This window comes from Chryseobacterium sp. FR048, assembly GCF_056844665.1.
In genome coordinates this window covers 1-57,671 of record NZ_JBXDSE010000012.1, presented here as the reverse complement: position 1 = coordinate 57,671, position 57,671 = coordinate 1, and the positions used below count along the sequence as shown (strand labels likewise).

Genomic DNA, 57,671 nt, shown 5'->3' with positions numbered 1-57,671 from the left:
AAAGGATACAGAGTCCACACGCTATTCAATATTTCAGAAGTATGCGACATCCTTCAGGAGACGGGTGAGTTATCAGATGAAGAAGTGAAAAGAATTCAGGATTTCCTTCAGGGGAACCACATTCAGTTTGAAGAAGAAATCAGAGCTTCTTACGAACAGAAACTTCAAAATGCCCAACATTCGGTTTCTAAAAAGTTACTGGAAAATGCTTTAGCAAAACAATCCAACCTGATTGCCTCTGCTGACGTTACCACTACTCAGGAATTATTGGCCTTAGCAGAAAAAGTAGGACCTCATATCGTTGCTTTAAAAACACATATCGATATTATTTCTGATTTTGATTACGAAAAAACGATCACTCCATTAAAAGAAATTGCGGCCAAACACCAGTTCTTACTAATGGAAGACAGAAAATTTGCTGACATCGGAAATACTCAGGAACTTCAGTTTACCAGCGGTGTTTTCAAGATTACAGACTGGGCAGATTTTGTAACGTCTCAGGTCATCGGAGGTTTTGAGTCATTAGACTGCTTCCGTAATGTAGGAGTAGTCGCTATTGTAGGGATGTCTTCCAAAGGAGCTCTTACAACGGCAAGCTACCGTGAAGAAGCACTGAAAGTCGCTCAATCTCATCCTAACGTGATTGGCGGAGTATCTCAGAATAAACTTCCTGAAGAGCTTTTATTATTCACTCCGGGAGTTAATCTTGCTGATTCGGGAGACGGAAAAGGGCAACAGTACAACACCCCTGAACACGTTTTCAAAACCCTGCACACCGATTTCATCATTGTAGGAAGAGGAATCTATAAATCTGAAGATCCGGAAGCAGCTGCAATCACTTACAAAGCTGAGGGTTGGAATGCCTATATTAATTCTTTGGAAAAAAAAGCAATTCAGGAGTAAAAACCTGTAAAGTATAATACAAAATAAGTTATATTTGGGCTTTATCACCGATATTTGAAAAAGTTCAGCATTTGCCTTATTTTGTTTTGGGGAGTTATACAAGTTTCTGCTCAGAAAGACAGTATTTATATTGAAGCTAAACTGTCTCCTGACAAAAAAAACCTTGAGGTCAACCAGGAGATTGTCTATTACAATCATTCTGATAAAGATCTGAATACAGTAAAACTTCTCAACTGGGTTTCCGCCTACAACAAGCGGGGAACTTCTCTGGTCTACAGAAAACTGGAAGACCGGAATAATGATTTGCATTTTGCGAAAAATCATCAATTGGGAAAACTTCTTGAATTGAATGTTAAAAATTCAGATCACGAAGAGATTCCCGTAAGTACACTTTCAGATGAAAATCTTTTCATTCCTCTGAAAGCGGCATTAAAACCTGGTGAAAGTGTTACTTTGCAGCTTCACTACCGGATGCAGCTTCCCGATCATCAATTTACGGGATACGGAACAGCCGGCCAGAATGTTGCCTTAAAATATTTCTTTATTGTTCCGGATCATTTTGATCCGGACAATAGGGATAAAAGAAACTACCACGACATTGAAGAACCCGTTAGCTTCAATACATTCTGGACAGTCAATTTTGACATCCCTGTCAATACCTTTGTTGAAGGAAATCTTCCACAGATACAGATGAACTCTTTCAAAGGCTATCTGGATTCGGATCCTGAATTCCTGATTTCTCTGAGCCAATATCCGAGTATAAAAGTCAATGTTGACGGAACCGATACTGAAGTAAAGTTCGGTTACAACCTGAAACCTGAAGAAAAGCAGAATCTTGAATTTTATCTGCCTCTTCATTTAAAATTCCTTAAAGAAAAAATAGGCTCCCTTCCGAAAAGCATTTTTATTTCAGATAAATTCAGAGCTAAAGAAGACTTCTTTGGAAATAACGATATTACTTTCTGGAAATTCAGATTTCAACTGTTTACCGAAGCTGAAAAGACCGATCTTGATTATTTCGGAATCATTGCCAAAAAAGTGCTTGATGAAAACATTATTGCAGATAAAGACAAGAATCATTGGTTCAAAAACGGCTTAAAATCATATCTTGAAATTCAGTACCTGAAAAAGTTTTATCAGGATACCAAGCTTTTGGGAACTTTACCGGAAGCCAAAATATTCGGAATTAAGCCTTTAAAAATATTCCATGCCTCACAAGTAAAACTTCTGGACCGCTATGGACTGGCTTATCAGTATATCATGTTACAGAATCTGGATCAGAAGATTGATGAAGTCTTTCCCGTTCTCAGTAATTTTAATGACATGGCAATCAGCAGCTTTGAAACCGGAAGCCTGTTCAGCTATTCTGCGGATAAAATGGGTGAAGATTCTTTCAATGATATTGTAAAAAATTATATTTCTAAAAACTCAGGAAAAAAAATCAATCCTGAAGAATTTCTGACCGACCTATCTGAAAAGAATAAATCAGCAAGTTATCTGTCTAACTTTTTTAAGCAGAAAAACAGAGTTGATTTCAAACTGAAACATATCAAAAAGGAAAACGATTCTCTACAGATCAGAATTGCAAGAAATACGGATGTTGCCATCCCTGTAAAACTGGAAACAGAAACCAAAGAAGGAGAGAAAAAAGCCTATTGGATTGATACGGAGGAAAATCAGCGTATCACCAGCTTATCCCTTCCCGCTTCAGACAACATCTACAAAATGACACTGAACAGTGGTTATATCTTCCCTGAATCGAATTACAGAGATAACTTTCTGTATGCAAAAGGGCTGTTCTCCAACGCGAAAAAAATTAAACTTAAATTAATAAAAGATATTCCCAATCCGGAATATAATGAAATTTATATCAGCCCCAGAGTACGTTTCAACAACACGTATGATAAATTTCTCTTAGGAGTTAACCTGAAAAATCAATCTTTTTTTGATCAGAAATTTCTGTATTCAGTTACCCCTACTTATAGTACCGGAACAGGAAAACTTACCGGTTCAGGAGCAGTCTCCTACTCTTTCATGCCTGCTGAAAGCATTATCCGAAGCCTGACTTTTGGAGTTTCGGGAGCGTATTTTCACTATGATTATGGATTGGCCTACAGAAAAACATCTATATCTTCATCGATCAGCTTCAGAAAGAATCCAAGAAGTACTGTGAGCAGAAGCATCGGAGCCTCTTATAATTATTTTGAAAGAGATCTGAGCCCTCTGATGGTTGCCAATGACGACTATAGTAAATATAATCTCTGGAGTATCGGCTATGGATACAGTGACAGCCAGATGATCCATGAAAAAAGTTTCAGCCTGAGTACCCAGGGAATGGAAGACTTCAATAAAATAACTGCTGAAGGCTTCTACAGATGGGAATTTGCACCTAAACAAAAACTTAGTGTACGTTTATTTGCCGGCTATTTTTTAAGAAATAACACCCGAAATGATCTGTTCGACTATGGAATTTCAAGAGTTTCGAATTATTCATTTTCGTACACCCTTTTAGGAGAAAGTGCCAACAGCGGTCTTCTTTCACAACAGTTTATCCTGGCTGATGGTGGTTTTAAATCATTTCTTCCTGGAACAGTCAACCAATGGATCACTTCTATGAACGTAGACTCCAGTATCTGGAAGATATTCCATGTATATGCTGATGCTGGAATTTATAAAAATAAAGACCTTCCTGCAAAATTCATATGGGACAGTGGTGTCAAAGTAAGAATCATCCCTGACTTTTTAGAAGTTTATTTCCCGATACAGTCGTCGCTGGGCTTTGAACCGTCCTTCAAAGACTATGCAAAACGAATCAGATATACGCTGGTGCTGAATCTTGGTTCAATTATCAATGCGGCCAGAAGAGGATGGTATTAGGAAAACAAATCATCAAAAATATAAGGATATTATGATCCACAAAAATAAAAGAACAATTCATTGTAGTGAGCTGTTCTTTTGTTTATTAAGACTAATCTTTCACAATTTTCTGGGAAATAGGAACATTATTAATGGTACCTGTTACAATATAAGTTCCTTTGGCCAGTTCTAAAATATCCAGACTTGTCGCCAGCTTTGTAGGTGATTTTTTCACGACCTGTCTGTAATTATCATATACTTTCACATCCCGAACTTCGGTTCCGAAAAGAATTTTTCCATCTCTGATATAAGGATTCTGTACAAAACCGGACTTCACTGTTCCTTCAAACAGAAGATCTGTAATGGTATCTGTCTTATTCTCTTTTTTTAAAGCTGTTGTTATCATAGGGGAAGCGGCGGGCTGATCTCCTTTATATTGATCTGCATTCACTCCATATCCTACAAAATCCAGGACATTGGGTGATTTTGGCCCTGCAACCTGTACAATATTTCCTGCTAAGGCTATTTTACCGGACACTCCTGAAATATTTATTCCCGAAGAATTATTGGGAGTCCCGTCAAAATTGGTAATGATCGTTGCTATAAAATCCGGTGTCGGTAAATTTTCAGTCCCTTTTTCAATAGCCGCCTCCTGAATCAGGTAAGTTTGATCCGGCCCCAAAGTAAGATCCGGTAAAGTGTGATATTGCGTAAATGCACCTACCGCCGGAGCATATTGTATACTTGCCCCCGTTAAAGAAACCAGATTGGTCCCGATATTTTTGAGCATGATATAACTATACTTCGAAGCTGCATCAGGATTGTCCCCACCTCCATAAATCTCGCTGATCACAATCTGAGCACTTGTAAATGCTGTAATGCATACTAAACCAACAACAGTAAAGATTTTTTTCATCATATCAATTTAAAAAATGGTTTCATTATAAAAATATCAAAAAAGATACCACCAAATTATGAAATAATCACAATAAAAAACAGCCATTTCGATGAAATGGCTGTTTATATTTTGATCTTAAAAAGATGATTAGTCTTTAAGAATTTTTTGAGATACCGGCTGGTTGTTTACAGTACCTGTCACAATATAGTTTCCTTTTGCTAACTCAGCAACATTTACTGTTCCGTTTTGTTTTACAGAAGCTTCTTTTATCAGCTGTCCGAACATGTTGAAAACTTTTACATCCTTAACGTCTGCACCGAAAGTAATTTCGTTGTTTTTAACGTAAGAATTTTTCACAAAGTTTGCTGATTTTACGTTTTTAGCGTCTACTACACCTAGTGTTGCAGTACTTACAACAATATCATCAATAAAGAATCTGCTATTAGAAGCTGCTGATCCCTCAAATGTAAGCGTTACAGCTCCTGTAGCTCCTGTAATATCTACTGTAAAATTAGAAAATGCTCCTTTTACAATTGTTACAGTTGCTTGGCTTAAAGTAGCACCAGTTGCAGATATATTTAAAGTAGTTTTTTCACTGTTTCCATCCCAAGCACCAGCTCTAAATGTTAAAGTAGCTGCCCCAGTTAAATTGATAGTTGGAGTGGTAATAGATCCTTTTGTATTACTTGTTCCCGCCTTAAGACATCCATTTCCTTTGTAAACCTTAGAAAAATTCCAATTTCCACCAGTTGTATATGATGTTGTTCCATCTTGAAATGAAGTACCTGCAGCACTACCGCTCCATCCTCCATCATTTCCTCCAGTACCTGTTACATCATCAAATGTTGCACTAAATACTGTTTGAGCAAAAATTCCACTTGCTAACATTACTGTAGCAAAAAACGAATAAAGTTTTTTCATGATTTTAAAAATTTTTGTTATTAATAATTTCAGGGCTAAATTACATTTATTTTTTTGGACCTCACAATATTTGGATTAAATTTCTGTTAATAATAGTTGATCTGGTCGTGTTAACATTTTTTAATTATTTTTACGCATTATTTTTCAGGACTTGCGGAATTTTATTATCCTAATCGTATTTTTTTTCTTAGGCATATTTTCAGGAAATGCTCAGGTATTTTCGTGGAAAAATCCTAACGTCCCTGAAGACAGCATAAAAAGAGACAGTATACTTGCTGCAAGGCTTGAACAGGATCTTTTTGCAAAAGACACCCTGGATTTTATAAGAACCAATAATAAGATTGTCATTGATGAAGCTGTATTGGCCAAAAATGATAAAAAAAGATTCTTAGGAGAACTAAATTCCAAAGGATCTATTATCCGGGGAATTACTTTCGGTAATAATCAGGGACAGTCTGTACAGAGTTCCATGGATCTTCAGATTTCCGGAAGACTTTCCAAAGATGTTACCATTCTGGCGAGTATCTCAGACCACAACCTGCCTATTCAGGCCGATGGATACACTCAGACCTTAGAGGAATTCGATAAGATCTATATGCAGCTTAATATTAAGGAAAAGTCGATTCTCAGAGCCGGACACCTTGATCTTGTAGAAGCTAAAAACTATTTTGCCAAGTACCAGCGAAGAAGCATGGGGATCCAGTTCCAGACAGAAATTGGCAAAGACAATAAAACCTTCGTAGATATTTCTGCCGGGGTTGCGCGAAGTGAATTTCACAGAATTCGTTTTCAGGGGGTTGAAGGAAACCAGGGACCTTACCGTCTGACGGGTAAAAACGGGGAACAGTTTATAACCCTTATCTCCGGATCTGAACAGGTCTTTATAGACGGGATCCTAATGAAACGGGGAGAAAACCAGGACTATATCATTAATTATAACACTGGTGAGGTTACCTTTACCAGTTTCCGCCCTATTTTCCAACAGAATTTCATCACGATTTCCTATAACTATGCCAACAGGAACTATTCAAGGTATTTGTTTACAGGAAAGCTTGAACATCAGAGAGAAAGATTCAAAGTGGGTCTGAACTGGTTCATGGAAAATGATAACAAAAATGCACCACTTGCTTTGAGCCTTTCTAAAGAGGATGAGCAGATTTTAGCAGATGCAGGAAATGATCCTAATCTGATGTATGCCCCATCAGGAGTGATTACAGAATATGATGTCAATAAAATTTTATACCGTTTAAATACTGCCGGAAATTATGAATTTTCCACAGATTCCAGCTTAACACTTTATCAGGTTTCGTTTACTTATTTCGGGGTTAATCTGGGAGATTATAAAATAGCACAAACGACTAATAACGGAAGAGTTTTCCAATATGTAGGTCCTAATCAGGGAGATTATAGGGCGGTAAGAAAACTTCCTTCGCCACAGAAATCTCAGGTATACTCTTTAAATTCAGAATATTTGCTGAATGAAGGGAAAATAGGGGCTGACATTTCTCTTAGCAACTACGATGTCAATCTGTTTTCTTCAAAGGATTCCGATCAGAATATCGGGTATGCATGGCGTATTTTTGGAAATAAAAGTTTTACCAAAAATGCATGGAAAGGAACGCCTAGTTTTGAATACCAATATATCGACAAACAATTCCATATTCTGGACCGTATCAATGATGTGGAATTCTCAAGAGATTTCAACTTAGCCCAGGAATTTAATAAGAAGACCCAAAACAGATTTATTTTCAGCTTTTTGAATAAATGGAATAATAAGTCTACGTTAAATTATCGTGTCAATTATCTTAACGAGCAAAATTCATATAAAGGGATTAAAAACGACCTGGACTTCGGATGGATCACTGGAAAATTCTTTACCAAAGGAAATCTATCTTATCTGAATACCAATGCCACCCTTCAGGATACCAAATTTATTCGTGGCGGAGTATCCACAGAATTTACCGGTAAAAAAGGAAGCTGGACCATCGGGGGAAGTATGGAGCACAATGAAAAGAAATACAATGACACCCAGCTTATGGATGTTACTAGTTTCAGCTGGAAAGAAATTTTCTTACAAAAGAAAATCGGAGACAGCACCCGTACTAAATTATTGGCAAAAGTCTATATGAGAGACAATGACTCTGTGCGTGACAACAGGCTTCAGAATATGAACAATATCCTCGGGTTCATGGCAGAAAGCCAGATCATCAAAACGGAAAGAACCACCTTGAATGCTTTAATTCATTACAGAAAGTTTTTCTATTCAGGAGCGGAAGGGGACGTGAGCAGAAACAATGACTTTGTGGTCGGGAACATTCTTTACAACCAGCAGCTTTTCAGAAACGGGATGCGTCTTCAGGCATTTTATGAGCTTGGTAACGGGCAGGAAGCACAGAGAGAATTCCAATACATAAAGGTAACGGATGGGCAGGGAATCTATAAATGGACAGATTACAACGGAGATGGTATTCAGCAGCTCGATGAATTTGAAATTGCCGAATATTCCGATTTAGCCAAATACATTCGGGTTTATACCAATTCGGTAAGATATATTCCATCCAATAAGAACAAGCTTCAGCTGGCTTTATTCGTTAATCCAGCGATTGTTTTCAATTCGGAAAATGCCTTCTTAAAGCGTTGGAATTTCAATATTTCATTAAACTCACAAAACTCTTTCTATAAAAAAGACAAAGTTCTGGTTCTGAACCCTTTTGAAAAAAACAGTGATCAGATCCTTAAAAACCAAAATATTCTGACCTCCGTACAATTCAACCCTACGGATAAATCAGGATGGAACGGAAATTACCGGATGATCATCAATGATAACCTGATCAACGCAAACTTCAGTAATGAGGAGCGTGAACAGACTTCTCACTTCCTGAATATCGGATATTGGTTCAATAAAGAATTCAGGGTTGACTGGGAAAATTCTGTACATGATATAAAAAACTCGTCTCAGCTATTTGCGACCAGAGATTACCGTCTCAATAATTTTGAAACCAAACCTAAAGCTACCTACAAATTTACGGATGCAATTCAGGCAGAGCTTTCTTCCGCTTTCCGTCAAAAACAAAGAATAGATGGCGAAGAGCTATTGAAGGCTTTTGATGTTACCGGAACGATCCAGTGGGAACGTAGAAAAACGTCTATCCGTGGAAATTTCTCCTTTATCAGTAACAACTTTACGGGAAATAATTTCAGTATTGTAGGAAACCAGATGCTTGATGGTCTGAAACCCGGAAAAAACCAGGTATGGAGTGTATTCATCCAACAGGCAATCAACTCTTTCATCCAGTTGAATTTAAACTATGAAGGTCGAAATTCCGGTGACAGAACCATCCACATTGGAAGTATGCAGGTAAAAGCTAGTTTCTAGGTTTAAGGTTTAAGGTTTAAGGTTTAAGGTTTAAGGTTTAAAATTAGTTATTTCTTATAAACTCCTTTCCTTCCGCACTACCCACTCTAATACTCTAATACTCTAATACTCTAATACTCTAATACTCTTCCTCCCTCAAACCCTCCCCCCTAAAGCTCTCAAACTCACCCATCACATCAATAGATAATATCATACTTCCGGATATTTAGAATTTTGTAAATTTGCACCATGATAAAAATAGGCAACATAGAACTGCCGGAATTTCCACTTTTGCTGGCTCCGATGGAAGACGTAAGTGATCCTCCGTTCAGACGTTTGTGTAAAATGCATGGTGCAGACCTGATGTATTCGGAATTTATTTCTTCCGAAGGCTTAATTCGTGATGCGATCAAGAGCCGTAAGAAACTGGATATTTTCGATTATGAAAGACCAGTAGGGATCCAGATTTTTGGAGGTGACGAAGAGGCTATGGCCATGTCTGCAAGAATTGTGGAAACTGTAAACCCCGATCTTGTTGATATTAATTTTGGATGCCCGGTAAAAAAAGTGGTGTGTAAAGGAGCAGGAGCAGGAGTATTGAAAGATATTGACCTGATGGTTCGTCTTACAAAAGCTGTTGTAAGCTCTACTCACCTGCCTGTAACCGTAAAAACCCGTTTAGGATGGGACAGTACTAGTATCAATATTGATGAAGTAGCAGAACGTTTACAGGAAACAGGAATCAAAGCATTGACCATCCATGCCAGAACCCGTGCACAGATGTACAAAGGGGAAGCAGACTGGGAACATATTTCAAGAATCAAACAGAATCCTAATATTGAAATTCCAATTTTTGGAAACGGTGATATAGACTCTCCGGAAAAAGCATTGGCTTACAAGCAGAAATATGCATGTGACGGAATCATGATCGGGCGTGCAGCAATCGGTTATCCTTGGATTTTTAATGAAATCAAGCATTTCTTTAAGACAGGCGAGCACTTGCCGGAGCCTACGATTTCTGACCGTTTACTTGCCGTACGTCAACATGCGGAATGGAGTGCGGAATGGAAAGGAGAAAGACTGGGTCTGGTAGAAATGAGACAGCATTACAGCAATTATTTCAGAGGAATCCCTCACTTTAAGGAGTTCAGAAAAAAATTCCTGGAGGTTTTCACCCTGGAAGAAATGAACAGCTTAATCCAAGAAACGCAACAGTTTTACGAAGAATATCAGGAACAGGTATAAAACAAAAAACCATCAAATAATTTGATGGTTTTTTTATTTTCTGAATATTGATTCTAATATCCTTCTGAGGTAGATTCATCTTTGATCAAAGCCAATGCTGAAGAGGTTCCGATTCTTTTTACTCCCATGCTGATCATTTTTTCAGCATCTTCAGGTGTTCTTACGCCTCCGGCTGCTTTTACAGGAAGCTTTCCTGCATTATCCAGCATGATTCTTATTCCTTCGAATGTTGCTCCGTTAGGTTTTCCACCTGTAGTTTGATAGAAACCTGTTGAAGATTTCACAAAAATATGGGGTAAATCATTTTCCGAGAAATTCTCTTCCGCCCAGACTGCAATATTTTTGGTAAGATCAGCAATCTGAGTATCATTTAGGGCGGCGATCTCAATGATCCATTTTGTAATTTTGTGGTTCGCCAATCCCAATCTGGTACCTTCTACAAATTCATTTTTTACCAGTTCAATATCACCCTGAAGATAGGCTTGGTAATTGATCACAAAATCCAGTTCATCTGCTCCGTCTTCAATTGCTTTCGAAGCTTCTGCAAGTTTTTCTTCAACAGTATAGGTTCCTTCATGGAAGCCTATTACAGTTCCTACTGCAACATTTGAATTTCTTTCCTGAATATATTTCTTGATTTCTGCTACATAATCAGGGCGGATCATTACGGCAAAAATGCCATTATCAATCGCTTCCTGAGCAAGTTCTTTATCTTTCTGAAGTGTTTCTTCGTTGGAAATACCTGACTGTTCCGGTGTTTTCAGGTAAGTTGAATCCAAATATTGGGCTATGTTCATATCGTTATACTTTCAATTGTCTGTAAATTCCTTGTTCTAAAGAGATAAAGGTTTCTGTTCTTGTTACTCCTTTCAGTTTCTGAAGTTTACTCAGGATCTGCATAAGGTGATCATTATCTTTACACAGAACCTTCAGGAAAATAGTATAGTTTCCTGTTGTGTAATGGGCTTCCACCACTTCATTAATATCATGCAAAGACTTTACCACGTCCGGGTAATGGCTTGGCTGATCCAGAAACACACCGATATAAGAGATGACCTTATACCCGATTTTTTTAGGATTAAGGAATGAAATAGAATTTTCAATCACGCCTGCGTGTTCCAGTTTTTTAATTCTTTGATGTACTGCTGTTGTGGAAATCCCTACATTCTTCGAAATGTGAGCTAAAGAAGTTTTAGCATTATCCATCAGCATGTAGATGATTTCCTTGTCGATTGAATCTAAATGATAGCTTGTGTTGCTCGAATTTTTCATTTTCTACTTTTTTATTATTTATGTTTTTTTACTGTAAGCTTTTAAATGTTACAAAAACCGGGAAATGATCGCTATATCCTCCTAAATACCGTGTACCGGCATAAGTTCGGAAAGGTCGTCCTTCAAAATTTCTGGTTCTGCTGCTGATTTTTTCAGAATTGAAAATATGCGCATCCTGAAAGGCCAGTGTCTTATTGTCAAGAAGAGATCTCGACATTATGATCTGATCATACAGCAATCCAGATTTATAATGAAAAGTAGAATAATTTCTTGTAGAAAACAACTGTTGAAAAGGGTTCATTAGAACCTTCTCATGATCGTTGTCATAGAGAATTTGTACTAAATTTTCATCATCCGGGTTTTCGTTAAAGTCACCACACAATATGACATGTTCCTTGTCTGTATCTACAATTTTCATGATCCGCTCGCGGACCTCGTTCAATATAAAGGCTCTTTTGGGTTTATTGATATCTTTCTCGCGCTTAGAGGGAAGATGGGCGATAAAGACATTAATAATCTCCTCTTTATATTTAATTTTTGAAAAAAGTACATCTCTGGTTGTGTCGTAATTTCCAGTGTTTTTATTTTCTATTTCAAAAAAGAAAGTAATGGTTTCAGAATCAATGACCTCTACTTTATTTTTATCATATAACATGGCTACATCCACTTTTCTTTCGTCCATAGAATTGTAATGTACAATTCCATATTGTGAATGAAAAGGTTCCAGCTCCACAAGGTCTTCCAAAACTTTCCTTCCGGAAACTTCGGATAAACCGATAATAAACGGCAATACGCCGTTCTCCTCCTTCATCAATTGAAATACATGTGAGATTTTAAAAATCTTATTTTGGTATCTCTTTTCATCCCAATTCCTTAAGCCTGACCGGGTAGGATCTAAATGGTGTACAGGTTTCGGATCGGGTAAAAATAAATTTTCAACATTATAAAAAGAGAACAGTTCCATCAACATTAATTTCTATACTTTTATTTATTATGTTCTTTTTCTAAATATAAATTTATTATTTTTTTTTCAAATTTCATTGATTCCTTCACATAGGCTAAAATCAATTTCCAATAAGAAACAGTTCAAATATAACAAAAAATCTCAATAAAATCACTTATAGTGAATTAATTTTTCAAAAATTTTAATAATTTAACATATAATTCAGAATTTAAAAATACACGAATTATAGAATAATGAAAATAAAATTTTAATTTGAAACTAAAAATATTGATAATTTTCTATCCACCTACACATATAACAAATATTATTCCATTTATAATAACTTCAAATGGAATATTTTAAAAAATAAATGCTCAAGTAGGCATAGATAACGCTTTTTTTAAAGGAGATCAGGACGTTTTTCTCTGGTAATCCTTACTGCTTCCTCATGGCGCCATTCTTCTATTTTACCGAAATTTCCGCTCAGTAAAATTTTCGGAACTTCAAGTCCTTTATAACTTTCCGGCCGTGTATAAATGGGTGGTGATAAAAGATCGTCCTGAAAGCTATCCGTCAAAGCACTTTGTTCATCATTCAAAACTCCCGGAAGCAATCTTATGATGGAGTCTGCAAGAACGCAAGCTGCAAGTTCCCCACCTGTGAGAACATAATCTCCTATCGAGATTTCTTTTGTAATATGAAGATCTCTTACTCTCTGATCTATTCCTTTATAGTGTCCACAAAGGAAAATCAGATTTTCTTTTATTGAGAGCGTATTCGCTATTTTCTGATTTAGAGTAACTCCATCAGGCGTCAGATAGATGACCTCATCATAATTTCTTTGGGATTTCAACTCTGAAATACAATTGTCTAACGGCTCCACCATCATCACCATTCCTGCACCACCGCCGTACGGTTCATCATCAATCTGTCTGTGCTTGTTGATCGCCCAGTCTCTCAGGTGATGAAAATGTACTTCTGCCAGCCCTTTATCCATCGCTCTTTTCAAAATAGAGGTTTTAAACGGGCTTTCCATCAATTCAGGAAGTACGCTTATTATATCAATTCTCATTGTAATGTTCCGTTTTTCTTAGTAGGTATAATAATTAATCTTAAAGAAGAATCCTTGTTGATATAGCTCCACATCCAGTTGAAGAATATGGCCAGCTTATTTCGAACGCTCAAAATTAACATTAAATGGAGAAACATCCAGAAATACCAGGCCAGAAATCCCTGAAACTTGATAAATGGCAGGTCGACAACGGCTCTGTGCTTTCCGATAGTAGCCAGTGAACCTTTGTCATCATACTCGTATTCTTTCCACTCAGTCTGATTTTTCTTTAAAAGATTTTTACCTAAATTTTTTGCCTGATTAATAGCTACGTTGGCCACCTGTGGATGTCCCTGTGGATATTTAGGGGTTTCCATATAGGCAATATCTCCAATGGCATAAATATTATCGTAGCCTTTTATTTTATTGTACCGATCAACGATATATCTGTTTCGTACCAATTTATCTTCCGGGAAACCGTCTATTACATTTCCTGTAACCCCTGCCGCCCAGATTACGTTGTTGGATGGAATTTCTTTTCCACTTTTCAGGTGTACTATATCGCCGTCATATTCTGTCACCACTTCTCCGCTCATGAAGGTTACCCCAAGGTCTTTAAGGTACTTCTCCGATTTGTCCTGGGCCTCTTTACTCATGACCGCAAGAGGTTTTTCTGTAGAACTTACCAGAATGATCTTCAAATGATCAAAGTTCATATAAGGATAATCTCTGGGAAGAATGTCTTTTTTCATTTCTGCAAAAGCGCCTGCCAGTTCTACTCCGGTAGGTCCGCTCCCTACGATAACGATGTTCCAGTTTCCGTCATCACTTCTGCTTTTTTCTATGATCAGCTTCTCAAAGGTCATCAGAACGTGATTTCTGATGCTGATTGCTTCCTGGGTATTCTTCATCCCGAAGGCTTTCCCTTCAAGTTCCTTATTACCGAAAAAATTAGTTTTACAACCTGTTGCAATGATGAGTTTGTCATAGGTAAATTCTGCCTCATCGGTGATCACCTTATTGTTGACAGGATCTATTTCCCGGACATCCGTCATCCGGAATTGTGTGTTTCTGGATTGCTGAAAAATCTTTCTGAAAGGGAAAGAAATATTGGAAGGTTCTATCCTTCCTGAGGCTACCTGATAAAAAAGCGGCTGAAACATATGATGATTCATCCGATCCAGAACAATGACCTTTTTGTTCTTGTTATTCAATGTTTTTGCAAGCTGCAGCCCCGCAAATCCTCCTCCAATAATGATGATTTTTTCGCGTGTTTCCATAATACACAAATTTACTGATTTTATTTAGCATTTAGTAGTGAAAAAAGTTAGTTTTGCAAAACTTTATGACACCAAAAAAGTACACCAAAAAAACTGCCAAACAGCTCCATAAGACCAGACGGAAGAAGTATTTTTTCCGCAGATGGGTGATATTGGCAATCCTTATAGTTGCTTTAATAGGCACCGGTTTTTATTTAAAACAATCCGTCAGCTATTATTATGCTTTGTACTTTAATAAGTTTAAGCATAAAAAACTTCACAACAGCGAAAAAGAATCCCTGAGAATCCAGAGAATCATCAGCAGCAATCTTGACAAGACGTATGGTTTCGATATTTCTCATTATCAGAACAGGGAAGATATTAAATGGGACAGCCTCAGCATCGGGAACAAAACGATTCCGCTAGAGTTTGTTGTGATGCGTGCTACCATGGGAAACAGGAGTGCAGATAAACATTTTGGTGAATTTTGGGGCGAAGCTAAAAAACACGATCTTATCCGTGGGGCCTATCATTTCTACAGGGCTGATGAAGATCCGATTATACAGGCCAATAATTTTCTTGAAAATGTAAAACTGGAAAGTGGAGACCTCCCTCCTATTTTAGACATCGAAAAAATACCAAAACGTAAAACCAATAAAAAACTGGTTGAGGACCTGAAAGTATGGTGTAAAATTGTAGAAGAATCTTACGGTAAGAAACCTATCATATACACCTATTATCATTATTATAAAGATTTATTGAAAGGCGAATTTGATGATTATCCGCTCTGGCTGGCCAATTACAATGATGTCCCGTCTCCTTCTCCTGACGACCGATGGGATTTCTGGCAGTTTACAGAAAACGGAATTGTTCATGGCATCAATACTAAGGTAGATCTTGATATTTATAACGGAAATTCCTGGTCTTTGAAAAGACTGACACTGGATTGATGAGAAATGGGCATGGAAGTTTTAGAAGCCTCAAATATCAATTTTAAATTTACTTTCCAATTACTCAAAAAAGCTCCTTTTAATTTCAATGTTGAAATCAAAAGGAGCTTTTTACATTTCCGGCTTTTACTTTTCCCCTGCTTATTTACTTCTTTCCGAGGAAACTCAAAATGTCTGTATTCAGTTCATCCGGTCTCTCATAAGGAACCATATGGGTGGTATCTTTATAGATTTTCTTTTCGGCATTGGGAATTTCTTTGGCAAGCAATTCCGTGTGATCAGGTTTGATGACGTCTTTATCACCGGCAATCACCAATACCGGGCTTTTTATTGTATTTAAATCTTTTTTACTGATATTGGGTTCGGTAAGCATGATTTTCAGAAGTCTTAGTTCATTGATTGCGTGGGCTCCTCCTATCTGATTCAGCTGTGTCATTTGGCTTGTGAAGCGTTCTATGAGTTGATTTTGTACCCCTTCAGGAAAAGCATTGGCTCCAATGGTCACCAACTTATTAAGGCGATCCGGATATTTCAATGCAAATTCCAATCCTGTATTTCCGCCATCACTCCAGCCAACGATATTAATTTTTTCCAATTTCAGATAATCTGCCAAAGCTTTCAAATCATCTGCAAATAATTTATAGGTAAAATCTTTTTTAGAAGTATCTTTACTTTTCCCCTGACCTCTGGTATCAATCGCAATAACTTTATACTGCTTGGATAAAACAGGGATCTGCTGGTAATAATCTTTTATACTTCCGGAATTGCCATGCAGCAATACCAGCGGCTCGCCTTCTCCATAGACTTCATAATAAAGATCAGTATCCTTTAACTTCAGAGAATTTCCTGCAGATTCATTTTTACCATATATTGATTGGTTGGCTTCTTCAATATTTTTGGTATTATCCCGCAGCCATTCCTGAGCTTCATCCGAATAGCCTCCGTCATCATCATCTTTTGTATCTTTTCCGTTTTTATCCATTTTCACATCGATATTAATGGCAGGTGCCGCAATAGACATTTTTTTCCAATCTCCATAAAACTCTCTTATAAATCCTGTTTTGAACAAAGCGGCGCTGATTTTAATGCTTCCATTAAATTCTTTTAAAAACTGAATTCCCACAAAAAACTTTCCTTTCACCCAGATGTTATGTTCATTCACATCAAGAGTGTAGGTTCCGTCTTTAATCATATCTTCAGTAAGCTGCACTGTAATTTCTTCGTCCAGGATATTTTTATCCGGAAAACCGTCTTTTTCACTGTAAATACTGTATCGCATCAAAACCGGCTCAGTGGAAACATAACGGGCGATATTCAGATTAATATTTCTGATTTTCGACCTTTTCTTTGCGTTAAATTCTAATGCGGTTTCCCCCAGAAAATTGTCTTTATTCCCCGCCGGATTAACGAAGTATAAAACACTTTTGGTTTTTGTTTTTACGCCCCAGTTTTTATCCACAAGCTTCTTCGGCCTGATTGCAATTTCTTTAATATTTTTAGTTCTTTCCGTTAAAAATATTTTCTGTTGATCATGCTTTTTGAAATTCTGTACCGATTCTTCATAAACATCATATCCGGGTACTTCAATCTTTATCTTTTGCTGGGCGTCCAGATTGGAAACATCAATTGAAAATTTTCCTTTACCGTCGGAGATTGTTCCGGTGGTTTTCTTTGCCACGCCAATTTTCACATAAGGAATAGGCTGGTTTTCATTTTTAGAGATAATGGTTCCTGAAATGACTTGTGCATTGAAGAAAGAAGCAGTCAAAAGGAAGAATATAACATTGCGTTTTTTCATGTTAAAAGTTTGATGCAAACTTATTTATTTAAAGCTCCTAACATTCATAAAGCCTTATTAAATTTAATATCCTTTTAGTTAAAGTTATTTTAATTATTACATCCTTTAAGACAATAATTCTAAAATTATTCAAATTTCCACCTGTTTCTACAAAATGTTCATGATTTCTTCCCATGAATTCACTCTTCTGTAGGTTTCATTTTCAATCAACTCATTGTGAGGTTGGGTAAAGATGAGTCTTTCTCCTGTGAAATGATCCAGATTTTTGGGATAATCATCGATCATCACATCTCCTGACACCACCCTTTTACTCCCACAAAGGACGATCTGTTCCCAACCGATGAACGGAAAATGTTCGGCCAGCCAGTCATATTTTTCTCTAAGACTGTTCGGAAATTCCATTCCCGCAGAGACAATGTACAGCTCGTATTTATTGTTCAGGTACTCCATCGCTTCACGGCTTCCTTCCATCACAGGTAATGTTCTGAAAAACCCAATTTCATTAACGTGTTTCTTTCCGTTTGGAAAAGCCTCTATTTCCGGTCTTCCGGCCGTTTCTCTGATTTCGATTTCCCTTCCTGTATCTCTTTTCTCAAATTGTACCAGCTGATGGTATACATCTGCCATTACCCCATCCATATCAACGATTACTTTTTTCATTACTTCAGATCCTGGTTTTGTATTATTTATGTAAAGCTTTTGTATTAAACTCTATCAAATTTACTGAATACTTTTCTCAGGCTATGGACACAGTCTATTAAAAAATTATAAACATTCGTTTTCATAAAAGAAAGTCCGGAAAATTGTATGCTTACATTTTTGTATTTTTGCGGCTTAATTCAATATTAAAATCAAACCATCAATTTCCAATGAATTACGTTTCTGCAGAAAACCTTACCAAATCTTACGGCATCAAAGTTTTGTTTGAAAACATGTCTTTTCACATCAATGAAGGAGACAAAATTGCCATTGTTGCCAAAAACGGAAGCGGAAAATCTACCCTTCTGAAAATATTAATGGGTAAAGAAATTGCAGACAGCGGTACTGCGATCATCAATAAAGACATTCAGGTAGTGCTGTTTGACCAGGAAATTGACTATGATCCCAACCTTACCATTGAGGAGTTTATGATGACACTGGACTCAGAACCTATTCTGGCTCTGAAGAACTATCACAAATCTCTACATTCTACCGATCAGGATTTTATTGAAAAAGCATTGGCCGATATGGAAGTGCATAAAGCCTGGGACCTTGAAAATGAAATGAAGCAGATTCTTTCTCAGCTTAAAATCACAGACCTTGAGGCTAAAATGGGAACCCTTTCCGGAGGGCAGATCAAACGTGTGGCTTTGGCAAAATTATTAACGGAAACCAGAGCCGAACACCGACATACGCTTCTGATCATGGACGAACCTACCAACCACCTGGATGTGGATATGGTGGAATGGCTTGAAAACTATCTGAATAAAGCAAAAATCACATTACTGCTCGTAACCCACGACCGTTATTTCCTGGACAGTGTCTGCGACATCATCTGGGAGATGGAAGATAGAAATCTTTATGTGCATAACGGATCGTATGCCACTTATCTTGAAAATAAGATGATCCGTGAGGAAAACCTGAATGCTACGATTGATAAAGCCAACAACCTTTACAGAAAGGAGCTGGAATGGATGCGAAGACAGCCCAAAGCAAGAACTACCAAATCCAAAAGCAGAATCGACGCTTTCTACGAAACCGAAAAAGTTGCTAAAACAGATACCCGAAAGGAAGGACTGGAGCTTGATTTTGAGATGAAACGTCTGGGAAATAAAATCCTTGAACTTAAACATATTGATAAAAGCTTTGGCAGTAAAGTTCTTTTAAAAGATTTCAGCTACCAGTTTCAACGTGGTGAGAAAGTAGGGATCATCGGGAAAAACGGTGCCGGAAAATCTACACTACTGAATATCATCCAGGGTTTTGAAAAAGCTGACAAAGGAGAAATAGAAACAGGAGAAACTATTTCTTTCGGATATTTTGCCCAAAAAGGACTTACTTATAAGGAAGACGAACGCGTTATCGATTTCATCAAGGAAATTGCAGAACATTATCCGCTGGCTAACGGAAGAAGCCTCTCTGCCTCTCAGTTCCTTAGATTATTCTTATTTGACGACCAGACCCAATACTCTCCGATTTCGAAATTATCCGGGGGAGAAAAGAGAAGATTACACCTGATGTATATTTTATATCAGAATCCTAACTTTTTGATTTTTGATGAACCTACGAATGACCTGGACCTTCCTACTCTTACTGTTCTTGAAAACTTCCTGCAGCAGTTCCAGGGATCTTTAATTATCGTTTCCCACGACAGATATTTTATGGATAGGATTGTAGACCACGTCCTTGCTTTTGAAGGAGATGGAAAAATCAGAGATTTTGTAGGAAATTTCTCAGAATATCGTGAAGCTAAAAGCCGTGAAGAAGCTTTAGAAAAAAATGCTGCGGTAAAAGCTGAGCCTGTAAAAGAAACTATTGCTGTTACAGAGAACGCTTCAGGTTCTCAAAAAAGAAAATTAACATTCAAGGAGCAAAGAGAGCTTGAAACCATAGAAAAAGAAATGCCGGAACTGGAAACCCAGCGTGCCAAGATATTGGATCAGCTCAATAATGAAGCTGATTATGAAAAAATAGCCAAACTATCCTCTGAACTGGAAACGGTTTCTGAAAAACTGGAAAACCATGAGATGAGATGGCTGGAATTGCAGGAAATCCTATAAAAAATATGAGCTATGAATGAGTTTGAGAGTCGGAGAGTTTTAGGGTTTTAGAGTGAAAGCGTAGAATTTCTATTCTGACCTCCAGTAACCTTGAACTTTAAACCTTAAACTTTGAACCCATTCATAGCTCGTTTATATTCATTTACAATACCACTACCCTTTCTTCTTTTGAACTTTCCAGAGAAGCGTCTATGATCTTCATATTCTGAATGACTTCTTTTCCGGGAGAAGGCAGTTCATATCCAAAAACAATGTGTTCATACATCTGCTGGTAATAATCCATATAATTTCCGGCTTCACTGGAAGTGAATATTCTTTCTGTATCAGAATTCCCGTTCAGGTAGTTTAAAATTCCATCAGGTTCTTTCAAAGGCTGCATCCATTCTTTTCCATAGGCAGGAATGGCTCCGGCAACCAGTTCGTTTTCCTGATTATCGGTTCTTTCCTGCAGAAAAGTTCCTCTGTCACCATGAATTTTATAGGCATAATGATCTTCTTTCGTGAAAACCGATGATTTCAGCCGTACTCTCAGATCATTTTTATAGTATAGCAGGATTTCAAAATAATCATTCGCAAATGCCGATCCTTTCATAGAAAATACATCCGCAAAAAGTTTTTCAGGATACCCGAAATACTGTACCGCCTGATCCACAAGGTGTGCTCCAAGATCATGAAGTGAACCTGAGCCTACCTGATCCGGACTCTCCTTATGTTGTTTTCCACTTGGTGTGGTACGGAATCTGTCAAAACGAATCTCCGTTTCTTTGATATTTCCTAACTGACCACTATTCAAAACCTCCTTCACTTTCAGAAAGTCACGGTCAAATCTTCTGTTTTGGTACACACTCAGAAATAAGCCTTTTTCTTCTGCAAGCTTTACCAGTTCTTCTGCTTCTGAAACATTGACAGTGAAAGGTTTTTCAACAATAATGTTTTTTCCCGCCTCCAATGCTTTTTTTGCGTATTCGTAATGCGTCTGCACCGGTGTATTGATAATCACCAATTCTACCTCTGCATTTTGAAGCATTTCCTCTACGGAACGGTAAATTGTTGCTTCAGGATATTTTTCTTTAGATTCTTCTTTACTTCTTTCCACCACTGCAGAAAGAAAAAATCCCGGATGTTCCTTCAAAAAGGGAGCATGAAACACTTTTCCGCTCATCCCAAAGGCACAGAGCCCTGCTTTTACCAATTGCATATTCTTTTATTTTTCACAAAGATATTCATAAAAACCTCCTGATAACCTATGGATTGGAAGTATAGAAATAATTCATGTCTACGGCTGAAAATTATATGACAAAAATCATGAAATTATTTTTATCTATTCTAAACAAATACTTACATTTGCGCCTTATTTAAAACTGTTCTACATAAAAATAAAATGAAAAGACAACTACTTTCTTTAGGTCTTCTATTTACCGCTGTTTCAGTAGGCGCACAGCTGAAAAACGTTGAAGCAGATACGATCAGAACTCAAACAATTGAAGACATCAATCTTCATAAAACTGGAAATCCAAACCAGGCAAGAACTTTATCTACCAAGTCTAATCTGACGGTAATGGAGAATCCACAGCCGATTGCGATTGTTACTCATGAAATTATTGAGCAGCAGCAGGCAAAGCAATTGAGCGATGTGCTTCAGAACGTCAACGGAATGTATGTGACTTCGTCAAGAGGAAATTCTCAGGATAGCTTTGGTGGACGTGGTTTCGCTTTAGGTAATGATAATATCTTCAAAAACGGAGCAAGGGTAAACAGTGGAGTATTCCCTGAGGTAAGTGGATTGGAAAGAGTAGAAGTTTTAAAGGGAGCCAATGCGATGCTTTTTGGTAATGCAGCAGCAGGAGGTATTATTAATATGATTACCAAGAAACCGAAATTCAATTTTGGGGGAAGCATAGGATTAAACGGCGGAAGCTGGAATTCTTATAAACCAACGATTGACGTTTATGGTCCATTATCTAAAAATATTGCCTTCAGAGTAAATGGTGCGTATGAATATGCTGAAAGTTTCAGAGATGTGGTACAGTCTGAGAAATATTATTTCAACCCATCATTTTTATTTAACCTAAGTCCTAAATCACAATTAATTGTAGAGGCGGATTATCTTAAGAATAATTTCACTCCGGACTTTGGGATTGGCTCTATTACAAAACAAGATGGTGTTTCCTATGAAATGAACAATCTTTTATCAAGGAGTGCTTTTCTGGGAGCTGATTGGCAGTATCAGAATGTAGAGCAGGCTTCAACCAATGTAACATTCAACCATCAATTTAATGAAAAATGGTCTTTGAATGCTGTAGCCTCTTATCAGAATTTTACGAAAGACTATTTCTCTACGGAAAGAGTACAATGGGGATATAATAAAGACAATCGTCTTTTCTGGAAAAGACCACTAAACAGAACTTATAATGAGCAAAACTATACTTCTGCTCAGGTAAATATCAACGGGGAATTCAAAACAGGAAGAATTGAGCACAAGGTTTTAATTGGTGCTGATGCAGATTATGGTTCTTCAGACTCATATACTTATTATAATCCTGCTATTTCCGATCCAAAGAAAAATGTTTTCGGAACAGGATATATGTACGGAACAAACGGAAGTTCCGATGGTACAGTATTTCTGGATGATCCAGCTACATGGGCAAGTGGAAGTATGCCTGATTCTAAAAAATTAGAGAAAACAAGAATCAATACAAGAAGAATCGGAGTATATGCTCAGGACTTCATCAGCCTTACCAAAGAGTTTAAAGTATTGGCAGGTTTACGTTGGTCTTATGTAGAAAATATGCCTACTATCAATACTAAATTCTTAACGAATACAAAAACTACAGTAAATAATACAGCTACCTCAGATCAGGCATTATCGCCAAAAGTAGGTTTGGTATATATGCCTAATGATAATCTTTCTGTATTTGCAACGTATACAAACTCATTCGTTTCAAATGCAGGCTACATGGCTGAAGGAATCGAAAACTTAAATACAAGCGGAACAGCACAAGATGTACAAACCAGAATCAACAATTTACCTAAACAGGGTATCAAACCAACTACTGTAGACCAGTACGAAATAGGAGCAAAGAAAAATTTCTGGAATAATGCCCTTGCTGTAAACCTTACTCTATACCAAATCATTTATAATAATTATTATCAAAACTATTTCTATACAGCAGTAGGCACTAATAATGTTACCAGTATCATAACTCCAGATACCAATTTAAAAGAGCTTGCTGGAAAAATGAGAAGCCGTGGTGTAGAATTGGATATTACGGGTAATCCAAATGAAAATCTTTCTATTATAGCTGGGGTATCTTATAATAATTCAGTCTATATTGATACTCCCGAAAAAGGATATGTTGAAAACCAAAGATTGGTAAGAACTCCTGCTACGACAGCCAATGCTTCTATCTTTTATAAATTCACCAGCTACGCAAAAGGCTTGAAAGTAGGTGCAGGTATTTATTATATCGGAGATAGAATTGCCGGATGGAACGATTCAAAATCTACCAATATCACCCGAAATAATGTAACAAGAATGATTGATCTTAAAGATTACACTACCGTTTCTGTATCTGTAGGCTACGAGTGGAAGAAATTCTCTATCCAGGGGAAAGTGGGTAACCTGTTTGACGTAGTCAACTACAACGTTCACGAGAATTATTCTGTGAATCCTATTACACCGAGAAATTATTATTTTACACTGACTTACAAGCTGTAAAATTTAAAATATAATCACTTATTTATTAAAAGTGGAGATTGCATTTTTGCAGTTTCCACTTTTGAAATTTAAAAACAAAACAAAAAAAACGATATGGATAAGATCAAAGACACAAGAAGTTTCATGAGAGTTACACACCGTTATCTGGGGTATTTCCTGGCAGGTATTATGGCGGTATACGCGGTAAGTGGAATCATTCTGGTCTACAGAGACACTGATTTTCTAAAGAGTGAAAAAAAGTATGAGAAGACTTTATCTGCTAACCTTTCAGAAAAAGAACTGAAAAAAGAACTTAAGATGAAAGGTCTTGAAGTGGAGAAAACTGAAGGTACCGTTCTTCATTTTAAGAAAGGAACATATGACTCAGCAACCGGAGTGGCTAAATATTCAAAAATGGAGCTGCCTTTTGTACTGGATAAAATGGTTTCTCTTCACAAATCACAGTCTAAAGATGCCATCGCTCCTTTAAGTGTATTTTTCGGAGTTGCCCTGTTTTTCTTTGTGGTTTCAAGCTTCTGGATGTTTAATCCTAAAACAAAAGCTTTCAAACGTGGAATAAAGTTTACCATTGCAGGATTGATTATCTCAGTGATCCTTTTATTAATCTAATAAGATCATAAAAACGAATAATAAATCGTTTAAACTTATATAATTTCTATAGCCCAGTTTCCAATTCTCTTTATTTATGATTATAAAATAAATAAGTATAATGTTAAAAAATTGAATTATACATTCCTCATAATCTTAACATTAATTTAGAAAAATTGTCTAAAATTAAGAGTCTGGCACATTTATTGTTTTTTCTATAATTCGTGAATAATAAACATTTAATTATTAAAATAATAAATTATGAAAAAACTTATTTTAACAGGGATATTGGCTGTTGCAGGTTTAACAGCAACTGCAAACGCTCAGATTCAAAAAGGTAATTGGATGGTAGGAAGTAGTTTAGCAACAAGTAATTTTGGATTAAATACAGGTGGTGGATACCAAATTAACCTACAACCAAAAGGAGCTTATTTTATTGAAGATAATTTAGCTATCGGAGGATATGTAAATTTAGGTATTGGCAAATCTTCTAAAGAGTCAAGCACAAGATTTGATTATGGTGTAGGAGCTTTAGGACGTTATTATCTTTCTCCAGGAGAACAAGGTGTTAACAACTTACTACATCACGGAAGATGGTTCTTTGAAGGTAACGTAGGTGTTGGTGGATATTCTATCAGTAAAGGTGGTAACTCTACAACAGGTCTTGACTTTGGTGTAGGACCAGGATATTCTTACTTCATCACTCCAAATATCGGACTTGAAGGTTTAGTAAAATATGCAGGTGTTACAGGTTTTGGAAATACAGGTTTAACCTCTAACATTACTTTTAACCTTGGTTTCAGTATTTATTTGCCAACTTCTAAAGCTAAGCAAGTTATCAACGACGTTAAGTAATCATTGAAATACTTATAAAAAAATGAAAGCGCCCCAAAATTTTATTTTTGGGGCGCTTTTCGTACAAATTAAAACTAAACTATAAAAAATCAAATAAATCATGTATTAGGTTGGGGAGTATATCTCAGGTACGGCTTTATTTCTGTTACTCCTTTCGAAAATATCGCTCTCGCATCTTCTGTAGAAATAGAAGGGGGCACAATGACATCTTCGCCGTATTTCCAATTGACAGGAGTAGCTACCTGATGCTGATCTACCAATTGTAAAGAATCCAATACCCGCAGAATTTCATTAAAATTCCTTCCTGTAGAAGCAGGATAGGTAATAATCAGTCTTACTTTTTTTGCAGGATCTATGATCAGTAATGAACGGACTGTTGCTGTAGCCGAAGCATTAGGATGAATAAAATCATACAATTCCGAAACAACTCTGTCTTTATCAGCAATAATAGGAAAGCGGACCTCTGTATTTTGGGTTTCGTTAATGTCTTTCACCCAGTTCTGATGGTCTTCTACTCCATCTACACTCAAAGCAATCACTTTAGTATTTCTGTCATCAAACTCAGACTGCAGCTTTGCCGTATATCCCAGTTCCGTAGTGCAGACCGGCGTATAATCTGCCGGATGAGAAAACAGAATTCCCCAGGAATCACCTAAGTAATTGTAGAAATTAATATCTCCCACAGATGACTCTGCCTGAAAGTTGGGTGCTGTATCTCCTAGTTTGATTGACATAATGTTTTGCTTTTATAGTCTACAAATTTAGTAGACTTTTTGGAACTGGCAAATTTTTTGATGAAAATTTATATATTTAATGTAAAATTTTATTCATGGAGAAAACCGGACTCACGTACATAGATTTGGTGTATAAGGTATTGGAAAATTGGTACGTAACGTTTGCAGAACTTACTCCTAAACTTATCGTCGGCATTTTAGTATTTACATTCTTCCTTATCACAAGTAAATACATGAGCCAGATTGCAGTAAAACTCTTTCACAAATTCTTTCCAAAAAGTCAGAAAGAGAGTTCACTGGTTACCTTAATCAGTATCTTCAGATTTCTGATCATGCTGATGGGGACCTTTATTTCTCTTGAAATCATGGGCTTCAGCGGTTTCCTTTGGAAATTTATCGGAAGTTTGGGGGTAGCCGGGGTGATTGCCGGGGTTGCTTTAAAAGATCTTGTCTCAAGTATTTTTTCAGGAATGCTGATCGGAATTGATAAAGCCTTCAAAGTGGGCGATTATATTACAATCGGTGCCCATTCCGGAACGGTACAGGAAATCGGGTTCTTAACAACGAAAATACTTACTGATGATGGAAAGAAAGCCTATATCCCCAATCAGGTAGTCTTCAATGCCCCTTTTTATAATATTACAGCATCACCACAACGCAGAATTATTTTAAATTTTGAAATTCCTGCGGATGAAGATATAAGCAAAGCTCAGAAAGGAATCCTGGATGTCGTCAGAAATCTTGATAATGTGGATAAACTGGATACTGCCGAAGTCATCTTTACAGATCTTAAACAAGGGTCTTTTAATCTTCAGGTGAAATTCTGGATTAAGGTGGGAGCCAATCTGGCGCAGGTAAGAAGTAATGCCTATTTAAATATTAAGGAACGTTTTGATACGGACAATATTCAGCTGGTCACACCAACGAGTATCAGTATTACGAGTGGAGAACAGAATCTGCCGGAAAGTCAGGATAAATAATTTCTTTATCTCACGCAGATTTGCTAATTCTGTGGATACATCGGAATCATAAAAGCTGTTTCATTTTTTGGAGCGGCTTTTTTGTTGGGAAACGCTAGGGCGAAAAGATTTTATCTGTGATACCATTGAATATGTTTATGATTGCCACGAATGCACGAATAATCTTGTTTCTACATAAAATATAGGCTTCATAACTCTGAAAAACAAACACATATGATATAGCTTTTCATATAAAAATTTAAAAAATGAGTTATGATTTTAAATATATAAAAACTATTTGTCCATCACATACAACTCCATCAATAAAGGAAATTCGTGCATTCGTGGCAAAAAAACTTATAGTGAAGATCCTTGATATTCCTTTGTCATTCAACAAACATTATTTATAACGATTTTTGGGAGCCACAATACTGCCCTTTTTAGGAATTTTAGTAATACTATCATTTTTATCAATCCGGGCTTCTCCCATAACAGGCTTATTATTGACGGTAGCCGAATCCTCTTCTATTTCCACCACTACTCCTGTTGTAGCATAAACTTCCGGTTTGGGTTTTGAACAGCCCGTTAAAAACAGAAGTATAGAAAACACGCTTAATACAAGTCTGTTATTCTGAAAGCCTGAAGGAATATATGTAAAGAATCGCGATTTTAGTTTTTCAGATGAAGCAGAATTCTTTAACTGATAATCATAAAATCTGCCACACACCTGTTCATCTTTCCTCTCTTCTATAATTTGTTGAATTTCCTGAGGCTGTTTTTGTGTAAAGTCAATCACACATTTGCTGCAGACAGCACAAAATCTTCCTTTTTCCTGTGGAGACATGGATTCCCAGTTTTCGGAGCATGGTTCCGGAATGTATAAATTCTTCATGAATAATGTTTTGTACGTGCATTAAAAAACCGTTCCAAAAATGAAACGGTTTTTAATTTTATATGAAAATTTTAGATTACGCTAAAACTTCTTTTACTTTGTTTGCAGCTTCTTCTAAAGTAATTGCAGAGTGAACCGGAAGACCAGACTCGTCAATTAATTTTTTAGCTTCTACAGCGTTAGTTCCCTGTAATCTTACGATCAATGGAACCGGAAGGCTACCCATAGCTTTGTAAGCATCTACAACTCCTTGAGCAACTCTATCACATCTTACGATACCTCCGAAGATGTTGATCAAGATTGCTTTTACATTTGGATCTCTTAGGATGATTCCGAAAGCAGTCTGTACTCTCTGAGCATCTGCAGTACCACCTACGTCAAGGAAGTTAGCTGGGTTACCACCTGATAATTTGATGATGTCCATAGTTGCCATTGCAAGACCAGCACCGTTTACCATACAAGCAACGTTACCATCCAGTTTTACGAAGTTAAGACCAGCTTCACCAGCTTCAACATCCATTGGATCTTCTTCTCTTGTATCTCTAAGCTCAGCTAAGTCTTTGTGACGGAACAATGAGTTGTCATCTAAAGTTACTTTAGCATCTACAGCGATAATTTTGTTATCTGAAGTTTTTAATACCGGGTTGATTTCGAAAAGAGATGCATCAATTCCTGTATAAGCATTGTAAAGAGAAGAAATAAATTTCACAAATTCTTTGAATGCATTTCCTTCAAGACCTAGGTTGAAAGCAATTTTTCTAGCCTGGAATCCTTGAAGACCGATAGCCGGGTCAATCAATTCGTTGTGGATTAAGTGAGGAGTTACTTCTGCAACGTGCTCAATATCCATACCACCTTCAGTAGAATATACGATTGTATTTTTTCCTTCTGCTCTATCTAAAAGAATAGAAACATAAAATTCTTTAGTTTCAGATTCTCCTGGATAATAAACATCTTCTGCAATCAAAACAGAGTGTACTTTTTTACCTTCAGCAGACGTTTGTGGCGTTACCAACTGCATTCCGATGATATTCTGAGCGTTCTCTTTAAGTTTATCCATGTTTGGAGAAAACTTAACACCTCCACCTTTACCACGACCACCTGCGTGAATCTGTGCTTTTACCACCCAAGCCTGTGCTCCGGTTTCAGCAGTCAATTTCTCAGCAGCTGCTACAGCTTCATCTACGTTGTTTGCAACGAAACCACGTTGGATAGCTACTCCATACTTTGATAAAATCTCTTTTGATTGATACTCGTGAAGATTCATATTATTTTTATTATTTTATTTTAATATTTAAAGGTTGACAAATTTACTAAAAACAGATGAAATATCAATTTTTATTTTAAAGAAAGCAATGCTGTTCAAAGAAATTTAAAGGAGATAAAAATCATGTTTTTAGACAGAAAAATGTGAACAGAGACTCAATATCATTTTCCTGCTACAATTCCGAATTTTTTATTAACAAAATCAATGATGATAATTTTATCCATGAAAAAAACGTTCCCTATAATCCCATCGATGCCATCTTGTTTTAATGCAAAATAGTCTCCATCGGTATACCAAAGTTCATTGGCTTTAAAATACTCCTTCCCTATCTGAATCTTTTTATCAATTTCCACAGCTTTTACAATCAACGGGTTATTAAAATTACGGATATTCAGTTCTTCTTTATACTTAGAATTTCCGATCAACTCTGCAAAATTCTCTTTATAGGTAACAATCGGAAAAATACTTGCTCCGCTATCATATTGAAAGTTGTACATTTTATTATCAATTTTCAGAGGCAGAATGGGTTTATTATTCTTGATTTGGATGTTGATAAAGTCCGCTCTGGATTTCAATTTCTTATCTAAAACATCGGTGACGGTCATTTCGTTGTTAGGAAAATCGATAACCAGATATTTATTCTGAAAAAGATCTGCTCCTACCACTCCACATACCTCTCCCTGATCAAAATTCAAAATGCCGGAAAGTTTATAGTTTTTTATCGAATAGCCATCAATATTGAAACTCTGATTTTCAACAGAGAACATCTTATGTCCGGCTGCTTCTAAGGCAGCATCAACTTTTTTGTTTCTTAAAAGTTCTGTGCCCTCAAAGCATTTGTCATAAATTAATGTTGTATTGGCTCCCAGATCAAATTGAAAAGGATATGTTTTATTTTCAATTGAAAAAGGAACACTCATGGCAATATGGTCAATCAATTTATTTCCGATAGAGTCTTTCTCCCATTTGAAATGAATGGTTTGTGCTCCTAATATGGTTGATAACGTAAGAAGTACTGGTGAAATAATTGTTTTTAAATTCATGATATTAGTTTTATTGTAATATGTAAAGGAAGATCAGCTCAAATATGCGAAGATTTCAGGAAACATACAAAACCTCAGCTGAATACTCGCTTCTCCTGAATTCATAAAAAAAGCTCTTCAACTAAGAAAAGCTTTATAATGATCTAAATTGTAATTCATTTTATTCTTCTGCCAATTTCTCCGATTGTGACCCGATAAACGGAATTTTCGGAGCCAGAAAATATCCGGTAAGACTGGCAAATAATATCGGAACAAAATAAGTAAATCCTGTCAGTGTTCCCAAAATAATGGTTGTACTCATAGGCGTTCTCGTCACGCAGGCATTGATGGCAGCCATACAACTTACAATTGCCAGAGTTGTATCTACACCCGGGAATAGATTGTGGATAATTAATCCTAATGTTGTTCCTACAAAGAAAAGAGGAATGATAAAACCACCTCTCCATCCGGAAGTTACGGTAATGGCAATCGCCAATATTTTAAAAATCAGAACCAGGATGAGGAACTTCAGTCCGAAGTTTCCACCGATCAGCTGATTGATCTCATTGTGTCCGAAATATCTTGTAATGGGAAAATTATAGGCAATAACTCCCAAGATAATTCCTCCCACTAATGTTTTAATGTAAATTGGAAATTCTCTGTACTCAAAAACTTTTTTGAAAAACTTCACAACAAAGATGAAGATCCACCCGAACACTGTTCCTACAATTCCGAACAAGGTAGCATATAGAAAATCATACACTCCGGTGTAATGATAAGCTTTCAAATCCCAGGTTGCCCCTATTCCCAAATGAATGATCAGCGCAAACATCAGATAACTGAAGCAGCTTGCTACCAAAGCAGGAATAATTGCCTTGTAATATTCAACGGCATGTTTATGATGCAGGATTTCCAAAGAGAAAAGACTTCCTCCAAGCGGAGCACCGAATAATGCGGTAAAGCCTGATGCCATCCCCGCAATACTTAAAGAACGCAGCTCCTCTCCTTTCAGTCTGAAAATTTTCCCAAGCCAGGTTCCCGTAGATCCTGTTACCTGCACTAAAGGAGCTTCGGGTCCTAAGCTTCCTCCTGATGCCACACAAAAGAGTGATGACAATATCATAGAAGGGTTGTTCTTCGGTTCCAGCTTCCCTTTATTGAATCTGATATTATTAACGATCAGGTGAATTTCTCCTGGATCGCCTATAAAGTGGATCACCAGCCCGGCCAGCAAACCACAGATAGCCATGGTAGGAATCACCTGCCAGCTTTGAAAATGAGCTAAAAACTCAGTAAAATGTTCCAGAACGATCCAGTACCCTCCGGCAATAATACCTCCTACCAGACCGGTAATAGCCCACATAAAAAAAGTACGACTGAACACAAACGGATTGAACCTGATAGGCTGATCCAAAAGATTAAATGTTTTGATAAGCCGTCTTCTTCTATTGATTTTCATTCTTAAATTTTGTTTTTAGCAAAATAAAGAATAAGCATTCCCCAGCTTAAGATCATCATCAAACCTCCAAGCGGAGTGATAGGTCCTAAGAATTTAAGATTCATTCCGAGATAATCCTGCATGCTCAGGAAGTAAATGCTCACTGAGAATAAAAGGGTTCCTGTAATCATTAAAATGGAAGTCCATTTCTCAGCAGAAGTTTCAAATTTTAAGATATATCCGATGATCAGCAGGAAAAAAGCGGCATACATCTGGTATCTCACTCCTGTTTCAAAACTTTCCAGTCTTTCTACAGCCAATATTTTCTTTAAAGCATGAGCTCCGAATGCTCCCAGTATTACAGACACCATTCCGTAAACCGCTCCAAAAACTAAAGTAATTGTTTTCATTTTATAATTCTTCTAATTCTAAGGTTAGATATTTTTTTGTTTTATAATCCTGCCAGGTTCCAATGATTTTATTTCCGCTCATCTCTGCTTCTACATGAGCTCTCGGAATCCATTGACGAGTTTCTTCACTGTAATGATCATTCTCAACCATAGAAATATGATTTCCTTTCATCTGGCCATCCCACTTAATCAGTTTTTTGTTTTTGTCATACCAATATTCTGCATTAAAAGAACTTATCCCTGAGGAATCTTCGGCAGGATAAAAGCGGCTGACAAGCATTGTAACGGGATATTTCCCATCTATTTTCCCTTTGTACAGCTTATTTCTGAAACTTGTTTTCTCTACTTTATCAGAACCACTCAGTAGATTTCTGGTATAAGGGCTCCAGTATTTTTCTAATTCTTTGTAAGAAAACTCTACAACATGGCTATCAAGTTCATCTAATGCCCTCATAGCATGATTGGCACATCTTCCTGCAATAAATCTGATTTTATCTTTGGCAAAGTAATATTGTATGCCATCTAAAGTATAATCGGTGAAGCATCCTTCATAAATACCAATCTGATCCAGAACTTCTTCTGAAGGATTCTTCTCAGACTTTAACTCTGTAAGAAAATCATTAATCTCCTTCTTTATTTGCTTCCGAATAAAATTTTCAATTGTTTTAACTGCATTGGGATTAAAAAGATCTTCTGCATTAATAAGATTTCCTGTTCTAAGATCAAAATTCACCCATTTTGCAAAGTTTTCCGGGTAAGCCCCTGAAGCTTCTCCATCCATTGCGATAGATAGAATGTTTTTAGGAGTTTCAATTTTTTCCCAGCTATAAAAAGAGATATAGTTGGAATAGGACGTTGTTCCTGTAGATACCAATTTAAAAGGATTAGGTCCCGAATTCGGAACATATTCCAGCTCATTTACCTGTAAAAAAGTATTTATTTTATTTTCTGCTAACGGATTTTCAGCATAAGAAATAAAAGGAAAATTAGAATCTTCAGTTTTTGGCTGTAAATCCATAATTTTCACATTTTTCTGTTGTGAAAAACCTAAACCGGAAATCAACAGGAAGAACAGGATCTTTTTTTTCACTGTTTCGATTTTAGATATATTAAAATAAACTTGGCAACTAATGTGGAAATTCCCAGTATGATAAACATATTGGCAAATCTCTTGGAGCTTCTGAAACCTTCATGATTGGTCTTCTTCAAAAAGAATCCAAAAATCAGGAAGATGATGGGCAGGATAATCTGTAACATTATTTCCCTCTCATTCTGTTAAACTCATTGATCACCTCGTGATGGCTTACCGTCTTATCTTTAAAGTAGGTCACAAAGTGTTGTTTTTCTTCTTCGGTTGCTCCCAATTGGTTTAAGATATTCAGCAGGTGCATTTTCATGTGTCCTTTCTGAATCCCTGTTGTTACTAAAGAACGTAGCGCTCCGAAATTCTGTGCTAATCCTGAAACGGCCAGAATACTCATTAATTCCTGAGCAGAAGGTTTTCCTAATAAGGCCAAAGAGAATTTTACCAGAGGGTGAAGGTTCGTCAGCCCACCTACTACTCCTACAGAAATAGGAAGATCGATCCAGAATCTGAAAACGCCGTTGTCTGTTGTACAATGGGTCAAAGATCTGTATTGTCCGTCTCTTGCAGCATATGCGTGTGCACAGGCTTCTGTTGCTCTGAAGTCGTTTCCGGTAGCAATTACTACGGCATCTACTCCATTCATCACCCCTTTATTGTGGGTTGTTGCACGATAAGGTTCTATTTCAGCAATGGTAACTGCCTGTTTGAATTTAGCAGCAAATTCTTCTGGAGAAATTCCGCTGTCGTCTTTCAAATCTTCCATTTTACAGGAAACCTCAGCTCTTACGATACAGTCCGGCGTAAAGTTGGAAAGGATATTCATTACGATCTGCAATGAGTTCTTTTCTTCCTGAGTAAAATCTTCGCTGGTTGCTACTTCCTGTCTCAATGTTTTTCCAAACTGCTCAAGACATGAATTGATAAAGTTCGCTCCCATTGAGTCCACAGTATCAAAACTTGCTTTCAGCTGGTAATAATTTGGCATTTCAGCAGTTTTGTCGATCAGGCTGATGTTGAGAATACCACCGCCTCGTTTTCTCATATTCGAGGTAATGTCTTCTGTAGTTTCAAATAATTTTTTCTTTAAACTAAAATTAAAGAAATGTAATAATTTGTGAGGTTCCACATTAAAAATAAAATGGGTATGCCCCAGTTTTTCGGTATTGATAATCGTTGTTTTAAAGCCACCTTTATCAATCCAGAATTTTGCAGCTTTGGAAGCAGCTGCCACTACTGAACTTTCTTCAACAGCCATTGGCAATGCCAATAGTTTTCCGTCGATCAAAAAGTTCGGAGCAATTCCGTAAGGCATATAAAAATTGGAAATTGTATTTTCAGAAAATTCTTCGTGAAGTTTCTGAAGATCTGCATCTTCGTTCCAATATTGTTTTAATATATTTTGGTATTCCTGATTTCCTTCAAGATATTCGTTTACGAGCCAGTCGATTTTCCCCTGCTTTGGAAGCTTGGAAAAACCTTCGATGGGTTTATGATTCATATATTGGTAATTTATTTTTTTAAAGGTTATATGCAATCGCGGCATTTTCATTGGTGCCCGCAAATCATAGCGATTTCATGATATAAACTTTAATGAGCCGTAAATATAATGATTTTGAGGCTCTTTTTTGTTGATAACTTCCATGAAAAAAGGTTGACATTTATCAATTTTGGAACTAAATTTGAACAAATTTTTAAAAATATTTAGATACAAATCATATCAAATCCTTTTACCTATGAATTTTGACCGCCTTAAGGAAAAACTTGAAATTCTTGCTGATGCTGCCAAGTATGATGTTTCCTGCTCCTCAAGCGGAGGGAACAGAAAAAATAAAAAGGGAGCTTTAGGAGACAGTTCTGTAAGCGGGATCTGTCATACCTACACGGAAGACGGAAGATGTGTCTCTTTGCTTAAGGTTCTATTGACCAATCACTGTATTTACGATTGCGCCTACTGTGTTTCCAGAAGCTCAAATGATATTAAAAGAGCTGCGTTTACGGTGGAGGAAGTGGTAGATTTAACGATTAATTTTTACCGTAGAAATTATATTGAAGGCTTATTTCTAAGTTCGGGAATTTTCAAAAATGCAGACACCACAATGGAACGTCTGGTAAGAGTGGCGAAAAAGCTGCGGTTGGAAGAAAACTTTAACGGTTATATTCATTTGAAATCGATTCCGGGAGCGAGTGATGAACTGATGCAGGAAGCGGCTTTATATGCAGACAGGTTATCGGTTAATCTTGAAATTCCTACCGAAAGTGGATTAAAACTTTTAGCCCCCGAGAAAAACAGGCAGGATATGCTCAGCCCGATGCGGTATATTCAAAAAGGGATCAGCCAGTATGAGGATGAAAAAAAGATTTTGAAGAAGGTTCCCAAATTTGCTCCGGCAGGACAGTCTACTCAGATGATTGTGGGCGCCACCAATGAAAATGATTTACAGATCATCAAAGTAGCGGATCATTTTTATAAAAATTTCAATTTAAAAAGGGTCTATTATTCCGGCTATGTTCCGGTTCTGGAAGACAAAAGGCTGCCATCTTTGACGACTGAAGTTCCTATGCTCCGTGAAAACAGATTGTATCAATCGGATTGGCTGATGCGGTTTTATGGTTTTAAAGCAGAAGAAATTCTGGATCCGAATGTTCCGTTCCTCGATCTGGAAGTAGATCCGAAGCTGAGCTGGGCTTTAAGGCATCTTGATCAGTTTCCTGTGAATATCCAAACTGCCGATTATCAGATGATTTTACGGATTCCGGGAATTGGTGTGAAATCTGCACAGAAAATTGTGAGTGCAAGGCGTTTTCAGGTTTTAACAATAGATCATTTAAAACAATTGGGAGCTGCGGTGAACCGGGCCAAATATTTTATTGACTTTACTGCAGGCAATGCCTATCTGAGATATTTAACGGATAAAAACTTTAGAAAATTACTGGTTGGGGGAAGTTCCTCCAAATATCACAATCAGTTTTCACAGCAACTGAGCTTATTTTAAAATGGCAAATAAAAAATCTATGAACCCCAACGATGATCTGATGAAAAGTATCGAGAAGGAAGTTTCAAAGTTTTCACAACACTTGATGTCTAATGCTAAATGGATAAAACTGATTGATCATCTTGTTAATAATATGGATGAAATAAAGAAAATCCAATTTAAAAGAGTTCAGGATGACAGAATTGGGGAGTTATACCTGGATGAAAACAGCAGTTTTGAGTTTGATTATTGGCAAACTGCTTTTGAAGGCATCAATTCTTTTGGAGGCTGGCTTCAGTACAAAGAAATAGAATATCTTTCTTTTCCTGAAAAAGTAGATTCTAAAACAGAACAGGATCTGGAAAAAATTTCAATAATTATACAAACCATTGGAGAATTTTATCTTGAGTCTGATAAAAACGAGTTGAAACTAATCTGTTATAAAGAATAATTCCGGCAGGCTTCATCCAATTTTCCGAAATGCAATTAAAACATTTTCAAATTATCTCATTCTCAAATTTTCAAATTAAATAATGACTACCTTACTTTATGACGGAAGTTTCGACGGCCTTTTTACGGCGGTATTTGAAGTATTCGAATATCGTTATAAAGATGTGGAAATTGTAAACAAAGAAAAATATCATCAGGAAAATATCTTTGCGGAAATTCATGAAGTCATTACTCAGACAGATAAATCTGAGCGGGTTCTCAATAAATTGGAGCAGCATATCGGAAAACCGGGAATCCATCAACTTTTAAAAGTCTTTTTATCTGAGGATCCGGAAATGGAGCATTTAATTTTATCCGCAACAAAACAGTCTGTAAGACATCCGGGAGAAAATATTCTGGAAAATTTTGCAGATGCCGATATGATGAAAATTTCAAAAATCTGCAAATCTGTAGGCAGAGAAAGCCATAGAATGACTGCTTTTGTCCGGTTTGAAAAAATGCAGGACAATATCTTTTTTGCTAAAATAGATCCCGACTTTGATGTTCTCCCTTTAATCAGAAAACATTTTCATGACCGTTACCAGGATCAGAAATGGATGATCTACGATCTGCGAAGAAATTATGCTATTGTCTATGATCTGGAAAGCTGCGATTTCTTTTATCCGGATGATAAACTGGATTTAAATCAGTATCAGCAGAAATTCCATGATGAAGAGAAAAGTTATCAAACGCTTTGGCAGCGGTATTTCACAAAAACCAATATTGTGGAACGGAAAAATCTGAAACTGCATATTCAGCATGTTCCTAAAAGATATTGGAAGTATCTTACAGAAAAGTGGTAAGTTTAATTCTGAAGTATTTTTTCATCCTGAGATTTCAATCCAAATTCCATATTGTGGATAACTTTTTCACCTCAACCTATAAAAGAGATGGTTTCAAATGCTTTTTGACAGGCAATTTATTTAACTTATTAGTTATATGAAAGATAGAATTCAATCTTAATCTACATTCTGACATTGTGGATAACTTTTTTCAGTTTCTTGTTTCGAGAGATCTACAAAAGTGCCTTTTTTAAAGGTTTTTCTAAACTCACTGATAATATGGCAGATACTGATAAGATTAATTGACAATCCCATATTGTGGATAACTTTTTCTAAACAATTCCAAAAGACAGAAGGGAATAGATTTCAGGGATAATCTAATTTTCTTCTCTCACTGATTGATCAGATCAGGCAGATATTTTATTTTTAGAAAAATTTCATCTGACTTTATGAATATAGAGCCTCAACATCTATATTGATTATTCTAAATTTTATACACGCAAAGAATTAGTGATTCGAATGTTTTATTTCAGGAGGCCAAGTAATGCGACTTCATTCCTGATGAAGCCTTGTGACTATACGCTCGCTTCTTCAGATCGATTAAAAATCGATCCCTTCTTAGCTCACTTAAAATAAAGCATACACAAACTTGAAATTTTGCATGAAACCCTATTTCCACAACTTTCAACACTAATCCTTAAGATTCATTCCGGCTCAAAAACTCATATTGTGGATAACTTTTTCACCAGAGTCTATGAAAGAGATGGTTTCAAATGCTTTTTGCTAGGCGATTTCTTTAATTTATTAGTTATATGAAAGATAGGATTCAGTTTTAATCTACATTCTGATATTATGGATAACTTTTTTAAGTTTCTTGTTTCGAGAGATCTCCAAAAGTGCTTTGTTTAAAGGTTTTCCTAAACTCACTGATAATATGGCAGATACTAATAAAATTAATTGACAATCCCATATTGTGGATAACTTTTTTAATAAGTAAAAAGCAATCGTTTCAAAAGTAACCTGATTTTTTTCTCTCGTTGATTAATCAGATCAGTCAGATTTTATTCTGATAAAATTTCATTTGATTTTATGAATATAGAGCCTCAACATCTATAGTGATTATTCTAAATTTTATACACGCAAAGAATTAGTGATCCGAATGTTTTATTTTAGGAGGCTAAGTAATGCTTCGCCGCTGATGAAATCTTGTGACTATACGCTCGCTTCTTCAGATCGATTGAAAATCGATCCCTTCTTAGCTCACTTAAAATAAAGCATACACAAACTTGAAACTTTGCGTAAAACCTTATTCCACAACTTTTAGCAATAATTCTTAAGATTCATTCTGAGTCAATACTGATATTGTGGATAACTTTTTTCGCCCATTTGTGTCCATAAGCTCCCTATTCAAAAGGAATACTTAATCTATTAATAATCAATATTTAAAATTAATCCATTTTACAGAATTCGATATTGTGGATAACTTTTTTCATATTGCAACGTTTCACAAATGCCTATTTTAAAGGATTTATATAAATATTTAAGTATCAAAAATTTAAAATAAAATTCAAATCAGAAATGTCATATTGTGGATAACTTTTACTTCCTGATTGTTCGAAGCGCTTTTTTGACAATATACTGGGTTTCTTTCGTCGGACTTTCCCGCAGCCATTCGTCACAAATTTCTACAACAAACTCCGGTTGTGATTTACTGGCATCATTCAGCCAATTTCCGACACTGTCCTGTACATATCTCGATGAATCTGACCGTAAGGGTTCTAAAATTTCCAATCCTAATCCCGGATTTTGTTTCAAAGCATCAATATGCTCACACCAAACACCTCTTGGCCTGGTAGATTCACTGGCAAAACGTCTTATATATTCGTTTTCATGGGCAGTCCATGTGGATAAAACAGACAGAGTCTCCGGAAGATGCTTTGAAATATCCGGACGTACGGTCATCCAACAGATCTCCCGAACTCCAAAATGGGAATCGGCAGCAAACGGTTGTATCTTTTTAAACTTTTCTTTAAAATCCAATTTATCGTTTCTTCCAATGGTATAGGCAGCCCAGCAGCGTACCAGATCTGCCGGATGTGTTGATAAGTTCACCAGAAATTCATCATCATCGTTTTTAACAGCCTGATCAAGAATTCCCACTCCGATTGCTTCATTAATGGTATTGACCGTCTGTTTTTTCAATTGATCAACCCTTTTTAAAACAGGCTTCAGATATTCTGAACGGTTATTCTGCAACAATAAATTTTCCAGTAACAGCCTTTGATCTACCGCCAGCCATTCCGTAAGATTGGCCGTTTCTATTACTCCCTGATTCAACTGATTTAAAATATCTGCCGGAATATCTTTGATGGAACGGGCGCCTTTTCGTTTTTCTGTCATAATGCTTGTATTAATTCTTCTACATCTATTCGGTTCATGTAATTTACATCTAAAAATTTATATATGACCTTTCCCTTTTCATCAATAATCAGAACAGCAGGGACCGGTAATGTATTCTCGTTATTTTTATTAAACTCTGAAAGATCAATTCCCAGGTTCTGATAATGAGGTTGTACAAAGTCCTGTAGCTGAAATACAATGCCTAACTTTTTAGCAAAGTCATTGTTCTGATCGGTCAATACTTCAAATTCAAGATTATTCTTTTCCACCATATTCAAAGCATGATCCGGACTCTCTGGAGAAACAGCGACTAGAATCACATTTTTATCTTTTATTCTGGAAAGATTATCCTGCAAAAATTTTAATTCCAGATTACAGTAAGGACACCAGCTTCCTCTGTAAAAAGCTAAAATCATTTTCCCCTCTTTCAGAATTTCACTGGAAGCAATCATCTTTCCTGAGACATTGGGTAATAAAAATTCTGGCATTTCATCTCCAATCTGAATGCTATTCTCTTCTATATTTTCTGTTTTTAAATCTTCAACAGATTTTCCAAATGCATTTAATATTTCTTGCGGAAGCTGTAATGACAATTCCTGATTCAGTTGTTCGATTTGTTGAGCCAAAGTCTTCATTATTTTTAATTTTATTATTTTTACAAAGGTCCAAAAGCCGTCAGGAATAGGCAATAACGCATATTTTTCACCCATAGGGATAAAAAAGTCAATTTTATGGAAATAAAGGGAAGAGCTGAAGAAAATAAAATCTGTCCGTTGGAAATCGCCGTTAATACCATCAGTGGAAAATGGAAAGTTCCCATCGTATGGCAGATCAATGAAGGGAAAAAACGTCCCAGTGAATTTCTGCGGGGAATTGCGAAAGTAGACCGTAGAGTACTCAACCAACAGCTTACAGAAATGGTGGAGGATGGTATTCTGACAAAACAATCTTTTAATGAGCTTCCGCCCAGAGTGGAATATTCTCTTACAGAGTTGGGGGAAAAACTGGTTCAGATTCTTTGGCAGCTGAATGATTGGGGAAAACTGTTAATTCCTGAAGAGGAAAATACAGAAACTTTTCTGTTGGAAAACGCAAAGCCGAAAGATTGTTCTAAATAGACTATATTCTTAAGGCGCAAAGATTTTATCTGCGATAAAATTGTATACCGCTGAGTATTGCCACGAATGCACGAATAATTTTCTTTATATATAGTAGATAAAATTAAGCGTATAGATGATTTATTCGTGCATTCGTGGCAAAAAAAATCAGCGTAACTCTTGCTGAAAATCATTGATTTTATTGCATCTTAAAATATTTTGTAACTATGTGTTTTCCACCAAAAGATTCTGCATAAAAAAACCTTAGTTCCAATATTTTCAGCATTTCACAAAAAGTCCCATATTTGTAACCGAATCAAATGAATATGAAAAAAGTTATTTCAGGGGTGGTAATCACTATGGTGTTATTAGCCTGTACTCAGGATAAAGCACCTCCTACCCATACTTCTCAGGAAACAAAAAATAGGACTCCGGGAAGTCTGGTTCAGATTAATAAGGATAAAAATACAGTCCGGGAAAGATTTTCACCCCCAAAAGGTTATCAGTGGCAGGATGAAAAGCAGGATTCTTTCGGATATTTCATTGAAAATTTTAAACTGAAACCCTATGGCAGTCAGATTTTAAGATATGATGGTACTCCTATTTCCACCCAACATCTTCATGAAGCCGTTTTTGATATTGATACAGGAAATAAAGACCTTCAGCAGTGTGCAGATGCAGTAATCCGCCTGAGAGCTGAATATTTATACAAAAATAAAAAGGAGGATAACATCAGATTTCATTTCACCAGTGGCCACTTACTCAGCTGGAATGAGTATAAGAACGGAACCAGAGCTTTTGTCAGCGGAAATTCTGTGAGTTTCAGAAAAACAGCTGGTTTTGATGATTCCTACCAGAGTTTCAGGGCTTATCTTGATCTTATTTTCAATTATGCAGGAACCATTTCATTAAATAAAGAAACAACTCCTGTGACAAAAAACGCTGATCTGAAAACCGGAGATATACTAATTACTCCCGGAAGTCCAGGGCACGTTGTTTTTGTTGCCGGTGTATGTATCAATAAAGAGGGCAAGAAATTATTTTTATTGGGAGAAGGCTTTACTCCTGCCCAGTCCATTCATTTATTTTCCAACCCTTTTGATCAGAATATTTCGCCTTGGTATGAGCTTGATGTCAACGCTCCGGAAACCAAAACGGCCCGTTATATTTTTAAACCAACAAACTTCAGAAGCTTTTAATATTTTATATTCAAAACTATTAGAAAGTTACTGCTATAATCTGAACTTGTTTTTGTAAATTTGTGTTCGAAATTTTTTACTAGATGAAAGAGAGTGCTGTAAAAAAGATTGCAGTTCTTACTTCAGGAGGAGATTCTCCGGGTATGAATGCGGCATTAAGAGCGGTAGTAAGAACCGCCAATTACTATAATATCGAATGTTACGGAGTGAGAGAAGGCTACAATGGTCTTATCAACAACGATTTCCTGAAAATGGGAGCCCGTTCCGTAAAAAATATAATCAACCAGGGTGGAACGATTCTAAAGTCTGCCAGATCCGCTGAATTCAGAACAGCAGAAGGCCGTCAGAAAGCTTATGACAACTGTGTAAAACTTGGAATAGACGGATTGGTATGCATTGGTGGAGACGGAACTTTTACCGGAGCTAAAATCTTCAGTGAAGAATTCGGAATCAGAGTGATCGGTATTCCGGGAACTATCGACAATGATATTTTCGGAACTGATAATACCATCGGATACGATACAGCACTGAATACAGCGATGGATGCCATCGATAAGATCCGTGATACGGCTACTTCTCACAACAGGGTTTTCTTTGTAGAAGTAATGGGCCGTGATGCAGGATTTATCGCTTTAAACAGCGGATTGGCAACAGGTGCTCTGGATATTCTTATTCCTGAGAAAAAAGACAGTACGGATGATCTTTTTGAGAAATTCAGAAAAGCTGAAAAAACAGGAAAAGCATCCAGCATTGTTGTAGTGGCAGAAGGAGAAAAACTAGCCAATGTTTATGACCTTGCGGAAAAAACAAAGCAAATATTCCCTGATTATGACATTCGTGTAGCAGTTTTGGGACATATGCAGAGAGGAGGATCTCCTAGCTGTGCAGACAGAGTATTGGCCAGCAGACTTGGATATGGTGCAGTAGTAGGATTAATGGATGGTCAAACCAATGTAATGGCAGGAATGCGTTCCAACGATGTGGTGTATACCGCTATCGAGGAAGCTATCAAAAAACATAACGAAATCAACAAAGATCTGATGTTGATTTCAGAAATTTTAGCAATCTAATTATTTTTATAAATCTAATAAAAACAAACTATTATGTCAACAATCAAAGTAGGTATCAACGGTTTTGGTAGAATTGGACGTCTTGTTTTCAGAGCAATGACTGAAAGAGACAACATTGAAGTTGTAGGAATCAATGACCTAATCAATGCAGAATACATGGCTTACATGTTAAAATATGACTCTGTACACGGTATTTTCCCAGGTGAAGTTTCTGTAGAAGGAAATGATCTTGTAGTAAACGGAAAAAAAATCAGAGTAACTGCTGAAAAAGACCCAAGCAACCTAAAGTGGAACGAAATCGGTGCAGACTACGTAGTAGAATCTACTGGTTTATTCTTAGATAAAGAAAGTGCTGCAAAACATATTACTGCAGGTGCTAAGAAAGTAATCCTTTCTGCTCCTTCTAAAGATGATACTCCAATGTTCGTAATGGGGGTAAACCACAAGGAACTTACTGATGATATTAAAATCTTATCAAACGCTTCTTGTACTACCAACTGTTTAGCACCTTTAGCTAAAGTAATCCACGATAACTTCGGAATCGTAGAAGGTTTAATGACAACTGTACACGCTACAACAGCTACTCAGAAAACTGTTGACGGTCCTTCAATGAAAGACTGGAGAGGTGGTAGAGCTGCTCTGAACAACATTATCCCTTCTTCTACAGGTGCTGCTAAAGCGGTAGGAAAAGTAATCCCTTCACTAAACGGAAAACTAACAGGTATGTCTTTCAGAGTACCAACTGTTGACGTTTCTGTAGTAGACTTAACTGTGAGAATTGAAAAGGCTGCTTCTTATGAAGAAATCTGTGCAGTAATCAAAGCTGCTTCTGAAGGTGAATTGAAAGGTATCCTAGGATATACTGAAGAGGCTGTAGTATCTCAGGACTTCGTAGGAGATAAGAGAACTTCTATCTTCGACAAAGATGCTGGTATCATGCTTTCTCCTAACTTCGTGAAACTTGTTTCTTGGTATGACAACGAAATGGGTTATTCTAACAAGTTAGTAGATATGCTTGTACACGCTGCTTCTTTATAATAAGTAATGAGCGATAAGCTATAAGTAATATAAAACCTTCCCGATGGGAAGGTTTTTTTATTTTGTTTTAAGCTTTTTGATGATATTAAGTAATGTGTCACGATTTTTGGCTTCGTGATAAAATTGGGGAAGCTTTTCCAAAAGGGTGAAGTGGGGCCTGTCTTTATGCTCTCTAAGATCTGCCGAAATATAGCTTTCCAGATATTCTAAATGATGACCATTGTAAGCACACACTACATCATTTTTAAAAGGATGTTGCAGCCAAAGTTCTGCCATAAAATAATAATTAGCAGCTGTCATCAGATTTCCCATACTTTTTTCTTTATTATAGCCACAGCCGGGACAAAGTAAGCGTACCTTCTTATTTTTATAATCTGTCTTAGCAACCGCTTTTTGAGTACAGGAAGGACAAACAACCCAAACTTCATTATAAAAATCGGAAAGGATTTTGTTTTGGTCTGAAAAACGGAGTTTATGCATTCTAATTATATCTGTTACTTGGTAAGATATGAAAAAATTATAGATATTATAAATGTTTGATGATATTATTATTTTGGAGTGTCCTGTTTTTTCACTTTCCCCAAATTATAGGTTACTCCCAAAAAGTGCCCAACTGAAAATTTGTTAGTTGTTGGGATAGCGCCGTCTCCACCTAAGCTGTAGGATGTACTTCCATCAGTTTTGTAATTATTCGAAATGACTGAAATAGATCCCATTGTTAAACCTCCATGTAAGATAATTCTTTCTTCTTTTCCTATAATCAATCCTAACCCTGTCATTATTTGAAATTTTTGCCCAGTAGTAAATAATGCTCCTATACCTAATGCCGGACGAATCCATGATCCACTTCTTAAAGAAATATTTATAGATGAGCCAAATCCAAAATCATAATTGCCTTTATTCTTTTCATAAATAAACTTATTGGTTCCTGTATCATCTTTAGTTTCGTATTCTTTGTTCATTAATGATGTAAGAAAAATTCCTCCACTTATATCAATCTTCACCCCTCCAGTTACCCAAATATTATATTTATAAATATCGGGTGTTGGATTCGTTATTGTTTTGTCATAACGTTCTAAAGTAATTTCCACTACATCTATATTTTTACCATTGATATCTTTAGGGAGGATATAACTATATAGTTTCGCTCCATACATTTTGGAAATTTCCGAATTTATTTTTACAGATATGAAGTCTATATCTTTCTTTTTTATATTGAATTCATTTAACATTTCAGGAAAAAGAGCAGCTTCATCAATGATACCTTTCTCGTCTCCTAGTAATTTCATATATCTTGCTTTAAATGATTCTCTAGATAGCGTAAACCCTGTTTCATATAAAAAATCTTCGGAAGATATCTTTAATATATAAGCTTCAATTTCATTTTTAAAATCTTCAAAATCTATTTTTAAAAGTTCAAAAGCATTATTAATATTTAAAATATCTTCTTTTTTGTTTTTAGCAGTTGGTAATTTGGTTGGATTATGATGATTAATAAAGTTCGTAGAAAACGATGACTGTGAAAGATATTCACTTAAACTTACAATATCATTTAGCCTTATTATATCTTTTTTCAAATCAAAAATCTCTCCTTCTAACTTAATTTTATTAAAAAAAAGAATATCCTTTTCATTTTTTGTTTTTTTTTCTTTTTCTTTTTTATCTAATAACATAAAAGATTTTTCTTTTTCTATTAATTCATCCTTTTTGATTGCTAACAGTTCTATCTTATTAACAGATTTTAGAGAATCAGCCTTAACAGCTCCTATATTCTTATTAATTAACTGAAGTGGATTTTCATTTTGTCCTTCAAAAAAATTAATGAATTGATGATTAATAACATATTTGTACTTATAGGGATTTCCGTTAACTAACTTAAATGCTAAAAGTTCTTTAGAATTTATAATAAGTTTATTTTCAGAATCATTACCTTCTACCTTTAAAGACTTACTATGTGGTTGTTGAAGATCTAATACGAAAACTTTATTTTGAATCTGCCCAGACACCATTTCTACCCACCCTAGCAGAAACAGTAATACAATTTTTGTTTTCATGATGATTTGTTTTTTAGGTTAATTTTTAAAGTGAAACTTCGAAAAGCCCTTTCTTTTTAGAAATTGTTTCTATGGTTCTTAAATTTTACATAAAGCTACCACACCTTATTATCGCCCGAAATACCACAAAAGGGTAATTTTTCAGTCCAAAAACGATCAAATCTTTTAAGGATATTTATAAAATAGACTGCCTGACAAATCTCACCACAAAACTTCAGCATAAAACTTGTACTTTTATGGATAAAGGAATGAACAATGATACAACCGCGATTTAAGGATTCTCCACATTTCAGAAATTTTTGGGAACATGGTAACGGAAAACAGCTTATTGAGCTTTCCGGGGCCGAGGTAAGTTTTAAAGATTTTGAGAAGTTTGCTTCTTTCTTTTATCATATGGATGAAGCAGGAGACCAGGTTGTGAAAGATGTTTATTTTACAAAAAAATTTCATGAAGCCTCCAAAGAAATAGAAGGCTACATCAGAAATGGAGTTTCTGAAAACGATGATGTTCCGGAAAGTGTAAAAAAATTGTTTGCTCAAACTCAGAACATTCCGGAATGGCTTGATTACAATCTATTAAAAAGCGGTGCCGAACTTTGCATGCGAAGCAATCTGGATTCTCTGATCTCATTAAGGGATTATTGCCTGATTGGCGGTTACGATTATGCGTACCTCAACAAACCCCTTATTGTGACAGAAGCGTTGAAAAAAGGAGCCGTTAAACGTCTTTCTGAAACCCTTGATTTCTGGGTCAATGCTACCCGCTACAATGCCTTGGAAATTCATGCAAAAGGATATGAATTTGCTATAAAAACCCGTCTGATTCACTCCTACGCAAGACTTTCGATCAAAAAACATTATAAAGAATGGGACACTGAAAACTGGGGCGAGCCTATTAATTCCTGGGATATGATGGCGACCTATATTGGTTTCAGCCTGGTATTTCTTCACAGCCTTATCAAACTGGGCAACACCATCTCTCCTGAAGAAGAACAGGGAATTTTCCACCTATGGAAATATGTAGGTTACCTTCTGGGAATCCCGGAGCAGCTTCTCCCCGATGACAAAAAGCAGGCTACGGAATATTTTTATTTATGGACCTCTGTTCAGCCGCCATCGGATAAAGATTCTGTACTCCTCGCCCACTCTTTACTGGATGAATCTTTGGAAAATCCTATTTTAAAATTTGAGCTCCAAAGGAAAAATTTACGATACCTCCACATCTGCTGTACCTGGTTTCTATTGGATGATGAAGTTTGCAAAAGACTACAGATTCCGGAAGTTTCCTATAGGACACTGTTTCCAAAATCTAAAATACTTTTCAACAAAATCTATGACACCCTTGTAAGCAGGGATGCCAGAATAAAAAGAGGAGATAAAGATCAGATGCAGGTACTGAAAGATTATCTGAACATTACTAAGAATTCAAATTTTCATTAAATACCCGTTTTCCAAAGAAACGAAAAGATAGAAGCTACATTTCTTCCTTTTCCTTGTCCAAAGACAGTTTTCTGTTCATGAAATTCCAGATCAGATACAATAAAAATAAAACAGCCCAGACACTCATGACCACTGTGATGAAAATTCCCATGATAGAAGGATGAAGATAATTCGGCTTATAGAACAATCGATCCAGGGTTTTAAATTTATCTTTTAAGTCATTTCTTTCGTAAGTATTTCGTATCCCATTCAGAGGCTCATCATGATCCCGGTAATAAAAGACATCTTTAGCAAGGTCTTTCGGAACAATCTGCGTTTCTATATTGTATTTTTTTAAAAGGCCATTCAGTCTCTGAAACGAGTACAGGAGTGAATCCTGACTATATTTGTAAAGCAAATCGTATCTTTTGACCGCATTTTGATACTGCTGTTGCTGTTCAGGAACCTTATGTAGCGGAAAAAACAAAAATTTGTTTTGAAGAAAAATACACATTTTCTCGTCGGCCTGAGGGTATACCTTTATTCCTTTAAATATAATTTCAGTACTGTCTCCCTTCTCTTGTTTAGAAATAATCCTTTTTTCCAGCTCTTTATCGTCAAATCCAAGAAAGTCAAGTGCCAGTTTTGCTTTATTGTTTAATTTTTTATGATCGGCACTCAGCATGGTCAGCGTATCAATACTATAATAGTTGGATTCTGTTGAGTAATATCCTCTATTATCCGGATCGTAGTACAGCGTATCGATCTGTTCAATCACAGGGTAAGGTTTAGGATATAAAACATTTTCGGGGTTAAACAGGCTCTCCGAACTGTAGGAAGTATAGTTGTATAAAAAAGGCTGTAAGACATTCAACAGGGTTTTATCTTTATTAAGATCCTTTTCGGGCAATACAGTTCGTAGTTTTGCATTGAATCCAAAACTATAACTGATAAAAAAGGTCAGGGAGAAAAAGGACACCAGCAGAAGTATAATGCCTATTCCTAACTTTTCTGAAAGTGTATTTCTTTTTTTGGAATGATTTCTAAGAAGAAAAATAACAAAGAAAAACAAAAAAAGTCCGGTCACGAAAAAGTGAGAAATGGAAACATCATCGTAAAATTTGAACCTATAAAATTCTGTATAAATATTAATTTTTTGAAGACCTACAAATTTCACATATCCGTAAATAAAGTAAGCCAGATGTATAACGGCCAATACAGCAAAAGATTTAATCAGGAATCGTTTTAATTTTCTGTCCATAGAATGATCTTAAAAAATAATGTTTTAAGATAAGCATTTTTTATATTGGATGAATAAAGCTCTGGTTGTACCATCCATTTACAAGTATTTTAATCAGATAAAAAAAATCTGATCAAGTAAATTGGGAAGGCTACAACTACTGAAAATCATCGGTTTCATATTAACCTAAAGCCTTAGCTACCTGCTTCAAGGTATACCTTTCTTATTTTAAATTCTTTTTTTTAACATTTCTAAATACACCATTCTACATCTCCTTCGTTTTGAACAACATCAGTCTTAAAAATTTATCATTTTTTAACTCTAAAAACCCGTTTCAGGGATAAATAATATTAGTTTTTGATTGAGAAATTATGTATTTTTGAGAAATTATTTTAATAGAGATGAGTAACATTGATGATAAGAAAAAAGCACTCGCATTAGTGCTTGACAAGCTAGATAAAACATACGGAAAGGGAACAGTAATGACTTTAGGTGATGAATCTATAGACAATACAGTAGAGGTAATTCCTTCCGGTTCTTTAGGATTAGATATTGCCTTAGGTATAGGCGGGTATCCAAAAGGAAGAATCATTGAAATATATGGGCCTGAATCTTCAGGTAAAACAACTTTAACACTTCACGCTATCGCTGAAGCTCAAAAAGCGGGTGGTATTGCTGCATTCATTGATGCTGAGCACGCTTTTGACAGAACGTATGCTGCGAAATTAGGAATCGATCTTGAAAACCTTATTATTTCTCAGCCGGACAACGGTGAGCAGGCTCTGGAGATTGCTGATAACCTAATCCGTTCAGGAGCTATCGATATTGTGGTAATTGACTCTGTAGCTGCTCTTACACCAAAAGCTGAAATCGAAGGTGAAATGGGAGATTCTAAAATGGGTCTTCACGCAAGATTGATGTCTCAGGCATTAAGAAAACTTACCGCTACCATTTCAAGAACAAAATGTACCGTAATCTTCATCAACCAGTTGAGAGAAAAGATCGGTGTAATGTTCGGAAACCCTGAAACGACTACCGGAGGTAATGCTCTTAAGTTCTACGCTTCTGTAAGAATCGACATCAGAAAAGCAAGTGCACCAATCAAGCAAGGTGACGAAGCTATCGGTAGCCGTGTGAAAGTAAAGATTGTGAAAAACAAAGTAGCTCCACCTTTCAAACAGGCAGAATTCGACATTATGTATGGTGAAGGAGTTTCTAAAGTAGGAGAAATTCTTGATACAGCAGTTGATATGGGAATCGTGAAGAAGAGCGGTTCTTGGTTCAGCTATGAAGAATCTAAACTAGGACAGGGACGTGATGCTGTAAAAGATGTTTTAAAAGACAATCCTGAGCTTGCTGAGGAATTGGAAAACAAGATCAAAGAGGAAATGAAAAACAACAAATAAGTTTCCAAAAAAATAATGGAAAGGCAGTCTTCGGATTGCCTTTTTTTGTTTTGCCACTAATGCGCGAATTTTTCTTTCCTTTTAATCTGTGGATTAGTTTCTGTTCTGTTAAAATTTTTCAAACGCAAAGGTTATTTTTGATACTGCTGAATTTTGAGGGAGTAAAGGAGGAATCAACTTCATTGATTCTTTTTAAGCGGGCGTTTTATTTTCAGTTACTTAGCTTCTTATTACTTCTTAAGGTAAGATATTTGAATTTATATTCCTTTGCATTATAAACTAATTACGCATGCAGCAGGGAAATAAAAAAAGAGCCTGAAAATTCAGACTCTTTTACTTGTATGTATTATTTTATTAATTCGCAATTTTACCCTGAAGTTGTACTGCTCCAGTAACTTTCATTCCTTTTGTAAGGTTTTCGAATCTCATATTCTCTTTATTGACAAAAGCATCGATAGTAAAGAAGTCTTCACTCTCTTCATGCGTAATCAACTTCAGTTTCAGGATATATCCTTTAACGCTTCCATCTTCAAGCAGTGTAGTTTCCTTAAAGTCTACCACTTTAGCAATGAAATCGAAACATGCATAATTAGGAAGAGTCTGGCTTGGCATATAGGTTGTAAATTCTTCGCTCATTTTCGTTCCGTCTGGCAGATCAGTATCCTGGTGAGCATCTAAGATCAAAACAACTCCACTGATATTGACATTCAGATGTGGCTGCGTCAAATAGGTATTTCTGTTTTCAGCATAATCAGTAGCAAAGAACCAAACACCAAAAGTATTTCTGGCAGGACCTGCTACAATCGCCTGTAAGTTTAAAGCATTTTCCCATTCACGGACAGATCTTGTCTCGAAATCCAGCGTATAATCTGTTTTCACTTCAGGAATAATAGTGCTCAGCTCATCGGTTACGATGGTTTTAAACCTTACGTCTTCAAATTCTGTTTTACTCTTGCTCTCTCCCAGCGGATCAGCCACTGTAGACTGCATCAAAACAGTACTCAGATATTGACCGTAATCTTTAGTCTGGAAATTTTCATGACCAAAAATCCCACTCCAGGTGTTGACAAGGTTATGTACATTAGATTTTCTTACAATAATTCCCGCTTCATTAGTTGTTTCAGGAGCTGCAATTCCTTCTGTATTGGTAAAATAATCTCTTCCATCGATCAACTGATGATTCATGATTCCGTTATTTTCCTCATGCGAAAACTCTGCAAAACCTTTATAAGTAACGGTTTCGTTTTCAAAAATATAAGACAATCCTGTCTTTGCTTTATCAGCCCCTTTAAAATGGTAAGAAAGTGAAATCGCTTTAAACTCTCCCTCCTGAGTTGCAGGACTATGATTATCATTGTTATCAAACTGTGAATGGTACAAAATCATATAAGATCTGATCTTCCCTTCCTGAAGTTCGTTTTCAAATTTTTCCTCCATTTTACTTATAGCCTCATGTACCGGAAGGGCATAAGCATCCTCTGTCACCATATAAACAAAACCTTCTATTTCGCCATTTTCTTTCTCAAAAGCGGAAATAGGTGTATACTCTCCTCTTAGCTGTAGTGCAATAGAATACACGATATAATCATTATACGTTTTGATTTTTTCGTAATTTTCATTTACCGGCTGCTCTTCTATCGGCTGTGGTTGTGAAGGTATTTCCTGAGTTATTTCCGGTGTTATTTCCACCACTTCTTCCATTACCTCCACTGCTATTTTTTCCTCTGGCATTTCAATTTCCTGAACCGGAGTACTGACATTTTCCTGTCTGCTGTTTTTCTTCTTAAAAAAATCAAAGATTCCCATACTGTTTATTATAATTGGCGGTAAATATAATAAAAGCGATCAACAGGCCCAACATAAAAAAAATGCCATTGTGTCAGTTTATCTTTTGTGATATATTTTTAGTGAAAACAATAAAAAAACTCGGCGGAGCCTTTGGCTCCGCCGAGTTTATATTAATTAGGTTTATCATCTGTCAGCTCAAATCCCCAATCTTTTCCTTTTTGGGTGGCTGGAACACCTTTCGTCATCCAGACCGGAGCTTTAGCACCTTTGAGATAGTAATCAAAAAACTGCTGTTCACGAATCTGAATGTCTTTTCTGTTCTGACGTTTCATAAGGTTATGATCGTCACCATTATAATTCAGAAGCCACGATGGTTTTCCGAGACGGCGTAATGCGGTAAACATTTCAATTCCCTGATACCATGGCACTGCTCCATCTTTATCATTACTCATAATCACTACCGGAGTTTTTACCTGATCAATTGTAAAAAGCGGTGAGTTTTTAATATAAAGCTCCGGAGCTTCCCATAAATTTTTTCCTAATCTACTTTGAGATTTTTCATACTGGAACTGTCTGTTCATTCCTGAAGTCCATCGGATTCCTCCGTATGCGGACGTCATGTTGACAACAGGAGCACCACTCCAGGCAGCTGCATACATATTTGTATGAGCGATAAGGTATGCTACCTGATAACCACCCCAGCTTTGGCCCTGAATTCCGATTTTAGTACCATCTACCCAGGCATTTTGTTTTAGCTTTTCAACGCCGGAATTGATGTATTCCATTGCAGATTCTCCCGGAAGACCGTCTGTGTACGAAATATCAGGTGTAAAAACCAAATATCCGTTGCTCACAAAATAAGAAATATTCAGTCTTGAAGGTGTGGGAGCAGGCGCTACATAACGGTTTAGGTTATCTGAAAGTTTTTCATAGAAATAGACAATCATAGGATATTTTTTGTTCGGATTGAAATCTTCCGGTTTGTACAAAATTCCTGTAGAGGTATTTCCTTTTGGCGTTGTCCACTGTACCAATTCATCTGTACCCCAATTATAATTGCTTTGTTGCGGGTTGGTACTGCTCAGTTTCTGTTGTTCCGAGAAATCGGATGTTGCAAAAATATCCGGAGAATCCGTGTAAGACTCTTTTACTAAAATATATTCTTCAGCATTTTTTGCTTTCTGAAGACTTCTGTATCCCCAGACATTTTCCATTTTAATTTTTACCGGGTCAGCATTCGACTGGATAGATGTTTTGAAGATTCCGTTGGCCTTGGAAGTATTATCAAACGCCGATAAATAAATGGTAGATTTTCGGTTTAAACTTTTAATATCTTTATCTAAAGCGTAAGTATCAAATGTGATTTTATTTTTACGTCCATATCCATTGGTGATGTTTCTTGGCTTTTTCGAACCATTCAGAGAAAACTCCCAAAGATCATAGCGGTCTTTGATGATCACAGATTCATCATTATCCGTCCATGAGGCTATCCCATAAGAATTCGGAAAATCCGGCATATCAAATTCTTCATCTACGAAAGAAACCTGCAATCCTGCATTAAGTGGAAGTGTTTGCTTGGTTTTCACATTATAGCTCAGCCATCTTCCTTTTTCTCTGTCAAAAATCACTACAAAGTTCCCCAGTGGAGAGACAGCAACGGCTCCATCCAGATTTTTAATAACTTCTGTTCTGTCTCCTGTTTTATTATTGATCAGGAAATATGTTTTCTTCGTTGCCCCTTCCCATTGTGAAGAAATACGGTTATTCAGACTGGTGATACCCAATGCAAATTCAGCATTTCCTTCGTTTATCACTCGTAAAGTATCCAGATCCTCACCATCAATATTTCTGAAGAAATCCGGTTTTTCCGTCTGCATTACAGCTGCATAAGATTTTTTCAGATCATTTTTCAATTCCTTCAGCTGCACCGTCTGCAGATAATCATCTCTGTAGTTCCATATATCTACTACTGCATGATCATTGGCAATCATCGCCGTATCTTTTGCAATAGGTCTCGGAGCAACCCCAAAATACAGTTGCTTTCCGTTTTTGCTGAACAGAGGTAAACGGTTTTCAGAAATTACCCAATCTTTTTTCATTTGAGCATTTTCATTGGTAATCATTTCCTTCTTATTCCCTTTAAAATTAAAGTAATACAGCTTGTACAGTTTCACTAAATCATTCTGTGCAGAAGAAGTTCCCACGTAGGCCAATTGGTTTCCTTCTTCATCAAAAGATAATTGGGTAAAATCGCCTTCCATCTCAGAAATCTTGGTTACAGTTCCTTTTTGCAGATCGACTATCTGTACGGTTTCAAGAGCATATTTTTTTGGCTTTGATTTATCAGTATCTTTTTTAGCAGCAGGCTTTTCATCAGCTGAACCTTTTTCTCCTTTTTTATCTTTGTCTGCTTTCTCTTCAGGTTTTTTAGTTACAAAAGCAAGCTGTTTCCCATTTTTGCTGAACTCATAGCGGATTACATTATTATAGGTTGTACTTTTCCCATTCAAAAGATTACGAACCACCAACTGCAATGGTTTCACATTTTTATCGTCATCCTTATTTTCATCTCCATCTTCTTTATCAGAAGCATCATCCGAAGATTTATCTTTTGTATTTTCCAGAAGGTATGCCACATAAGAACCTGCTTTTTCAGGAATTTTGAATGTTTTTACATCAGGAATTTTTTCCGTTTGACCACTCAAAAAATCAACAATAGCAAGGCTGTCTTTTGTTAATTTATTTTTTTTAAGCTTTTTATCTTTTACCGCTTTTATATCTTTATACTGCGGGCGGATTTGAAAAACTGCAAATCTGGAATCATTCGTAAAATCCAGTTTCGTTCCCCTGTCAAATTTCTTTGCGGTTTTATTTTTTACTGAATATAAAGAAAGATTAGAATTTCCTTCCTGAGCATCTACAGAATAGGCAATCCATTTTCCGTCATTTGAGATTTTTCTCGAGCCTATATTTTGCCAGCTGTCGTAGACAGAGTGGTCTAAAGGCTTTTTCTGTCCATACAGGCAACAGGCCATAATGAACAGCACAAAAACTGTACATTTCAACTTCATTTTTAAAAAAATTTTTAAGGATTAAAAGTATGATATTTCTTTGACAAATTCATATCATAATTGCATCTATACTGTCGAAAAAATGTCATTCTGTCACTTTCTGCTCTCTGGTATTTTTTTTGAGAAAGATTTGAAAATTAAAAATCTAAAATATGATGACTAAAGGAAATATTAATGTATCTGTGGAAAACATTTTCCCGCTTATCAAAAAGTTTCTTTACAGTGACCACGAAATATTCTTGAGAGAGCTCATTTCCAATGCTACGGATGCTACCCTTAAACTAAAACATTTAACCAGTATTGGTGAAGCAAAGGTTGAATATGGCAATCCGAAACTTGAGGTAAAAATTGATAAAGAACAGAAAACACTTCGCATCATCGACCAGGGTATTGGAATGACGGGGGAAGAAGTTGAAAAATACATCAACCAGGTAGCCTTCTCAGGAGCAGAAGAGTTTTTGGAAAAATATAAAGATTCTGCAAAAGATTCAGGAATCATCGGACACTTCGGTCTTGGATTTTACTCGGCATTCATGGTTGCTGAAAAAGTAGAAATCCTTACAAAATCTTATAAAGACGAGCCTGCTGTACGCTGGATATGTGACGGAAGCCCGGAATTTACTCTTGAAGAAACTACTGATAAAACAGATAGAGGTACAGAAATCATCCTTCACATTGCAGAAGATTCTGTAGAGTTTCTGGAAGAAGGAAAAATCCGTGAACTGTTACTAAAATATAACAAATTCATGCCTGTTCCGATCAAATTCGGAACTAAAACACATACGCTTCCATTACCGGAAGACGCTCCTGAAGATGCAGTAGCTGAAACGGAGGAAGTAGACAATATCATCAACAATCCGGTTCCTGCGTGGACAATCGCTCCCAATGAACTGACGAATGAAGATTATATGAAGTTCTATCACGAATTGTACCCAATGCAGTTTGAAGAACCTCTCTTCAACATTCACCTGAATGTAGACTATCCTTTCAACCTTACTGGAATTCTATTCTTCCCTAAGTTGAGCAACAATTTAAATATTGATAAGGACAAAATTCAATTATACCAAAACCAGGTATTCGTAACCGATGAAGTAAAAGGTATCGTTCCTGATTTCTTAATGCTTCTGAGAGGGGTAATCGATTCTCCGGATATTCCGTTGAACGTTTCCCGTTCTTACCTTCAGGCAGACGGTGCGGTGAAGAAAATTTCATCTTACATCACGAAAAAGGTGGCCGACAAAATGGCTTCCCTGATCAACGAAAACCGTGAAGATTACGAACAAAAATGGAACGACATCAAAGTTGTGATCGAGTACGGAATTGTTACTGAAGAAAAATTTGCTGAGAAAGCAGACAAATTTACCCTATACCCTACTACAGACGGCAAATATTTCCTTTGGGATGAACTGGTTGAAAAAATAAAACCTGCACAAACGGATAAAGATAACAAGCTGGTTGTTTTATATGCTACCAATGCTGATGAACAACACAGCTACATTCAGTCTGCAAAGGATAAGGGATATGAAGTTCTTTTACTGGACTCTCCTATCACACCACACGTCATCCAGAAGCTTGAAACATCCAAGGAAAATATCTCTTTTGCCAGAGTAGATGCCGACCACATCAATAATCTGATCAAAAAAGACGAACCTATCATTTCAAAACTGAATGAAACGGAAAAAGAGTCTTTGAAAAAGAATGTAGAAGAAGCCATTCAGGATTCTAAATTCACAGTACAGCTTGAAGATCTTGACAGCAACGATGCTCCATTCACCATCACACAACCTGAATTCATGCGAAGAATGAAAGAAATGCAGGCAACTGGCGGCGGCGGTATGTTCGGAATGGGAGGTTTCCCGGAGATGTACAACCTTGTGGTAAACTCCAATAGTGAGCTTTCTAATCAGATTCTGAAAACAGAGAATACTGAGGAAAAAGAAAGTTTAATAAAACATGCTCTTGATCTTGCGAAACTTTCACAAAATCTACTGAAAGGAAAAGACCTGACGGATTTTATACAGAGAAGCTATAAGCAACTTGAAAAATAAATTACATGAGACTGTTTCATTTTTGGAACAGTCTTTTTTTTTGTTTAAAAAGGATTAGAAAAACGCAGAGACACAAGTTTTTTGAATACTATAGGATTTTATCTGCAATATAATTGTATACCGCTGAATATTGCCACGGATGCACGAATAATCTTCTTTATGGATAAAACTAAACGTATATAATTTATTCGTGTATTCTAAGACATATGCAAATTATATCTTGTTAAATTTACAAAAGGTTCTTCTCTTTTTACCACGGCGAAGATTCTATAGACGAGTTTACAGCATACTGCATTAATAATAGAATTATGAGCTTTTCCCTGCTCTTTTTTTCTTTTATAATACGCTTTGATTTCCGGATCGTACATAATAGCAGAGTTAGCACCACTGAAAAGTACGGTCTTTATTCTTCTGTTTC

The 57,671-nt window shown here is 36.3% G+C and carries 45 protein-coding genes and 1 pseudogene (1 of these 46 running past the window's edge); 20 read left to right on the top strand and 26 right to left on the bottom strand.

All coding sequences use genetic code 11. The features are described 5' to 3' along the window. A protein-coding gene (gene pyrF / locus AC106K_RS25160; protein WP_482448313.1) for an orotidine-5'-phosphate decarboxylase crosses the window boundary here: on the top strand, positions 1-903 show its 3' portion. Its footprint begins 477 nt before the window's first position; 903 of the gene's 1,380 nt are visible here — the last part of the coding sequence; its start codon lies off the left edge, out of view; it ends in the stop codon at positions 901-903. A 54-nt stretch (positions 904-957) separates the two neighbouring features. Next, a complete protein-coding gene (locus tag AC106K_RS25155) occupies positions 958-3,780 on the top strand; it encodes a gluzincin family metallopeptidase (RefSeq protein WP_482448311.1) in 2,823 nt (940 codons plus the stop codon). 91 nt (positions 3,781-3,871) lie between these two features. Here the strand turns inward: AC106K_RS25155 and AC106K_RS25150 are convergent, their stop codons facing one another. Continuing rightward, the gene (locus AC106K_RS25150) at positions 3,872-4,678 is read right to left on the bottom strand and encodes a T9SS type A sorting domain-containing protein (RefSeq protein ID WP_482448310.1); all 807 of its coding nucleotides are present in this window, start codon (positions 4,676-4,678) and stop codon (positions 3,872-3,874) included. 126 nt (positions 4,679-4,804) lie between these two features. After that, positions 4,805-5,578, bottom strand: coding sequence for a T9SS-dependent surface endonuclease, AS87_RS02955 family (locus AC106K_RS25145; protein ID WP_482448309.1), 774 nt, complete (start codon positions 5,576-5,578; stop codon positions 4,805-4,807). Between the two features lie 151 nt (positions 5,579-5,729). Between AC106K_RS25145 and AC106K_RS25140 the strand changes: the two genes are divergently transcribed. Next, entirely contained in the window at positions 5,730-8,954 is a 3,225-nt protein-coding gene (locus AC106K_RS25140) for a hypothetical protein (RefSeq protein ID WP_482448307.1), read from the top strand. A gap of 228 nt (positions 8,955-9,182) precedes the next feature. Continuing rightward, a complete protein-coding gene (gene dusB / locus AC106K_RS25135) occupies positions 9,183-10,178 on the top strand; it encodes a tRNA dihydrouridine synthase DusB (protein WP_482448306.1) in 996 nt (331 codons plus the stop codon). A gap of 53 nt (positions 10,179-10,231) precedes the next feature. On the opposite strand, the gene deoC is transcribed toward dusB, so the two are convergent. The 5 genes from deoC to AC106K_RS25110 form a co-directional block, all read right to left on the bottom strand. Next, on the bottom strand, positions 10,232-10,975 hold the full coding sequence (gene deoC / locus AC106K_RS25130; RefSeq protein WP_482448304.1) for a deoxyribose-phosphate aldolase: 744 nt from the start codon (positions 10,973-10,975) through the stop codon (positions 10,232-10,234). Between the two features lie 4 nt (positions 10,976-10,979). Continuing rightward, positions 10,980-11,450 carry an Lrp/AsnC ligand binding domain-containing protein gene (locus AC106K_RS25125; protein ID WP_047490188.1) on the bottom strand — a complete coding sequence of 157 codons (471 nt, stop codon included), beginning with the start codon at positions 11,448-11,450 and terminating at the stop codon, positions 10,980-10,982. 28 nt (positions 11,451-11,478) lie between these two features. Next, positions 11,479-12,414: an endonuclease/exonuclease/phosphatase family protein gene (locus AC106K_RS25120; RefSeq protein WP_052769228.1), complete on the bottom strand. Its 936-nt coding sequence runs from the start codon at positions 12,412-12,414 to the stop codon at positions 11,479-11,481. A gap of 379 nt (positions 12,415-12,793) precedes the next feature. Further along, complete coding sequence (gene trmD, locus AC106K_RS25115; protein WP_482448303.1) at positions 12,794-13,465, bottom strand: tRNA (guanosine(37)-N1)-methyltransferase TrmD; 672 nt, start codon at positions 13,463-13,465, stop codon at positions 12,794-12,796. Further along, the gene (locus tag AC106K_RS25110) at positions 13,462-14,724 is read right to left on the bottom strand and encodes an NAD(P)/FAD-dependent oxidoreductase (protein WP_482448302.1); all 1,263 of its coding nucleotides are present in this window, start codon (positions 14,722-14,724) and stop codon (positions 13,462-13,464) included. Before AC106K_RS25110 ends, trmD begins: the two co-directional genes overlap by 4 nt. A 65-nt stretch (positions 14,725-14,789) precedes the next feature. Here AC106K_RS25110 and AC106K_RS25105 point away from each other — a divergent pair, with 65 nt between their 5' ends. Continuing rightward, positions 14,790-15,653 (top strand): glycoside hydrolase family 25 protein, encoded by an 864-nt coding sequence (locus tag AC106K_RS25105; protein ID WP_482448300.1) that lies wholly within the window; start codon positions 14,790-14,792, stop codon positions 15,651-15,653. 145 nt (positions 15,654-15,798) lie between these two features. Here AC106K_RS25105 and AC106K_RS25100 read toward each other — a convergent pair whose 3' ends face one another. After that, on the bottom strand, positions 15,799-17,451 hold the full coding sequence (locus AC106K_RS25100) for an alpha/beta fold hydrolase (protein ID WP_482448298.1): 1,653 nt from the start codon (positions 17,449-17,451) through the stop codon (positions 15,799-15,801). Between the two features lie 147 nt (positions 17,452-17,598). Beyond that, the gene (locus AC106K_RS25095) at positions 17,599-18,111 is read right to left on the bottom strand and encodes a 5' nucleotidase, NT5C type (RefSeq protein ID WP_482448297.1); all 513 of its coding nucleotides are present in this window, start codon (positions 18,109-18,111) and stop codon (positions 17,599-17,601) included. A 209-nt stretch (positions 18,112-18,320) separates the two neighbouring features. On the opposite strand from AC106K_RS25095, the gene AC106K_RS25090 reads away from it, so the two are divergent. After that, entirely contained in the window at positions 18,321-20,210 is a 1,890-nt protein-coding gene (locus AC106K_RS25090; RefSeq protein ID WP_482448296.1) for an ABC-F family ATP-binding cassette domain-containing protein, read from the top strand. Between the two features lie 142 nt (positions 20,211-20,352). Here the strand turns inward: AC106K_RS25090 and AC106K_RS25085 are convergent, their stop codons facing one another. Next, positions 20,353-21,408, bottom strand: a complete 1,056-nt coding sequence (locus AC106K_RS25085; RefSeq protein WP_482448295.1) for a Gfo/Idh/MocA family oxidoreductase — start codon at positions 21,406-21,408, stop codon at positions 20,353-20,355. Between the two features lie 183 nt (positions 21,409-21,591). Between AC106K_RS25085 and AC106K_RS25080 the strand changes: the two genes are divergently transcribed. The 3 genes from AC106K_RS25080 to AC106K_RS25070 all read left to right on the top strand — a co-directional run bounded on the left by AC106K_RS25080 (position 21,592) and on the right by AC106K_RS25070 (position 25,371). Further along, positions 21,592-23,928 carry a TonB-dependent siderophore receptor gene (locus AC106K_RS25080; RefSeq protein ID WP_482448293.1) on the top strand — a complete coding sequence of 779 codons (2,337 nt, stop codon included), beginning with the start codon at positions 21,592-21,594 and terminating at the stop codon, positions 23,926-23,928. Positions 23,929-24,021: 93 nt separating this feature from the next. Then, positions 24,022-24,537, top strand: a complete 516-nt coding sequence (locus AC106K_RS25075; RefSeq protein ID WP_185289441.1) for a hypothetical protein — start codon at positions 24,022-24,024, stop codon at positions 24,535-24,537. Between the two features lie 240 nt (positions 24,538-24,777). Further along, a complete protein-coding gene (locus tag AC106K_RS25070; RefSeq protein ID WP_482448291.1) occupies positions 24,778-25,371 on the top strand; it encodes a hypothetical protein in 594 nt (197 codons plus the stop codon). Between the two features lie 98 nt (positions 25,372-25,469). On the opposite strand, the gene AC106K_RS25065 is transcribed toward AC106K_RS25070, so the two are convergent. Continuing rightward, on the bottom strand, positions 25,470-26,105 hold the full coding sequence (locus AC106K_RS25065; RefSeq protein ID WP_482448290.1) for a peroxiredoxin: 636 nt from the start codon (positions 26,103-26,105) through the stop codon (positions 25,470-25,472). 95 nt (positions 26,106-26,200) lie between these two features. Between AC106K_RS25065 and AC106K_RS25060 the strand changes: the two genes are divergently transcribed. Beyond that, positions 26,201-27,085: a mechanosensitive ion channel family protein gene (locus AC106K_RS25060; protein WP_047096684.1), complete on the top strand. Its 885-nt coding sequence runs from the start codon at positions 26,201-26,203 to the stop codon at positions 27,083-27,085. Positions 27,086-27,464: 379 nt separating this feature from the next. Here AC106K_RS25060 and AC106K_RS25055 read toward each other — a convergent pair whose 3' ends face one another. The 7 genes from AC106K_RS25055 to AC106K_RS25025 form a co-directional block, all read right to left on the bottom strand. Further along, positions 27,465-27,956: a hypothetical protein gene (locus AC106K_RS25055; protein ID WP_482448289.1), complete on the bottom strand. Its 492-nt coding sequence runs from the start codon at positions 27,954-27,956 to the stop codon at positions 27,465-27,467. 76 nt (positions 27,957-28,032) lie between these two features. After that, on the bottom strand, positions 28,033-29,223 hold the full coding sequence (gene sucC / locus AC106K_RS25050) for an ADP-forming succinate--CoA ligase subunit beta (RefSeq protein WP_045500844.1): 1,191 nt from the start codon (positions 29,221-29,223) through the stop codon (positions 28,033-28,035). A gap of 161 nt (positions 29,224-29,384) precedes the next feature. Beyond that, entirely contained in the window at positions 29,385-30,266 is an 882-nt protein-coding gene (locus tag AC106K_RS25045; RefSeq protein ID WP_482448287.1) for a hypothetical protein, read from the bottom strand. Positions 30,267-30,426: 160 nt separating this feature from the next. Further along, complete coding sequence (locus AC106K_RS25040) at positions 30,427-31,704, bottom strand: chloride channel protein (RefSeq protein ID WP_482448285.1); 1,278 nt, start codon at positions 31,702-31,704, stop codon at positions 30,427-30,429. A gap of 2 nt (positions 31,705-31,706) precedes the next feature. Then, a complete protein-coding gene (locus tag AC106K_RS25035) occupies positions 31,707-32,093 on the bottom strand; it encodes a DUF423 domain-containing protein (RefSeq protein WP_482448284.1) in 387 nt (128 codons plus the stop codon). 1 nt (position 32,094) lies between these two features. Continuing rightward, a complete protein-coding gene (locus AC106K_RS25030; RefSeq protein ID WP_482448283.1) occupies positions 32,095-33,183 on the bottom strand; it encodes a hypothetical protein in 1,089 nt (362 codons plus the stop codon). A gap of 166 nt (positions 33,184-33,349) precedes the next feature. Beyond that, positions 33,350-34,678, bottom strand: a complete 1,329-nt coding sequence (locus tag AC106K_RS25025; RefSeq protein ID WP_482448281.1) for a hydroxymethylglutaryl-CoA reductase, degradative — start codon at positions 34,676-34,678, stop codon at positions 33,350-33,352. A 235-nt stretch (positions 34,679-34,913) separates the two neighbouring features. Here AC106K_RS25025 and AC106K_RS25020 point away from each other — a divergent pair, with 235 nt between their 5' ends. The 3 genes from AC106K_RS25020 (at position 34,914) to AC106K_RS25010 (ending at position 37,444) form a co-directional block, all read left to right on the top strand. After that, positions 34,914-36,173 carry a putative DNA modification/repair radical SAM protein gene (locus AC106K_RS25020; RefSeq protein WP_482448280.1) on the top strand — a complete coding sequence of 420 codons (1,260 nt, stop codon included), beginning with the start codon at positions 34,914-34,916 and terminating at the stop codon, positions 36,171-36,173. A gap of 1 nt (position 36,174) precedes the next feature. Further along, positions 36,175-36,603: a hypothetical protein gene (locus tag AC106K_RS25015; protein ID WP_185289450.1), complete on the top strand. Its 429-nt coding sequence runs from the start codon at positions 36,175-36,177 to the stop codon at positions 36,601-36,603. 82 nt (positions 36,604-36,685) lie between these two features. Then, positions 36,686-37,444 carry a TIGR03915 family putative DNA repair protein gene (locus AC106K_RS25010; RefSeq protein WP_482448279.1) on the top strand — a complete coding sequence of 253 codons (759 nt, stop codon included), beginning with the start codon at positions 36,686-36,688 and terminating at the stop codon, positions 37,442-37,444. Between the two features lie 1,578 nt (positions 37,445-39,022). Here AC106K_RS25010 and AC106K_RS25005 read toward each other — a convergent pair. Together AC106K_RS25005 and AC106K_RS25000 are read right to left on the bottom strand one after the other, a co-directional pair. Continuing rightward, complete coding sequence (locus tag AC106K_RS25005; protein WP_482448278.1) at positions 39,023-39,823, bottom strand: DNA alkylation repair protein; 801 nt, start codon at positions 39,821-39,823, stop codon at positions 39,023-39,025. Then, on the bottom strand, positions 39,820-40,458 hold the full coding sequence (locus AC106K_RS25000) for a peroxiredoxin-like family protein (protein WP_482448277.1): 639 nt from the start codon (positions 40,456-40,458) through the stop codon (positions 39,820-39,822). Before AC106K_RS25000 ends, AC106K_RS25005 begins: the two co-directional genes overlap by 4 nt. A 96-nt stretch (positions 40,459-40,554) precedes the next feature. Between AC106K_RS25000 and AC106K_RS24995 the strand changes: the two genes are divergently transcribed. From AC106K_RS24995 to gap, 4 genes are all read left to right on the top strand, one after another. After that, positions 40,555-40,941, top strand: coding sequence for a winged helix-turn-helix transcriptional regulator (locus AC106K_RS24995; protein WP_482448276.1), 387 nt, complete (start codon positions 40,555-40,557; stop codon positions 40,939-40,941). A gap of 305 nt (positions 40,942-41,246) precedes the next feature. Continuing rightward, positions 41,247-42,119, top strand: coding sequence for a DUF4846 domain-containing protein (locus AC106K_RS24990; RefSeq protein WP_482448274.1), 873 nt, complete (start codon positions 41,247-41,249; stop codon positions 42,117-42,119). A gap of 83 nt (positions 42,120-42,202) precedes the next feature. Continuing rightward, a complete protein-coding gene (pfkA, locus tag AC106K_RS24985; protein WP_482448273.1) occupies positions 42,203-43,189 on the top strand; it encodes a 6-phosphofructokinase in 987 nt (328 codons plus the stop codon). Positions 43,190-43,222: 33 nt separating this feature from the next. Then, positions 43,223-44,227 (top strand): type I glyceraldehyde-3-phosphate dehydrogenase, encoded by a 1,005-nt coding sequence (gene gap / locus AC106K_RS24980; protein WP_482448272.1) that lies wholly within the window; start codon positions 43,223-43,225, stop codon positions 44,225-44,227. Between the two features lie 57 nt (positions 44,228-44,284). On the opposite strand, the gene AC106K_RS24975 is transcribed toward gap, so the two are convergent. Next, positions 44,285-44,707: a hypothetical protein gene (locus tag AC106K_RS24975; protein ID WP_482448271.1), complete on the bottom strand. Its 423-nt coding sequence runs from the start codon at positions 44,705-44,707 to the stop codon at positions 44,285-44,287. Positions 44,708-44,775: 68 nt separating this feature from the next. Further along, entirely contained in the window at positions 44,776-46,281 is a 1,506-nt protein-coding gene (locus tag AC106K_RS24970) for a hypothetical protein (protein WP_482448270.1), read from the bottom strand. Positions 46,282-46,536: 255 nt separating this feature from the next. On the opposite strand from AC106K_RS24970, the gene AC106K_RS24965 reads away from it, so the two are divergent. Further along, the gene (locus AC106K_RS24965) at positions 46,537-47,721 is read left to right on the top strand and encodes an oxygenase MpaB family protein (protein ID WP_482448269.1); all 1,185 of its coding nucleotides are present in this window, start codon (positions 46,537-46,539) and stop codon (positions 47,719-47,721) included. Positions 47,722-47,755: 34 nt separating this feature from the next. Here AC106K_RS24965 and AC106K_RS24960 read toward each other — a convergent pair whose 3' ends face one another. Further along, positions 47,756-48,961 carry a hypothetical protein gene (locus tag AC106K_RS24960; protein ID WP_482448268.1) on the bottom strand — a complete coding sequence of 402 codons (1,206 nt, stop codon included), beginning with the start codon at positions 48,959-48,961 and terminating at the stop codon, positions 47,756-47,758. A 380-nt stretch (positions 48,962-49,341) separates the two neighbouring features. Here AC106K_RS24960 and recA point away from each other — a divergent pair, with 380 nt between their 5' ends. Next, entirely contained in the window at positions 49,342-50,346 is a 1,005-nt protein-coding gene (gene recA, locus AC106K_RS24955; RefSeq protein ID WP_047097753.1) for a recombinase RecA, read from the top strand. A 354-nt stretch (positions 50,347-50,700) separates the two neighbouring features. Here the strand turns inward: recA and AC106K_RS24950 are convergent, their stop codons facing one another. Both AC106K_RS24950 and AC106K_RS24945 read right to left on the bottom strand, forming a co-directional pair. Continuing rightward, positions 50,701-52,152 carry a hypothetical protein gene (locus AC106K_RS24950; protein WP_482448267.1) on the bottom strand — a complete coding sequence of 484 codons (1,452 nt, stop codon included), beginning with the start codon at positions 52,150-52,152 and terminating at the stop codon, positions 50,701-50,703. 152 nt (positions 52,153-52,304) lie between these two features. After that, positions 52,305-55,205, bottom strand: coding sequence for an alpha/beta hydrolase family protein (locus tag AC106K_RS24945; RefSeq protein WP_482448266.1), 2,901 nt, complete (start codon positions 55,203-55,205; stop codon positions 52,305-52,307). Positions 55,206-55,360: 155 nt separating this feature from the next. On the opposite strand from AC106K_RS24945, the gene htpG reads away from it, so the two are divergent. Further along, positions 55,361-57,253 carry a molecular chaperone HtpG gene (gene htpG / locus AC106K_RS24940; RefSeq protein WP_047097772.1) on the top strand — a complete coding sequence of 631 codons (1,893 nt, stop codon included), beginning with the start codon at positions 55,361-55,363 and terminating at the stop codon, positions 57,251-57,253. A 197-nt stretch (positions 57,254-57,450) separates the two neighbouring features. Here htpG and AC106K_RS24935 read toward each other — a convergent pair. After that, positions 57,451-57,671 (bottom strand): annotated as a pseudogene (locus tag AC106K_RS24935) (IS110 family transposase); the annotation flags it as partial.

Excerpts from the sequence above, each read along its gene's own strand:
- AC106K_RS25090 (WP_482448296.1), top strand. The coding sequence starts at position 18,321 with ATGAATTACGTTTCTGCAGAAAACCTTACCAAATCTTACGGCATCAAA.
- AC106K_RS25055 (WP_482448289.1), bottom strand. The coding sequence starts at position 27,956 with ATGAAGAATTTATACATTCCGGAACCATGCTCCGAAAACTGGGAATCC.
- AC106K_RS25095 (WP_482448297.1), bottom strand. The coding sequence starts at position 18,111 with ATGAAAAAAGTAATCGTTGATATGGATGGGGTAATGGCAGATGTATAC.
- AC106K_RS24975 (WP_482448271.1), bottom strand. The coding sequence starts at position 44,707 with ATGCATAAACTCCGTTTTTCAGACCAAAACAAAATCCTTTCCGATTTT.
- AC106K_RS25015 (WP_185289450.1), top strand. The coding sequence starts at position 36,175 with ATGGCAAATAAAAAATCTATGAACCCCAACGATGATCTGATGAAAAGT.
- recA (WP_047097753.1), top strand. The coding sequence starts at position 49,342 with ATGAGTAACATTGATGATAAGAAAAAAGCACTCGCATTAGTGCTTGAC.
- AC106K_RS25080 (WP_482448293.1), top strand. The coding sequence starts at position 21,592 with ATGAAAAGACAACTACTTTCTTTAGGTCTTCTATTTACCGCTGTTTCA.
- AC106K_RS25035 (WP_482448284.1), bottom strand. The coding sequence starts at position 32,093 with ATGAAAACAATTACTTTAGTTTTTGGAGCGGTTTACGGAATGGTGTCT.
- AC106K_RS25070 (WP_482448291.1), top strand. The coding sequence starts at position 24,778 with ATGAAAAAACTTATTTTAACAGGGATATTGGCTGTTGCAGGTTTAACA.
- AC106K_RS25060 (WP_047096684.1), top strand. The coding sequence starts at position 26,201 with ATGGAGAAAACCGGACTCACGTACATAGATTTGGTGTATAAGGTATTG.
- htpG (WP_047097772.1), top strand. The coding sequence starts at position 55,361 with ATGACTAAAGGAAATATTAATGTATCTGTGGAAAACATTTTCCCGCTT.
- AC106K_RS25120 (WP_052769228.1), bottom strand. The coding sequence starts at position 12,414 with ATGGAACTGTTCTCTTTTTATAATGTTGAAAATTTATTTTTACCCGAT.
- AC106K_RS24995 (WP_482448276.1), top strand. The coding sequence starts at position 40,555 with ATGGAAATAAAGGGAAGAGCTGAAGAAAATAAAATCTGTCCGTTGGAA.
- AC106K_RS25145 (WP_482448309.1), bottom strand. The coding sequence starts at position 5,578 with ATGAAAAAACTTTATTCGTTTTTTGCTACAGTAATGTTAGCAAGTGGA.
- AC106K_RS25045 (WP_482448287.1), bottom strand. The coding sequence starts at position 30,266 with ATGAATTTAAAAACAATTATTTCACCAGTACTTCTTACGTTATCAACC.
- AC106K_RS25085 (WP_482448295.1), bottom strand. The coding sequence starts at position 21,408 with ATGCAATTGGTAAAAGCAGGGCTCTGTGCCTTTGGGATGAGCGGAAAA.
- AC106K_RS24965 (WP_482448269.1), top strand. The coding sequence starts at position 46,537 with ATGATACAACCGCGATTTAAGGATTCTCCACATTTCAGAAATTTTTGG.
- AC106K_RS25025 (WP_482448281.1), bottom strand. The coding sequence starts at position 34,678 with ATGAATCATAAACCCATCGAAGGTTTTTCCAAGCTTCCAAAGCAGGGG.
- sucC (WP_045500844.1), bottom strand. The coding sequence starts at position 29,223 with ATGAATCTTCACGAGTATCAATCAAAAGAGATTTTATCAAAGTATGGA.
- AC106K_RS25150 (WP_482448310.1), bottom strand. The coding sequence starts at position 4,678 with ATGATGAAAAAAATCTTTACTGTTGTTGGTTTAGTATGCATTACAGCA.
- AC106K_RS24990 (WP_482448274.1), top strand. The coding sequence starts at position 41,247 with ATGAAAAAAGTTATTTCAGGGGTGGTAATCACTATGGTGTTATTAGCC.
- AC106K_RS25075 (WP_185289441.1), top strand. The coding sequence starts at position 24,022 with ATGGATAAGATCAAAGACACAAGAAGTTTCATGAGAGTTACACACCGT.
- AC106K_RS25010 (WP_482448279.1), top strand. The coding sequence starts at position 36,686 with ATGACTACCTTACTTTATGACGGAAGTTTCGACGGCCTTTTTACGGCG.
- AC106K_RS25065 (WP_482448290.1), bottom strand. The coding sequence starts at position 26,105 with ATGTCAATCAAACTAGGAGATACAGCACCCAACTTTCAGGCAGAGTCA.
- AC106K_RS24970 (WP_482448270.1), bottom strand. The coding sequence starts at position 46,281 with ATGAAAACAAAAATTGTATTACTGTTTCTGCTAGGGTGGGTAGAAATG.
- AC106K_RS25040 (WP_482448285.1), bottom strand. The coding sequence starts at position 31,704 with ATGAAAATCAATAGAAGAAGACGGCTTATCAAAACATTTAATCTTTTG.
- AC106K_RS25125 (WP_047490188.1), bottom strand. The coding sequence starts at position 11,450 with ATGAAAAATTCGAGCAACACAAGCTATCATTTAGATTCAATCGACAAG.
- AC106K_RS25100 (WP_482448298.1), bottom strand. The coding sequence starts at position 17,451 with ATGAAAAAACGCAATGTTATATTCTTCCTTTTGACTGCTTCTTTCTTC.
- deoC (WP_482448304.1), bottom strand. The coding sequence starts at position 10,975 with ATGAACATAGCCCAATATTTGGATTCAACTTACCTGAAAACACCGGAA.
- gap (WP_482448272.1), top strand. The coding sequence starts at position 43,223 with ATGTCAACAATCAAAGTAGGTATCAACGGTTTTGGTAGAATTGGACGT.
- AC106K_RS25020 (WP_482448280.1), top strand. The coding sequence starts at position 34,914 with ATGAATTTTGACCGCCTTAAGGAAAAACTTGAAATTCTTGCTGATGCT.
- AC106K_RS25105 (WP_482448300.1), top strand. The coding sequence starts at position 14,790 with ATGACACCAAAAAAGTACACCAAAAAAACTGCCAAACAGCTCCATAAG.
- AC106K_RS24950 (WP_482448267.1), bottom strand. The coding sequence starts at position 52,152 with ATGGGAATCTTTGATTTTTTTAAGAAGAAAAACAGCAGACAGGAAAAT.
- AC106K_RS24945 (WP_482448266.1), bottom strand. The coding sequence starts at position 55,205 with ATGAAGTTGAAATGTACAGTTTTTGTGCTGTTCATTATGGCCTGTTGC.
- dusB (WP_482448306.1), top strand. The coding sequence starts at position 9,183 with ATGATAAAAATAGGCAACATAGAACTGCCGGAATTTCCACTTTTGCTG.
- pfkA (WP_482448273.1), top strand. The coding sequence starts at position 42,203 with ATGAAAGAGAGTGCTGTAAAAAAGATTGCAGTTCTTACTTCAGGAGGA.
- trmD (WP_482448303.1), bottom strand. The coding sequence starts at position 13,465 with ATGAGAATTGATATAATAAGCGTACTTCCTGAATTGATGGAAAGCCCG.
- AC106K_RS25005 (WP_482448278.1), bottom strand. The coding sequence starts at position 39,823 with ATGACAGAAAAACGAAAAGGCGCCCGTTCCATCAAAGATATTCCGGCA.
- AC106K_RS25000 (WP_482448277.1), bottom strand. The coding sequence starts at position 40,458 with ATGAAGACTTTGGCTCAACAAATCGAACAACTGAATCAGGAATTGTCA.
- AC106K_RS25110 (WP_482448302.1), bottom strand. The coding sequence starts at position 14,724 with ATGGAAACACGCGAAAAAATCATCATTATTGGAGGAGGATTTGCGGGG.
- AC106K_RS24960 (WP_482448268.1), bottom strand. The coding sequence starts at position 48,961 with ATGGACAGAAAATTAAAACGATTCCTGATTAAATCTTTTGCTGTATTG.